This is a genomic window from Andreesenia angusta, from assembly GCF_001855385.1.
Lineage (GTDB): Bacteria > Bacillota > Clostridia > Tissierellales > Gottschalkiaceae > Andreesenia > Andreesenia angusta.
The window spans coordinates 1-48476 of record NZ_MKIE01000012.1 but is presented as its reverse complement, the minus strand read 5'-3'; the positions used below and the strand labels follow the sequence as shown (position 1 = coordinate 48476).

Annotated in this window: 66 protein-coding genes and 1 pseudogene; 43 read left to right on the top strand and 24 right to left on the bottom strand. The window is 49.8% G+C overall.

From position 1 onward, the window contains the following. Window positions 1-161 precede the first annotated feature (161 nt). From EUAN_RS10635 to EUAN_RS10520, 24 genes are all read left to right on the top strand, one after another. On the top strand, window positions 162-707 hold the full coding sequence (locus tag EUAN_RS10635; protein ID WP_000453580.1) for a DNA-packaging protein: 546 nt from the start codon (window positions 162-164) through the stop codon (window positions 705-707). After that, complete coding sequence (locus tag EUAN_RS10630) at window positions 682-2607, top strand: phage terminase large subunit family protein (protein WP_001027292.1); 1926 nt, start codon at window positions 682-684, stop codon at window positions 2605-2607. Before EUAN_RS10635 ends, EUAN_RS10630 begins: the two co-directional genes overlap by 26 nt. Next, the gene (locus EUAN_RS10625; protein ID WP_000198149.1) at window positions 2604-2810 is read left to right on the top strand and encodes a phage head-tail joining protein; all 207 of its coding nucleotides are present in this window, start codon (window positions 2604-2606) and stop codon (window positions 2808-2810) included. The genes EUAN_RS10630 and EUAN_RS10625 overlap by 4 nt, the downstream gene beginning before the upstream one ends. Next, complete coding sequence (locus tag EUAN_RS10620; protein ID WP_001359455.1) at window positions 2807-4408, top strand: phage portal protein; 1602 nt, start codon at window positions 2807-2809, stop codon at window positions 4406-4408. The genes EUAN_RS10625 and EUAN_RS10620 overlap by 4 nt, the downstream gene beginning before the upstream one ends. Next, entirely contained in the window at window positions 4389-5708 is a 1320-nt protein-coding gene (locus EUAN_RS10615; protein ID WP_000123343.1) for a S49 family peptidase, read from the top strand. The genes EUAN_RS10620 and EUAN_RS10615 overlap by 20 nt, the downstream gene beginning before the upstream one ends. 9 nt (window positions 5709-5717) lie before the next feature. Then, window positions 5718-6050: a head decoration protein gene (locus tag EUAN_RS10610; RefSeq protein WP_001297109.1), complete on the top strand. Its 333-nt coding sequence runs from the start codon at window positions 5718-5720 to the stop codon at window positions 6048-6050. Between the two features lie 55 nt (window positions 6051-6105). After that, window positions 6106-7131, top strand: coding sequence for a major capsid protein (locus EUAN_RS10605; RefSeq protein ID WP_000063280.1), 1026 nt, complete (start codon window positions 6106-6108; stop codon window positions 7129-7131). 41 nt (window positions 7132-7172) lie between these two features. Further along, a complete protein-coding gene (locus EUAN_RS10600; protein ID WP_000158919.1) occupies window positions 7173-7571 on the top strand; it encodes a DNA-packaging protein FI in 399 nt (132 codons plus the stop codon). Window positions 7572-7582: 11 nt separating this feature from the next. Continuing rightward, window positions 7583-7936 carry a head-tail joining protein gene (locus EUAN_RS10595; protein WP_000752979.1) on the top strand — a complete coding sequence of 118 codons (354 nt, stop codon included), beginning with the start codon at window positions 7583-7585 and terminating at the stop codon, window positions 7934-7936. 11 nt (window positions 7937-7947) lie between these two features. Then, window positions 7948-8526 carry a phage tail protein gene (locus EUAN_RS10590; RefSeq protein WP_000975070.1) on the top strand — a complete coding sequence of 193 codons (579 nt, stop codon included), beginning with the start codon at window positions 7948-7950 and terminating at the stop codon, window positions 8524-8526. Next, entirely contained in the window at window positions 8523-8918 is a 396-nt protein-coding gene (locus EUAN_RS10585) for a phage minor tail U family protein (RefSeq protein WP_000683105.1), read from the top strand. Before EUAN_RS10590 ends, EUAN_RS10585 begins: the two co-directional genes overlap by 4 nt. Before the next feature lie 28 nt (window positions 8919-8946). After that, the gene (locus tag EUAN_RS10580; RefSeq protein WP_001297108.1) at window positions 8947-9666 is read left to right on the top strand and encodes a phage tail protein; all 720 of its coding nucleotides are present in this window, start codon (window positions 8947-8949) and stop codon (window positions 9664-9666) included. Window positions 9667-9681: 15 nt separating this feature from the next. After that, window positions 9682-10104 carry a phage tail assembly chaperone G gene (gene gpG, locus EUAN_RS10575; RefSeq protein ID WP_000479153.1) on the top strand — a complete coding sequence of 141 codons (423 nt, stop codon included), beginning with the start codon at window positions 9682-9684 and terminating at the stop codon, window positions 10102-10104. Beyond that, window positions 10086-10520 (top strand): phage tail assembly protein T, encoded by a 435-nt coding sequence (locus EUAN_RS10570; RefSeq protein ID WP_000459457.1) that lies wholly within the window; start codon window positions 10086-10088, stop codon window positions 10518-10520. Before gpG ends, EUAN_RS10570 begins: the two co-directional genes overlap by 19 nt. Further along, window positions 10513-13074, top strand: coding sequence for a phage tail tape measure protein (locus tag EUAN_RS10565; RefSeq protein WP_000840207.1), 2562 nt, complete (start codon window positions 10513-10515; stop codon window positions 13072-13074). The genes EUAN_RS10570 and EUAN_RS10565 overlap by 8 nt, the downstream gene beginning before the upstream one ends. Continuing rightward, complete coding sequence (locus tag EUAN_RS10560) at window positions 13071-13400, top strand: phage tail protein (RefSeq protein WP_000847379.1); 330 nt, start codon at window positions 13071-13073, stop codon at window positions 13398-13400. Before EUAN_RS10565 ends, EUAN_RS10560 begins: the two co-directional genes overlap by 4 nt. Further along, complete coding sequence (locus EUAN_RS10555) at window positions 13400-14098, top strand: phage minor tail protein L (protein ID WP_001152639.1); 699 nt, start codon at window positions 13400-13402, stop codon at window positions 14096-14098. The genes EUAN_RS10560 and EUAN_RS10555 overlap by 1 nt, the downstream gene beginning before the upstream one ends. Window positions 14099-14103: 5 nt before the next feature. After that, window positions 14104-14847, top strand: coding sequence for a C40 family peptidase (locus tag EUAN_RS10550; protein ID WP_000194780.1), 744 nt, complete (start codon window positions 14104-14106; stop codon window positions 14845-14847). Beyond that, window positions 14844-15416 (top strand): tail assembly protein, encoded by a 573-nt coding sequence (locus EUAN_RS10545; RefSeq protein ID WP_001407644.1) that lies wholly within the window; start codon window positions 14844-14846, stop codon window positions 15414-15416. Before EUAN_RS10550 ends, EUAN_RS10545 begins: the two co-directional genes overlap by 4 nt. 60 nt (window positions 15417-15476) lie before the next feature. Continuing rightward, window positions 15477-18875: a phage attachment tail tip protein J gene (gene gpJ, locus EUAN_RS10540; RefSeq protein WP_000515495.1), complete on the top strand. Its 3399-nt coding sequence runs from the start codon at window positions 15477-15479 to the stop codon at window positions 18873-18875. A gap of 61 nt (window positions 18876-18936) precedes the next feature. After that, on the top strand, window positions 18937-19557 hold the full coding sequence (gene lom / locus EUAN_RS10535; protein ID WP_001246632.1) for an outer membrane beta-barrel protein Lom: 621 nt from the start codon (window positions 18937-18939) through the stop codon (window positions 19555-19557). Between the two features lie 64 nt (window positions 19558-19621). Continuing rightward, window positions 19622-20827, top strand: a complete 1206-nt coding sequence (locus EUAN_RS13090; protein WP_015979255.1) for a prophage tail fiber N-terminal domain-containing protein — start codon at window positions 19622-19624, stop codon at window positions 20825-20827. A gap of 173 nt (window positions 20828-21000) precedes the next feature. After that, on the top strand, window positions 21001-21945 hold the full coding sequence (locus EUAN_RS10525) for a phage tail protein (protein WP_015979257.1): 945 nt from the start codon (window positions 21001-21003) through the stop codon (window positions 21943-21945). Then, window positions 21945-22529, top strand: a complete 585-nt coding sequence (locus EUAN_RS10520) for a tail fiber assembly protein (protein ID WP_015979258.1) — start codon at window positions 21945-21947, stop codon at window positions 22527-22529. The genes EUAN_RS10525 and EUAN_RS10520 overlap by 1 nt, the downstream gene beginning before the upstream one ends. Before the next feature lie 128 nt (window positions 22530-22657). Here EUAN_RS10520 and EUAN_RS10515 read toward each other — a convergent pair whose 3' ends face one another. The 17 genes from EUAN_RS10515 to EUAN_RS10455 all read right to left on the bottom strand — a co-directional run bounded on the left by EUAN_RS10515 (window position 22658) and on the right by EUAN_RS10455 (window position 34259). Further along, window positions 22658-23890 carry a hypothetical protein gene (locus EUAN_RS10515; protein WP_000162952.1) on the bottom strand — a complete coding sequence of 411 codons (1233 nt, stop codon included), beginning with the start codon at window positions 23888-23890 and terminating at the stop codon, window positions 22658-22660. Window positions 23891-24480: 590 nt separating this feature from the next. Further along, window positions 24481-25371 (bottom strand): HNH endonuclease signature motif containing protein, encoded by an 891-nt coding sequence (locus EUAN_RS10510; RefSeq protein WP_000735931.1) that lies wholly within the window; start codon window positions 25369-25371, stop codon window positions 24481-24483. Next, on the bottom strand, window positions 25368-26945 hold the full coding sequence (locus tag EUAN_RS10505) for an AAA family ATPase (RefSeq protein ID WP_015979259.1): 1578 nt from the start codon (window positions 26943-26945) through the stop codon (window positions 25368-25370). Before EUAN_RS10505 ends, EUAN_RS10510 begins: the two co-directional genes overlap by 4 nt. Before the next feature lie 838 nt (window positions 26946-27783). Further along, window positions 27784-28854, bottom strand: a complete 1071-nt coding sequence (locus EUAN_RS10500) for a tyrosine-type recombinase/integrase (protein WP_000533640.1) — start codon at window positions 28852-28854, stop codon at window positions 27784-27786. Then, complete coding sequence (locus EUAN_RS12350; RefSeq protein WP_002414258.1) at window positions 28832-29050, bottom strand: excisionase; 219 nt, start codon at window positions 29048-29050, stop codon at window positions 28832-28834. Before EUAN_RS12350 ends, EUAN_RS10500 begins: the two co-directional genes overlap by 23 nt. A 295-nt stretch (window positions 29051-29345) precedes the next feature. Further along, on the bottom strand, window positions 29346-29627 hold the full coding sequence (locus EUAN_RS12820) for a hypothetical protein (RefSeq protein WP_000026224.1): 282 nt from the start codon (window positions 29625-29627) through the stop codon (window positions 29346-29348). A 191-nt stretch (window positions 29628-29818) separates the two neighbouring features. Next, a complete protein-coding gene (locus EUAN_RS10490) occupies window positions 29819-30367 on the bottom strand; it encodes an ead/Ea22-like family protein (protein ID WP_001289873.1) in 549 nt (182 codons plus the stop codon). Beyond that, window positions 30364-30585, bottom strand: coding sequence for a TraR/DksA family transcriptional regulator (locus EUAN_RS12345; protein ID WP_000763367.1), 222 nt, complete (start codon window positions 30583-30585; stop codon window positions 30364-30366). Before EUAN_RS12345 ends, EUAN_RS10490 begins: the two co-directional genes overlap by 4 nt. Before the next feature lie 391 nt (window positions 30586-30976). Further along, window positions 30977-31168 carry a DUF1382 family protein gene (locus EUAN_RS10485; RefSeq protein ID WP_015979260.1) on the bottom strand — a complete coding sequence of 64 codons (192 nt, stop codon included), beginning with the start codon at window positions 31166-31168 and terminating at the stop codon, window positions 30977-30979. Further along, on the bottom strand, window positions 31141-31323 hold the full coding sequence (locus tag EUAN_RS12335) for a DUF1317 domain-containing protein (RefSeq protein WP_000149542.1): 183 nt from the start codon (window positions 31321-31323) through the stop codon (window positions 31141-31143). The genes EUAN_RS10485 and EUAN_RS12335 overlap by 28 nt, the downstream gene beginning before the upstream one ends. Further along, the gene (locus EUAN_RS10480) at window positions 31320-32000 is read right to left on the bottom strand and encodes a lambda exonuclease family protein (protein WP_000186853.1); all 681 of its coding nucleotides are present in this window, start codon (window positions 31998-32000) and stop codon (window positions 31320-31322) included. Before EUAN_RS10480 ends, EUAN_RS12335 begins: the two co-directional genes overlap by 4 nt. Continuing rightward, window positions 31997-32782: a phage recombination protein Bet gene (gene bet / locus EUAN_RS10475; RefSeq protein ID WP_000100844.1), complete on the bottom strand. Its 786-nt coding sequence runs from the start codon at window positions 32780-32782 to the stop codon at window positions 31997-31999. The genes EUAN_RS10480 and bet overlap by 4 nt, the downstream gene beginning before the upstream one ends. Window positions 32783-32787: 5 nt before the next feature. Next, entirely contained in the window at window positions 32788-33204 is a 417-nt protein-coding gene (locus EUAN_RS10470; RefSeq protein ID WP_012767707.1) for a host-nuclease inhibitor Gam family protein, read from the bottom strand. Continuing rightward, complete coding sequence (gene kil, locus EUAN_RS12505) at window positions 33159-33287, bottom strand: host cell division inhibitory peptide Kil (RefSeq protein WP_001007579.1); 129 nt, start codon at window positions 33285-33287, stop codon at window positions 33159-33161. Before kil ends, EUAN_RS10470 begins: the two co-directional genes overlap by 46 nt. Next, the gene (locus EUAN_RS13085; RefSeq protein ID WP_001198861.1) at window positions 33271-33435 is read right to left on the bottom strand and encodes a protease FtsH-inhibitory lysogeny factor CIII; all 165 of its coding nucleotides are present in this window, start codon (window positions 33433-33435) and stop codon (window positions 33271-33273) included. Before EUAN_RS13085 ends, kil begins: the two co-directional genes overlap by 17 nt. Before the next feature lie 72 nt (window positions 33436-33507). After that, window positions 33508-33876, bottom strand: coding sequence for a DUF2528 family protein (locus EUAN_RS10460; RefSeq protein WP_000065374.1), 369 nt, complete (start codon window positions 33874-33876; stop codon window positions 33508-33510). A 182-nt stretch (window positions 33877-34058) separates the two neighbouring features. Beyond that, window positions 34059-34259: an antirestriction Ral family protein gene (locus EUAN_RS10455; RefSeq protein WP_000213975.1), complete on the bottom strand. Its 201-nt coding sequence runs from the start codon at window positions 34257-34259 to the stop codon at window positions 34059-34061. 197 nt (window positions 34260-34456) lie between these two features. Between EUAN_RS10455 and EUAN_RS10450 the strand changes: the two genes are divergently transcribed. Continuing rightward, window positions 34457-35008 carry a superinfection exclusion B family protein gene (locus EUAN_RS10450; protein WP_223248937.1) on the top strand — a complete coding sequence of 184 codons (552 nt, stop codon included), beginning with the start codon at window positions 34457-34459 and terminating at the stop codon, window positions 35006-35008. Here EUAN_RS10450 and EUAN_RS10445 read toward each other — a convergent pair whose 3' ends face one another. The 4 genes from EUAN_RS10445 to EUAN_RS10430 all read right to left on the bottom strand — a co-directional run bounded on the left by EUAN_RS10445 (window position 35009) and on the right by EUAN_RS10430 (window position 37912). Beyond that, window positions 35009-35332 carry an antitermination protein N gene (locus EUAN_RS10445; RefSeq protein ID WP_001564525.1) on the bottom strand — a complete coding sequence of 108 codons (324 nt, stop codon included), beginning with the start codon at window positions 35330-35332 and terminating at the stop codon, window positions 35009-35011. A gap of 464 nt (window positions 35333-35796) precedes the next feature. Further along, on the bottom strand, window positions 35797-36231 hold the full coding sequence (locus EUAN_RS10440; RefSeq protein WP_001245922.1) for a protein rexB: 435 nt from the start codon (window positions 36229-36231) through the stop codon (window positions 35797-35799). A gap of 15 nt (window positions 36232-36246) precedes the next feature. Then, window positions 36247-37086, bottom strand: a complete 840-nt coding sequence (locus EUAN_RS10435) for a protein rexA (RefSeq protein WP_000788349.1) — start codon at window positions 37084-37086, stop codon at window positions 36247-36249. A 112-nt stretch (window positions 37087-37198) separates the two neighbouring features. Next, window positions 37199-37912, bottom strand: coding sequence for a LexA family protein (locus EUAN_RS10430; RefSeq protein ID WP_000104864.1), 714 nt, complete (start codon window positions 37910-37912; stop codon window positions 37199-37201). Between the two features lie 100 nt (window positions 37913-38012). Here EUAN_RS10430 and EUAN_RS10425 point away from each other — a divergent pair, with 100 nt between their 5' ends. The 17 genes and pseudogenes from EUAN_RS10425 (at window position 38013) to rzpD (ending at window position 46399) form a co-directional block, all read left to right on the top strand. Further along, complete coding sequence (locus tag EUAN_RS10425; RefSeq protein WP_000437875.1) at window positions 38013-38213, top strand: Cro/CI family transcriptional regulator; 201 nt, start codon at window positions 38013-38015, stop codon at window positions 38211-38213. A gap of 118 nt (window positions 38214-38331) precedes the next feature. Further along, window positions 38332-38625, top strand: coding sequence for a CII family transcriptional regulator (locus tag EUAN_RS10420; RefSeq protein ID WP_000251069.1), 294 nt, complete (start codon window positions 38332-38334; stop codon window positions 38623-38625). A 32-nt stretch (window positions 38626-38657) separates the two neighbouring features. Further along, window positions 38658-39557: a replication protein gene (locus tag EUAN_RS12455; protein ID WP_000185505.1), complete on the top strand. Its 900-nt coding sequence runs from the start codon at window positions 38658-38660 to the stop codon at window positions 39555-39557. Beyond that, the gene (locus tag EUAN_RS10410) at window positions 39554-40255 is read left to right on the top strand and encodes a replication protein P (protein WP_000788910.1); all 702 of its coding nucleotides are present in this window, start codon (window positions 39554-39556) and stop codon (window positions 40253-40255) included. The genes EUAN_RS12455 and EUAN_RS10410 overlap by 4 nt, the downstream gene beginning before the upstream one ends. After that, on the top strand, window positions 40252-40542 hold the full coding sequence (locus EUAN_RS10405) for a protein ren (protein WP_000145933.1): 291 nt from the start codon (window positions 40252-40254) through the stop codon (window positions 40540-40542). The genes EUAN_RS10410 and EUAN_RS10405 overlap by 4 nt, the downstream gene beginning before the upstream one ends. Before the next feature lie 73 nt (window positions 40543-40615). Further along, window positions 40616-41056 (top strand): recombination protein NinB, encoded by a 441-nt coding sequence (locus EUAN_RS10400; RefSeq protein WP_000736903.1) that lies wholly within the window; start codon window positions 40616-40618, stop codon window positions 41054-41056. After that, window positions 41023-41925, top strand: coding sequence for a phosphoadenosine phosphosulfate reductase domain-containing protein (locus EUAN_RS10395; protein ID WP_227864649.1), 903 nt, complete (start codon window positions 41023-41025; stop codon window positions 41923-41925). The genes EUAN_RS10400 and EUAN_RS10395 overlap by 34 nt, the downstream gene beginning before the upstream one ends. After that, window positions 41922-42095, top strand: a complete 174-nt coding sequence (gene ninD / locus EUAN_RS12305; protein WP_000984218.1) for a protein NinD — start codon at window positions 41922-41924, stop codon at window positions 42093-42095. Before EUAN_RS10395 ends, ninD begins: the two co-directional genes overlap by 4 nt. After that, entirely contained in the window at window positions 42062-42244 is a 183-nt protein-coding gene (locus EUAN_RS12300; RefSeq protein ID WP_000113775.1) for a NinE family protein, read from the top strand. Before ninD ends, EUAN_RS12300 begins: the two co-directional genes overlap by 34 nt. Further along, window positions 42199-42411, top strand: coding sequence for a protein NinF (locus EUAN_RS12295; RefSeq protein ID WP_306424353.1), 213 nt, complete (start codon window positions 42199-42201; stop codon window positions 42409-42411). The genes EUAN_RS12300 and EUAN_RS12295 overlap by 46 nt, the downstream gene beginning before the upstream one ends. Beyond that, window positions 42401-43015, top strand: a complete 615-nt coding sequence (locus EUAN_RS10390; protein ID WP_015979261.1) for a recombination protein NinG — start codon at window positions 42401-42403, stop codon at window positions 43013-43015. Before EUAN_RS12295 ends, EUAN_RS10390 begins: the two co-directional genes overlap by 11 nt. Then, window positions 43012-43218, top strand: a complete 207-nt coding sequence (locus EUAN_RS10385) for a phage NinH family protein (protein WP_002901791.1) — start codon at window positions 43012-43014, stop codon at window positions 43216-43218. Before EUAN_RS10390 ends, EUAN_RS10385 begins: the two co-directional genes overlap by 4 nt. Beyond that, window positions 43124-43861: a serine/threonine protein phosphatase gene (locus EUAN_RS10380; protein ID WP_425388422.1), complete on the top strand. Its 738-nt coding sequence runs from the start codon at window positions 43124-43126 to the stop codon at window positions 43859-43861. The genes EUAN_RS10385 and EUAN_RS10380 overlap by 95 nt, the downstream gene beginning before the upstream one ends. Then, a complete protein-coding gene (locus EUAN_RS10375) occupies window positions 43858-44481 on the top strand; it encodes an antitermination protein Q (protein ID WP_001235459.1) in 624 nt (207 codons plus the stop codon). Before EUAN_RS10380 ends, EUAN_RS10375 begins: the two co-directional genes overlap by 4 nt. 676 nt (window positions 44482-45157) lie before the next feature. Continuing rightward, window positions 45158-45481, top strand: a pseudogene (locus tag EUAN_RS12900) (phage holin, lambda family). Beyond that, the gene (locus EUAN_RS10365; RefSeq protein WP_000229403.1) at window positions 45465-45941 is read left to right on the top strand and encodes a glycoside hydrolase family 24 protein; all 477 of its coding nucleotides are present in this window, start codon (window positions 45465-45467) and stop codon (window positions 45939-45941) included. The pseudogene EUAN_RS12900 and the gene EUAN_RS10365 overlap by 17 nt, the downstream one beginning before the upstream one ends. Beyond that, window positions 45938-46399, top strand: a complete 462-nt coding sequence (gene rzpD / locus EUAN_RS10360; protein WP_000092275.1) for a prophage endopeptidase RzpD — start codon at window positions 45938-45940, stop codon at window positions 46397-46399. The genes EUAN_RS10365 and rzpD overlap by 4 nt, the downstream gene beginning before the upstream one ends. Window positions 46400-46430: 31 nt before the next feature. Here the strand turns inward: rzpD and bor are convergent, their stop codons facing one another. Together bor and EUAN_RS10350 are read right to left on the bottom strand one after the other, a co-directional pair. After that, a complete protein-coding gene (gene bor, locus EUAN_RS10355) occupies window positions 46431-46724 on the bottom strand; it encodes a serum resistance lipoprotein Bor (protein WP_000738492.1) in 294 nt (97 codons plus the stop codon). A gap of 289 nt (window positions 46725-47013) precedes the next feature. Then, entirely contained in the window at window positions 47014-47424 is a 411-nt protein-coding gene (locus EUAN_RS10350) for a DUF1398 domain-containing protein (protein ID WP_012775990.1), read from the bottom strand. A 285-nt stretch (window positions 47425-47709) separates the two neighbouring features. Between EUAN_RS10350 and ybcW the strand changes: the two genes are divergently transcribed. Beyond that, on the top strand, window positions 47710-47916 hold the full coding sequence (ybcW, locus tag EUAN_RS10345; RefSeq protein WP_001031427.1) for a protein YbcW: 207 nt from the start codon (window positions 47710-47712) through the stop codon (window positions 47914-47916). Window positions 47917-48080: 164 nt separating this feature from the next. Here the strand turns inward: ybcW and EUAN_RS12280 are convergent, their stop codons facing one another. Next, window positions 48081-48275 (bottom strand): YlcI/YnfO family protein, encoded by a 195-nt coding sequence (locus tag EUAN_RS12280; RefSeq protein ID WP_001421937.1) that lies wholly within the window; start codon window positions 48273-48275, stop codon window positions 48081-48083. Window positions 48276-48476: the final 201 nt, after the last annotated feature.

Sequence of the window (48476 nt, the reverse complement as noted above, 5' to 3'; positions counted from 1 at the left end):
TTATGAAAATTTTCCGGTTTAAGGCGTTTCCGTTCTTCTTCGTCATAACTTAATGTTTTTATTTAAAATACCCTCTGAAAAGAAAGGAAACGACAGGTGCTGAAAGCGAGCTTTTTGGCCTCTGTCGTTTCCTTTCTCTGTTTTTGTCCGTGGAATGAACAATGGAAGTCAACAAAAAGCAGCTGGCTGACATTTTCGGTGCGAGTATCCGTACCATTCAGAACTGGCAGGAACAGGGAATGCCCGTTCTGCGAGGCGGTGGCAAGGGTAATGAGGTGCTTTATGACTCTGCCGCCGTCATAAAATGGTATGCCGAAAGGGATGCTGAAATTGAGAACGAAAAGCTGCGCCGGGAGGTTGAAGAACTGCGGCAGGCCAGCGAGGCAGATCTCCAGCCAGGAACTATTGAGTACGAACGCCATCGACTTACGCGTGCGCAGGCCGACGCACAGGAACTGAAGAATGCCAGAGACTCCGCTGAAGTGGTGGAAACCGCATTCTGTACTTTCGTGCTGTCGCGGATCGCAGGTGAAATTGCCAGTATTCTCGACGGGCTCCCCCTGTCGGTGCAGCGGCGTTTTCCGGAACTGGAAAACCGACATGTTGATTTCCTGAAACGGGATATCATCAAAGCCATGAACAAAGCAGCCGCGCTGGATGAACTGATACCGGGGTTGCTGAGTGAATATATCGAACAGTCAGGTTAACAGGCTGCGGCATTTTGTCCGCGCCGGGCTTCGCTCACTGTTCAGGCCGGAGCCACAGACCGCCGTTGAATGGGCGGATGCTAATTACTATCTCCCGAAAGAATCCGCATACCAGGAAGGGCGCTGGGAAACACTGCCCTTTCAGCGGGCCATCATGAATGCGATGGGCAGCGACTACATCCGTGAGGTGAATGTGGTGAAGTCTGCCCGTGTCGGTTATTCCAAAATGCTGCTGGGTGTTTATGCCTACTTTATAGAGCATAAGCAGCGCAACACCCTTATCTGGTTGCCGACGGATGGTGATGCCGAGAACTTTATGAAAACCCACGTTGAGCCGACTATTCGTGATATTCCGTCGCTGCTGGCGCTGGCCCCGTGGTATGGCAAAAAGCACCGGGATAACACGCTCACCATGAAGCGTTTCACTAATGGGCGTGGCTTCTGGTGCCTGGGCGGTAAAGCGGCAAAAAACTACCGTGAAAAGTCGGTGGATGTGGCGGGTTATGATGAACTTGCTGCTTTTGATGATGATATTGAACAGGAAGGCTCTCCGACGTTCCTGGGTGACAAGCGTATTGAAGGCTCGGTCTGGCCAAAGTCCATCCGTGGCTCCACGCCAAAAGTGAGAGGCACCTGTCAGATTGAGCGTGCAGCCAGTGAATCCCCGCATTTTATGCGTTTTCATGTTGCCTGCCCGCATTGCGGGGAGGAGCAGTATCTTAAATTTGGCGACAAAGAGACGCCGTTTGGCCTCAAATGGACGCCGGATGACCCCTCCAGCGTGTTTTATCTCTGCGAGCATAATGCCTGCGTCATCCGCCAGCAGGAGCTGGACTTTACTGATGCCCGTTATATCTGCGAAAAGACCGGGATCTGGACCCGTGATGGCATTCTCTGGTTTTCGTCATCCGGTGAAGAGATTGAGCCACCTGACAGTGTGACCTTTCACATCTGGACAGCGTACAGCCCGTTCACCACCTGGGTGCAGATTGTCAAAGACTGGATGAAAACGAAAGGGGATACGGGAAAACGTAAAACCTTCGTAAACACCACGCTCGGTGAGACGTGGGAGGCGAAAATTGGCGAACGTCCGGATGCTGAAGTGATGGCAGAGCGGAAAGAGCATTATTCAGCGCCCGTTCCTGACCGTGTGGCTTACCTGACCGCCGGTATCGACTCCCAGCTGGACCGCTACGAAATGCGCGTATGGGGATGGGGGCCGGGTGAGGAAAGCTGGCTGATTGACCGGCAGATTATTATGGGCCGCCACGACGATGAACAGACGCTGCTGCGTGTGGATGAGGCCATCAATAAAACCTATACCCGCCGGAATGGTGCAGAAATGTCGATATCCCGTATCTGCTGGGATACTGGCGGGATTGACCCGACCATTGTGTATGAACGCTCGAAAAAACATGGGCTGTTCCGGGTGATCCCCATTAAAGGGGCATCCGTCTACGGAAAGCCGGTGGCCAGCATGCCACGTAAGCGAAACAAAAACGGGGTTTACCTTACCGAAATCGGTACGGATACCGCGAAAGAGCAGATTTATAACCGCTTCACACTGACGCCGGAAGGGGATGAACCGCTTCCCGGTGCCGTTCACTTCCCGAATAACCCGGATATTTTTGATCTGACCGAAGCGCAGCAGCTGACTGCTGAAGAGCAGGTCGAAAAATGGGTGGATGGCAGGAAAAAAATACTGTGGGACAGCAAAAAGCGACGCAATGAGGCACTCGACTGCTTCGTTTATGCGCTGGCGGCGCTGCGCATCAGTATTTCCCGCTGGCAGCTGGATCTCAGTGCGCTGCTGGCGAGCCTGCAGGAAGAGGATGGTGCAGCAACCAACAAGAAAACACTGGCAGATTACGCCCGTGCCTTATCCGGAGAGGATGAATGACGCGACAGGAAGAACTTGCCGCTGCCCGTGCGGCACTGCATGACCTGATGACAGGTAAACGGGTGGCAACAGTACAGAAAGACGGACGAAGGGTGGAGTTTACGGCCACTTCCGTGTCTGACCTGAAAAAATATATTGCAGAGCTGGAAGTGCAGACCGGCATGACACAGCGACGCAGGGGACCTGCAGGATTTTATGTATGAAAACGCCCACCATTCCCACCCTTCTGGGGCCGGACGGCATGACATCGCTGCGCGAATATGCCGGTTATCACGGCGGTGGCAGCGGATTTGGAGGGCAGTTGCGGTCGTGGAACCCACCGAGTGAAAGTGTGGATGCAGCCCTGTTGCCCAACTTTACCCGTGGCAATGCCCGCGCAGACGATCTGGTACGCAATAACGGCTATGCCGCCAACGCCATCCAGCTGCATCAGGATCATATCGTCGGGTCTTTTTTCCGGCTCAGTCATCGCCCAAGCTGGCGCTATCTGGGCATCGGGGAGGAAGAAGCCCGTGCCTTTTCCCGCGAGGTTGAAGCGGCATGGAAAGAGTTTGCCGAGGATGACTGCTGCTGCATTGACGTTGAGCGAAAACGCACGTTTACCATGATGATTCGGGAAGGTGTGGCCATGCACGCCTTTAACGGTGAACTGTTCGTTCAGGCCACCTGGGATACCAGTTCGTCGCGGCTTTTCCGGACACAGTTCCGGATGGTCAGCCCGAAGCGCATCAGCAACCCGAACAATACCGGCGACAGCCGGAACTGCCGTGCCGGTGTGCAGATTAATGACAGCGGTGCGGCGCTGGGATATTACGTCAGCGAGGACGGGTATCCTGGCTGGATGCCGCAGAAATGGACATGGATACCCCGTGAGTTACCCGGCGGGCGCGCCTCGTTCATTCACGTTTTTGAACCCGTGGAGGACGGGCAGACTCGCGGTGCAAATGTGTTTTACAGCGTGATGGAGCAGATGAAGATGCTCGACACGCTGCAGAACACGCAGCTGCAGAGCGCCATTGTGAAGGCGATGTATGCCGCCACCATTGAGAGTGAGCTGGATACGCAGTCAGCGATGGATTTTATTCTGGGCGCGAACAGTCAGGAGCAGCGGGAAAGGCTGACCGGCTGGATTGGTGAAATTGCCGCGTATTACGCCGCAGCGCCGGTCCGGCTGGGAGGCGCAAAAGTACCGCACCTGATGCCGGGTGACTCACTGAACCTGCAGACGGCTCAGGATACGGATAACGGCTACTCCGTGTTTGAGCAGTCACTGCTGCGGTATATCGCTGCCGGGCTGGGTGTCTCGTATGAGCAGCTTTCCCGGAATTACGCCCAGATGAGCTACTCCACGGCACGGGCCAGTGCGAACGAGTCGTGGGCGTACTTTATGGGGCGGCGAAAATTCGTCGCATCCCGTCAGGCGAGCCAGATGTTTCTGTGCTGGCTGGAAGAGGCCATCGTTCGCCGCGTGGTGACGTTACCTTCAAAAGCGCGCTTCAGTTTTCAGGAAGCCCGCAGTGCCTGGGGGAACTGCGACTGGATAGGCTCCGGTCGTATGGCCATCGATGGTCTGAAAGAAGTTCAGGAAGCGGTGATGCTGATAGAAGCCGGACTGAGTACCTACGAGAAAGAGTGCGCAAAACGCGGTGACGACTATCAGGAAATTTTTGCCCAGCAGGTCCGTGAAACGATGGAGCGCCGTGCAGCCGGTCTTAAACCGCCCGCCTGGGCGGCTGCAGCATTTGAATCCGGGCTGCGACAATCAACAGAGGAGGAGAAGAGTGACAGCAGAGCTGCGTAATCTCCCGCATATTGCCAGCATGGCCTTTAATGAGCCGCTGATGCTTGAACCCGCCTATGCGCGGGTTTTCTTTTGTGCGCTTGCAGGCCAGCTTGGGATCAGCAGCCTGACGGATGCGGTGTCCGGCGACAGCCTGACTGCCCAGGAGGCACTCGCGACGCTGGCATTATCCGGTGATGATGACGGACCACGACAGGCCCGCAGTTATCAGGTCATGAACGGCATCGCCGTGCTGCCGGTGTCCGGCACGCTGGTCAGCCGGACGCGGGCGCTGCAGCCGTACTCGGGGATGACCGGTTACAACGGCATTATCGCCCGTCTGCAACAGGCTGCCAGCGATCCGATGGTGGACGGCATTCTGCTCGATATGGACACGCCCGGCGGGATGGTGGCGGGGGCATTTGACTGCGCTGACATCATCGCCCGTGTGCGTGACATAAAACCGGTATGGGCGCTTGCCAACGACATGAACTGCAGTGCAGGTCAGTTGCTTGCCAGTGCCGCCTCCCGGCGTCTGGTCACGCAGACCGCCCGGACAGGCTCCATCGGCGTCATGATGGCTCACAGTAATTACGGTGCTGCGCTGGAGAAACAGGGTGTGGAAATCACGCTGATTTACAGCGGCAGCCATAAGGTGGATGGCAACCCCTACAGCCATCTTCCGGATGACGTCCGGGAGACACTGCAGTCCCGGATGGACGCAACCCGCCAGATGTTTGCGCAGAAGGTGTCGGCATATACCGGCCTGTCCGTGCAGGTTGTGCTGGATACCGAGGCTGCAGTGTACAGCGGTCAGGAGGCCATTGATGCCGGACTGGCTGATGAACTTGTTAACAGCACCGATGCGATCACCGTCATGCGTGATGCACTGGATGCACGTAAATCCCGTCTCTCAGGAGGGCGAATGACCAAAGAGACTCAATCAACAACTGTTTCAGCCACTGCTTCGCAGGCTGACGTTACTGACGTGGTGCCAGCGACGGAGGGCGAGAACGCCAGCGCGGCGCAGCCGGACGTGAACGCGCAGATCACCGCAGCGGTTGCGGCAGAAAACAGCCGCATTATGGGGATCCTCAACTGTGAGGAGGCTCACGGACGCGAAGAACAGGCACGCGTGCTGGCAGAAACCCCCGGTATGACCGTGAAAACGGCCCGCCGCATTCTGGCCGCAGCACCACAGAGTGCACAGGCGCGCAGTGACACTGCGCTGGATCGTCTGATGCAGGGGGCACCGGCACCGCTGGCTGCAGGTAACCCGGCATCTGATGCCGTTAACGATTTGCTGAACACACCAGTGTAAGGGATGTTTATGACGAGCAAAGAAACCTTTACCCATTACCAGCCGCAGGGCAACAGTGACCCGGCTCATACCGCAACCGCGCCCGGCGGATTGAGTGCGAAAGCGCCTGCAATGACCCCGCTGATGCTGGACACCTCCAGCCGTAAGCTGGTTGCGTGGGATGGCACCACCGACGGTGCTGCCGTTGGCATTCTTGCGGTTGCTGCTGACCAGACCAGCACCACGCTGACGTTCTACAAGTCCGGCACGTTCCGTTATGAGGATGTGCTCTGGCCGGAGGCTGCCAGCGACGAGACGAAAAAACGGACCGCGTTTGCCGGAACGGCAATCAGCATCGTTTAACTTTACCCTTCATCACTAAAGGCCGCCTGTGCGGCTTTTTTTACGGGATTTTTTTATGTCGATGTACACAACCGCCCAACTGCTGGCGGCAAATGAGCAGAAATTTAAGTTTGATCCGCTGTTTCTGCGTCTCTTTTTCCGTGAGAGCTATCCCTTCACCACGGAGAAAGTCTATCTCTCACAAATTCCGGGACTGGTAAACATGGCGCTGTACGTTTCGCCGATTGTTTCCGGTGAGGTTATCCGTTCCCGTGGCGGCTCCACCTCTGAATTTACGCCGGGATATGTCAAGCCGAAGCATGAAGTGAATCCGCAGATGACCCTGCGTCGCCTGCCGGATGAAGATCCGCAGAATCTGGCGGACCCGGCTTACCGCCGCCGTCGCATCATCATGCAGAACATGCGTGACGAAGAGCTGGCCATTGCTCAGGTCGAAGAGATGCAGGCAGTTTCTGCCGTGCTTAAGGGCAAATACACCATGACCGGTGAAGCCTTCGATCCGGTTGAGGTGGATATGGGCCGCAGTGAGGAGAATAACATCACGCAGTCCGGCGGCACGGAGTGGAGCAAGCGTGACAAGTCCACGTATGACCCGACCGACGATATCGAAGCCTACGCGCTGAACGCCAGCGGTGTGGTGAATATCATCGTGTTCGATCCGAAAGGCTGGGCGCTGTTCCGTTCCTTCAAAGCCGTCAAGGAGAAGCTGGATACCCGTCGTGGCTCTAATTCCGAGCTGGAGACAGCGGTGAAAGACCTGGGCAAAGCGGTGTCCTATAAGGGGATGTATGGCGATGTGGCCATCGTCGTGTATTCCGGACAGTACGTGGAAAACGGCGTCAAAAAGAACTTCCTGCCGGACAACACGATGGTGCTGGGGAACACTCAGGCACGCGGTCTGCGCACCTATGGCTGCATTCAGGATGCGGACGCACAGCGCGAAGGCATTAACGCCTCTGCCCGTTACCCGAAAAACTGGGTGACCACCGGCGATCCGGCGCGTGAGTTCACCATGATTCAGTCAGCACCGCTGATGCTGCTGGCTGACCCTGATGAGTTCGTGTCCGTACAACTGGCGTAATCATGGCCCTTCGGGGCCATTGTTTCTCTGTGGAGGAGTCCATGACGAAAGATGAACTGATTGCCCGTCTCCGCTCGCTGGGTGAACAACTGAACCGTGATGTCAGCCTGACGGGGACGAAAGAAGAACTGGCGCTCCGTGTGGCAGAGCTGAAAGAGGAGCTTGATGACACGGATGAAACTGCCGGTCAGGACACCCCTCTCAGCCGGGAAAATGTGCTGACCGGACATGAAAATGAGGTGGGATCAGCGCAGCCGGATACCGTGATTCTGGATACGTCTGAACTGGTCACGGTCGTGGCACTGGTGAAGCTGCATACTGATGCACTTCACGCCACGCGGGATGAACCTGTGGCATTTGTGCTGCCGGGAACGGCGTTTCGTGTCTCTGCCGGTGTGGCAGCCGAAATGACAGAGCGCGGCCTGGCCAGAATGCAATAACGGGAGGCGCTGTGGCTGATTTCGATAACCTGTTCGATGCTGCCATTGCCCGCGCCGATGAAACGATACGCGGGTACATGGGAACGTCAGCCACCATTACATCCGGTGAGCAGTCAGGTGCGGTGATACGTGGTGTTTTTGATGACCCTGAAAATATCAGCTATGCCGGACAGGGCGTGCGCGTTGAAGGCTCCAGCCCGTCCCTGTTTGTCCGGACTGATGAGGTGCGGCAGCTGCGGCGTGGAGACACGCTGACCATCGGTGAGGAAAATTTCTGGGTAGATCGGGTTTCGCCGGATGATGGCGGAAGTTGTCATCTCTGGCTTGGACGGGGCGTACCGCCTGCCGTTAACCGTCGCCGCTGAAAGGGGGATGTATGGCCATAAAAGGTCTTGAGCAGGCCGTTGAAAACCTCAGCCGTATCAGCAAAACGGCGGTGCCTGGTGCCGCCGCAATGGCCATTAACCGCGTTGCTTCATCCGCGATATCGCAGTCGGCGTCACAGGTTGCCCGTGAGACAAAGGTACGCCGGAAACTGGTAAAGGAAAGGGCCAGGCTGAAAAGGGCCACGGTCAAAAATCCGCAGGCCAGAATCAAAGTTAACCGGGGGGATTTGCCCGTAATCAAGCTGGGTAATGCGCGGGTTGTCCTTTCGCGCCGCAGGCGTCGTAAAAAGGGGCAGCGTTCATCCCTGAAAGGTGGCGGCAGCGTGCTTGTGGTGGGTAACCGTCGTATTCCCGGCGCGTTTATTCAGCAACTGAAAAATGGCCGGTGGCATGTCATGCAGCGTGTGGCTGGGAAAAACCGTTACCCCATTGATGTGGTGAAAATCCCGATGGCGGTGCCGCTGACCACGGCGTTTAAACAAAATATTGAGCGGATACGGCGTGAACGTCTTCCGAAAGAGCTGGGCTATGCGCTGCAGCATCAACTGAGGATGGTAATAAAGCGATGAAACATACTGAACTCCGTGCAGCCGTACTGGATGCACTGGAGAAGCATGACACCGGGGCGACGTTTTTTGATGGTCGCCCCGCTGTTTTTGATGAGGCGGATTTTCCGGCAGTTGCCGTTTATCTCACCGGCGCTGAATACACGGGCGAAGAGCTGGACAGCGATACCTGGCAGGCGGAGCTGCATATCGAAGTTTTCCTGCCTGCTCAGGTGCCGGATTCAGAGCTGGATGCGTGGATGGAGTCCCGGATTTATCCGGTGATGAGCGATATCCCGGCACTGTCAGATTTGATCACCAGTATGGTGGCCAGCGGCTATGACTACCGGCGCGACGATGATGCGGGCTTGTGGAGTTCAGCCGATCTGACTTATGTCATTACCTATGAAATGTGAGGACGCTATGCCTGTACCAAATCCTACAATGCCGGTGAAAGGTGCCGGGACCACCCTGTGGGTTTATAAGGGGAGCGGTGACCCTTACGCGAATCCGCTTTCAGACGTTGACTGGTCGCGTCTGGCAAAAGTTAAAGACCTGACGCCCGGCGAACTGACCGCTGAGTCCTATGACGACAGCTATCTCGATGATGAAGATGCAGACTGGACTGCGACCGGGCAGGGGCAGAAATCTGCCGGAGATACCAGCTTCACGCTGGCGTGGATGCCCGGAGAGCAGGGGCAGCAGGCGCTGCTGGCGTGGTTTAATGAAGGCGATACCCGTGCCTATAAAATCCGCTTCCCGAACGGCACGGTCGATGTGTTCCGTGGCTGGGTCAGCAGTATCGGTAAGGCGGTGACGGCGAAGGAAGTGATCACCCGCACGGTGAAAGTCACCAATGTGGGACGTCCGTCGATGGCAGAAGATCGCAGCACGGTAACAGCGGCAACCGGCATGACCGTGACGCCTGCCAGCACCTCGGTGGTGAAAGGGCAGAGCACCACGCTGACCGTGGCCTTCCAGCCGGAGGGCGTAACCGACAAGAGCTTTCGTGCGGTGTCTGCGGATAAAACAAAAGCCACCGTGTCGGTCAGTGGTATGACCATCACCGTGAACGGCGTTGCTGCAGGCAAGGTCAACATTCCGGTTGTATCCGGTAATGGTGAGTTTGCTGCGGTTGCAGAAATTACCGTCACCGCCAGTTAATCCGGAGAGTCAGCGATGTTCCTGAAAACCGAATCATTTGAACATAACGGTGTGACCGTCACGCTTTCTGAACTGTCAGCCCTGCAGCGCATTGAGCATCTCGCCCTGATGAAACGGCAGGCAGAACAGGCGGAGTCAGACAGCAACCGGAAGTTTACTGTGGAAGACGCCATCAGAACCGGCGCGTTTCTGGTGGCGATGTCCCTGTGGCATAACCATCCGCAGAAGACGCAGATGCCGTCCATGAATGAAGCCGTTAAACAGATTGAGCAGGAAGTGCTTACCACCTGGCCCACGGAGGCAATTTCTCATGCTGAAAACGTGGTGTACCGGCTGTCTGGTATGTATGAGTTTGTGGTGAATAATGCCCCTGAACAGACAGAGGACGCCGGGCCCGCAGAGCCTGTTTCTGCGGGAAAGTGTTCGACGGTGAGCTGAGTTTTGCCCTGAAACTGGCGCGTGAGATGGGGCGACCCGACTGGCGTGCCATGCTTGCCGGGATGTCATCCACGGAGTATGCCGACTGGCACCGCTTTTACAGTACCCATTATTTTCATGATGTTCTGCTGGATATGCACTTTTCCGGGCTGACGTACACCGTGCTCAGCCTGTTTTTCAGCGATCCGGATATGCATCCGCTGGATTTCAGTCTGCTGAACCGGCGCGAGGCTGACGAAGAGCCTGAAGATGATGTGCTGATGCAGAAAGCGGCAGGGCTTGCCGGAGGTGTCCGCTTTGGCCCGGACGGGAATGAAGTTATCCCCGCTTCCCCGGATGTGGCGGACATGACGGAGGATGACGTAATGCTGATGACAGTATCAGAAGGGATCGCAGGAGGAGTCCGGTATGGCTGAACCGGTAGGCGATCTGGTCGTTGATTTGAGTCTGGATGCGGCCAGATTTGACGAGCAGATGGCCAGAGTCAGGCGTCATTTTTCTGGTACGGAAAGTGATGCGAAAAAAACAGCGGCAGTCGTTGAACAGTCGCTGAGCCGACAGGCGCTGGCTGCACAGAAAGCGGGGATTTCCGTCGGGCAGTATAAAGCCGCCATGCGTATGCTGCCTGCACAGTTCACCGACGTGGCCACGCAGCTTGCAGGCGGGCAAAGTCCGTGGCTGATCCTGCTGCAACAGGGGGGGCAGGTGAAGGACTCCTTCGGCGGGATGATCCCCATGTTCAGGGGGCTTGCCGGTGCGATCACCCTGCCGATGGTGGGGGCCACCTCGCTGGCGGTGGCGACCGGTGCGCTGGCGTATGCCTGGTATCAGGGCAACTCAACCCTGTCCGATTTCAACAAAACGCTGGTCCTTTCCGGCAATCAGGCGGGACTGACGGCAGATCGTATGCTGGTCCTGTCCAGAGCCGGGCAGGCGGCAGGGCTGACGTTTAACCAGACCAGCGAGTCACTCAGCGCACTGGTTAAGGCGGGGGTAAGCGGTGAGGCTCAGATTGCGTCCATCAGCCAGAGTGTGGCGCGTTTCTCCTCTGCATCCGGCGTGGAGGTGGACAAGGTCGCTGAAGCCTTCGGGAAGCTGACCACAGACCCGACGTCGGGGCTGACGGCGATGGCTCGCCAGTTCCATAACGTGTCGGCGGAGCAGATTGCGTATGTTGCTCAGTTGCAGCGTTCCGGCGATGAAGCCGGGGCATTGCAGGCGGCGAACGAGGCCGCAACGAAAGGGTTTGATGACCAGACCCGCCGCCTGAAAGAGAACATGGGCACGCTGGAGACCTGGGCAGACAGGACTGCGCGGGCATTCAAATCCATGTGGGATGCGGTGCTGGATATTGGTCGTCCTGATACCGCGCAGGAGATGCTGATTAAGGCAGAGGCTGCGTATAAGAAAGCAGACGACATCTGGAATCTGCGCAAGGATGATTATTTTGTTAACGATGAAGCGCGGGCGCGTTACTGGGATGATCGTGAAAAGGCCCGTCTTGCGCTTGAAGCCGCCCGAAAGAAGGCTGAGCAGCAGACTCAACAGGACAAAAATGCGCAGCAGCAGAGCGATACCGAAGCGTCACGGCTGAAATATACCGAAGAGGCGCAGAAGGCTTACGAACGGCTGCAGACGCCGCTGGAGAAATATACCGCCCGTCAGGAAGAACTGAACAAGGCACTGAAAGACGGGAAAATCCTGCAGGCGGATTACAACACGCTGATGGCGGCGGCGAAAAAGGATTATGAAGCGACGCTGAAAAAGCCGAAACAGTCCAGCGTGAAGGTGTCTGCGGGCGATCGTCAGGAAGACAGTGCTCATGCTGCCCTGCTGACGCTTCAGGCAGAACTCCGGACGCTGGAGAAGCATGCCGGAGCAAATGAGAAAATCAGCCAGCAGCGCCGGGATTTGTGGAAGGCGGAGAGTCAGTTCGCGGTACTGGAGGAGGCGGCGCAACGTCGCCAGCTGTCTGCACAGGAGAAATCCCTGCTGGCGCATAAAGATGAGACGCTGGAGTACAAACGCCAGCTGGCTGCACTTGGCGACAAGGTTACGTATCAGGAGCGCCTGAACGCGCTGGCGCAGCAGGCGGATAAATTCGCACAGCAGCAACGGGCAAAACGGGCCGCCATTGATGCGAAAAGCCGGGGGCTGACTGACCGGCAGGCAGAACGGGAAGCCACGGAACAGCGCCTGAAGGAACAGTATGGCGATAATCCGCTGGCGCTGAATAACGTCATGTCAGAGCAGAAAAAGACCTGGGCGGCTGAAGACCAGCTTCGCGGGAACTGGATGGCAGGCCTGAAGTCCGGCTGGAGTGAGTGGGAAGAGAGCGCCACGGACAGTATGTCGCAGGTAAAAAGTGCAGCCACGCAGACCTTTGATGGTATTGCACAGAATATGGCGGCGATGCTGACCGGCAGTGAGCAGAACTGGCGCAGCTTCACCCGTTCCGTGCTGTCCATGATGACAGAAATTCTGCTTAAGCAGGCAATGGTGGGGATTGTCGGGAGTATCGGCAGCGCCATTGGCGGGGCTGTTGGTGGCGGCGCATCCGCGTCAGGCGGTACAGCCATTCAGGCCGCTGCGGCGAAATTCCATTTTGCAACCGGAGGATTTACGGGAACCGGCGGCAAATATGAGCCAGCGGGGATTGTTCACCGTGGTGAGTTTGTCTTCACGAAGGAGGCAACCAGCCGGATTGGCGTGGGGAATCTTTACCGGCTGATGCGCGGCTATGCCACCGGCGGTTATGTCGGTACACCGGGCAGCATGGCAGACAGCCGGTCGCAGGCGTCCGGGACGTTTGAGCAGAATAACCATGTGGTGATTAACAACGACGGCACGAACGGGCAGATAGGTCCGGCTGCTCTGAAGGCGGTGTATGACATGGCCCGCAAGGGTGCCCGTGATGAAATTCAGACACAGATGCGTGATGGTGGCCTGTTCTCCGGAGGTGGACGATGAAGACCTTCCGCTGGAAAGTGAAACCCGGTATGGATGTGGCTTCGGTCCCTTCTGTAAGAAAGGTGCGCTTTGGTGATGGCTATTCTCAGCGAGCGCCTGCCGGGCTGAATGCCAACCTGAAAACGTACAGCGTGACGCTTTCTGTCCCCCGTGAGGAGGCCACGGTACTGGAGTCGTTTCTGGAAGAGCACGGGGGCTGGAAATCCTTTCTGTGGACGCCGCCTTATGAGTGGCGGCAGATAAAGGTGACCTGCGCAAAATGGTCGTCGCGGGTCAGTATGCTGCGTGTTGAGTTCAGCGCAGAGTTTGAACAGGTGGTGAACTGATGCAGGATATCCGGCAGGAAACACTGAATGAATGCACCCGTGCGGAGCAGTCGGCCAGCGTGGTGCTCTGGGAAATCGACCTGACAGAGGTCGGTGGAGAACGTTATTTTTTCTGTAATGAGCAGAACGAAAAAGGTGAGCCGGTCACCTGGCAGGGGCGACAGTATCAGCCGTATCCCATTCAGGGGAGCGGTTTTGAACTGAATGGCAAAGGCACCAGTACGCGCCCCACGCTGACGGTTTCTAACCTGTACGGTATGGTCACCGGGATGGCGGAAGATATGCAGAGTCTGGTCGGCGGAACGGTGGTCCGGCGTAAGGTTTACGCCCGTTTTCTGGATGCGGTGAACTTCGTCAACGGAAACAGTTACGCCGATCCGGAGCAGGAGGTGATCAGCCGCTGGCGCATTGAGCAGTGCAGCGAACTGAGCGCGGTGAGTGCCTCCTTTGTACTGTCCACGCCGACGGAAACGGATGGCGCTGTTTTTCCGGGACGTATCATGCTGGCCAACACCTGCACCTGGACCTATCGCGGTGACGAGTGCGGTTATAGCGGTCCGGCTGTCGCGGATGAATATGACCAGCCAACGTCCGATATCACGAAGGATAAATGCAGCAAATGCCTGAGCGGTTGTAAGTTCCGCAATAACGTCGGCAACTTTGGCGGCTTCCTTTCCATTAACAAACTTTCGCAGTAAATCCCATGACACAGACAGAATCAGCGATTCTGGCGCACGCCCGGCGATGTGCGCCAGCGGAGTCGTGCGGCTTCGTGGTAAGCACGCCGGAGGGGGAAAGATATTTCCCCTGCGTGAATATCTCCGGTGAGCCGGAGGCGTATTTCCGTATGTCGCCGGAAGACTGGCTGCAGGCAGAAATGCAGGGTGAGATTGTGGCGCTGGTCCACAGCCACCCCGGTGGTCTGCCCTGGCTGAGTGAGGCCGACCGGCGGCTGCAGGTGCAGAGTGATTTGCCGTGGTGGCTGGTCTGCCGGGGGACGATTCATAAGTTCCGCTGTGTGCCGCATCTCACCGGGCGGCGCTTTGAGCACGGTGTGACGGACTGTTACACACTGTTCCGGGATGCTTATCATCTGGCGGGGATTGAGATGCCGGACTTTCATCGTGAGGATGACTGGTGGCGTAACGGCCAGAATCTCTATCTGGATAATCTGGAGGCGACGGGGCTGTATCAGGTGCCGTTGTCAGCGGCACAGCCGGGCGATGTGCTGCTGTGCTGTTTTGGTTCATCAGTGCCGAATCACGCCGCAATTTACTGCGGCGACGGCGAGCTGCTGCACCATATTCCTGAACAACTGAGCAAACGAGAGAGGTACACCGACAAATGGCAGCGACGCACACACTCCCTCTGGCGTCACCGGGCATGGCGCGCATCTGCCTTTACGGGGATTTACAACGATTTGGTCGCCGCATCGACCTTCGTGTGAAAACGGGGGCTGAAGCCATCCGGGCACTGGCCACACAGCTCCCGGCGTTTCGTCAGAAACTGAGCGACGGCTGGTATCAGGTACGGATTGCCGGGCGGGACGTCAGCACGTCCGGGTTAACGGCGCAGTTACATGAGACTCTGCCTGATGGCGCTGTAATTCATATTGTTCCCAGAGTCGCCGGGGCCAAGTCAGGTGGCGTATTCCAGATTGTCCTGGGGGCTGCCGCCATTGCCGGATCATTCTTTACCGCCGGAGCCACCCTTGCAGCATGGGGGGCAGCCATTGGGGCCGGTGGTATGACCGGCATCCTGTTTTCTCTCGGTGCCAGTATGGTGCTCGGTGGTGTGGCGCAGATGCTGGCACCGAAAGCCAGAACTCCCCGTATACAGACAACGGATAACGGTAAGCAGAACACCTATTTCTCCTCACTGGATAACATGGTTGCCCAGGGCAATGTTCTGCCTGTTCTGTACGGGGAAATGCGCGTGGGGTCACGCGTGGTTTCTCAGGAGATCAGCACGGCAGACGAAGGGGACGGTGGTCAGGTTGTGGTGATTGGTCGCTGATGCAAAATGTTTTATGTGAAACCGCCTGCGGGCGGTTTTGTCATTTATGGAGCGTGAGGAATGGGTAAAGGAAGCAGTAAGGGGCATACCCCGCGCGAAGCGAAGGACAACCTGAAGTCCACGCAGTTGCTGAGTGTGATCGATGCCATCAGCGAAGGGCCGATTGAAGGTCCGGTGGATGGCTTAAAAAGCGTGCTGCTGAACAGTACGCCGGTGCTGGACACTGAGGGGAATACCAACATATCCGGTGTCACGGTGGTGTTCCGGGCTGGTGAGCAGGAGCAGACTCCGCCGGAGGGATTTGAATCCTCCGGCTCCGAGACGGTGCTGGGTACGGAAGTGAAATATGACACGCCGATCACCCGCACCATTACGTCTGCAAACATCGACCGTCTGCGCTTTACCTTCGGTGTACAGGCACTGGTGGAAACCACCTCAAAGGGTGACAGGAATCCGTCGGAAGTCCGCCTGCTGGTTCAGATACAACGTAACGGTGGCTGGGTGACGGAAAAAGACATCACCATTAAGGGCAAAACCACCTCGCAGTATCTGGCCTCGGTGGTGATGGGTAACCTGCCGCCGCGCCCGTTTAATATCCGGATGCGCAGGATGACGCCGGACAGCACCACAGACCAGCTGCAGAACAAAACGCTCTGGTCGTCATACACTGAAATCATCGATGTGAAACAGTGCTACCCGAACACGGCACTGGTCGGCGTGCAGGTGGACTCGGAGCAGTTCGGCAGCCAGCAGGTGAGCCGTAATTATCATCTGCGCGGGCGTATTCTGCAGGTGCCGTCGAACTATAACCCGCAGACGCGGCAATACAGCGGTATCTGGGACGGAACGTTTAAACCGGCATACAGCAACAACATGGCCTGGTGTCTGTGGGATATGCTGACCCATCCGCGCTACGGCATGGGGAAACGTCTTGGTGCGGCGGATGTGGATAAATGGGCGCTGTATGTCATCGGCCAGTACTGCGACCAGTCAGTGCCGGACGGCTTTGGCGGCACGGAGCCGCGCATCACCTGTAATGCGTACCTGACCACACAGCGTAAGGCGTGGGATGTGCTCAGCGATTTCTGCTCGGCGATGCGCTGTATGCCGGTATGGAACGGGCAGACGCTGACGTTCGTGCAGGACCGACCGTCGGATAAGACGTGGACCTATAACCGCAGTAATGTGGTGATGCCGGATGATGGCGCGCCGTTCCGCTACAGCTTCAGCGCCCTGAAGGACCGCCATAATGCCGTTGAGGTGAACTGGATTGACCCGAACAACGGCTGGGAGACGGCGACAGAGCTTGTTGAAGATACGCAGGCCATTGCCCGTTACGGTCGTAATGTTACGAAGATGGATGCCTTTGGCTGTACCAGCCGGGGGCAGGCACACCGCGCCGGGCTGTGGCTGATTAAAACAGAACTGCTGGAAACGCAGACCGTGGATTTCAGCGTCGGCGCAGAAGGGCTTCGCCATGTACCGGGCGATGTTATTGAAATCTGCGATGATGACTATGCCGGTATCAGCACCGGTGGTCGTGTGCTGGCGGTGAACAGCCAGACCCGGACGCTGACGCTCGACCGTGAAATCACGCTGCCATCCTCCGGTACCGCGCTGATAAGCCTGGTTGACGGAAGTGGCAATCCGGTCAGCGTGGAGGTTCAGTCCGTCACCGACGGCGTGAAGGTAAAAGTGAGCCGTGTTCCTGACGGTGTTGCTGAATACAGCGTATGGGAGCTGAAGCTGCCGACGCTGCGCCAGCGACTGTTCCGCTGCGTGAGTATCCGTGAGAACGACGACGGCACGTATGCCATCACCGCCGTGCAGCATGTGCCGGAAAAAGAGGCCATCGTGGATAACGGGGCGCACTTTGACGGCGAACAGAGTGGCACGGTGAATGGTGTCACGCCGCCAGCGGTGCAGCACCTGACCGCAGAAGTCACTGCAGACAGCGGGGAATATCAGGTGCTGGCGCGATGGGACACACCGAAGGTGGTGAAGGGCGTGAGTTTCCTGCTCCGTCTGACCGTAACAGCGGACGACGGCAGTGAGCGGCTGGTCAGCACGGCCCGGACGACGGAAACCACATACCGCTTCACGCAACTGGCGCTGGGGAACTACAGGCTGACAGTCCGGGCGGTAAATGCGTGGGGGCAGCAGGGCGATCCGGCGTCGGTATCGTTCCGGATTGCCGCACCGGCAGCACCGTCGAGGATTGAGCTGACGCCGGGCTATTTTCAGATAACCGCCACGCCGCATCTTGCCGTTTATGACCCGACGGTACAGTTTGAGTTCTGGTTCTCGGAAAAGCAGATTGCGGATATCAGACAGGTTGAAACCAGCACGCGTTATCTTGGTACGGCGCTGTACTGGATAGCCGCCAGTATCAATATCAAACCGGGCCATGATTATTACTTTTATATCCGCAGTGTGAACACCGTTGGCAAATCGGCATTCGTGGAGGCCGTCGGTCGGGCGAGCGATGATGCGGAAGGTTACCTGGATTTTTTCAAAGGCAAGATAACCGAATCCCATCTCGGCAAGGAGCTGCTGGAAAAAGTCGAGCTGACGGAGGATAACGCCAGCAGACTGGAGGAGTTTTCGAAAGAGTGGAAGGATGCCAGTGATAAGTGGAATGCCATGTGGGCTGTCAAAATTGAGCAGACCAAAGACGGCAAACATTATGTCGCGGGTATTGGCCTCAGCATGGAGGACACGGAGGAAGGCAAACTGAGCCAGTTTCTGGTTGCCGCCAATCGTATCGCATTTATTGACCCGGCAAACGGGAATGAAACGCCGATGTTTGTGGCGCAGGGCAACCAGATATTCATGAACGACGTGTTCCTGAAGCGCCTGACGGCCCCCACCATTACCAGCGGCGGCAATCCTCCGGCCTTTTCCCTGACACCGGACGGAAAGCTGACCGCTAAAAATGCGGATATCAGTGGCAGTGTGAATGCGAACTCCGGGACGCTCAGTAATGTGACGATAGCTGAAAACTGTACGATAAACGGTACGCTGAGGGCGGAAAAAATCGTCGGGGACATTGTAAAGGCGGCGAGCGCGGCTTTTCCGCGCCAGCGTGAAAGCAGTGTGGACTGGCCGTCAGGTACCCGTACTGTCACCGTGACCGATGACCATCCTTTTGATCGCCAGATAGTGGTGCTTCCGCTGACGTTTCGCGGAAGTAAGCGTACTGTCAGCGGCAGGACAACGTATTCGATGTGTTATCTGAAAGTACTGATGAACGGTGCGGTGATTTATGATGGCGCGGCGAACGAGGCGGTACAGGTGTTCTCCCGTATTGTTGACATGCCAGCGGGTCGGGGAAACGTGATCCTGACGTTCACGCTTACGTCCACACGGCATTCGGCAGATATTCCGCCGTATACGTTTGCCAGCGATGTGCAGGTTATGGTGATTAAGAAACAGGCGCTGGGCATCAGCGTGGTCTGAGTGTGTTACAGAGGTTCGTCCGGGAACGGGCGTTTTATTATAAAACAGTGAGAGGTGAACGATGCGTAATGTGTGTATTGCCGTTGCTGTCTTTGCCGCACTTGCGGTGACAGTCACTCCGGCCCGTGCGGAAGGTGGACATGGTACGTTTACGGTGGGCTATTTTCAAGTGAAACCGGGTACATTGCCGTCGTTGTCGGGCGGGGATACCGGTGTGAGTCATCTGAAAGGGATTAACGTGAAGTACCGTTATGAGCTGACGGACAGTGTGGGGGTGATGGCTTCCCTGGGGTTCGCCGCGTCGAAAAAGAGCAGCACAGTGATGACCGGGGAGGATACGTTTCACTATGAGAGCCTGCGTGGACGTTATGTGAGCGTGATGGCCGGACCGGTTTTACAAATCAGTAAGCAGGTCAGTGCGTACGCCATGGCCGGAGTGGCTCACAGTCGGTGGTCCGGCAGTACAATGGATTACCGTAAGACGGAAATCACTCCCGGGTATATGAAAGAGACGACCACTGCCAGGGACGAAAGTGCAATGCGGCATACCTCAGTGGCGTGGAGTGCAGGTATACAGATTAATCCGGCAGCGTCCGTCGTTGTTGATATTGCTTATGAAGGCTCCGGCAGTGGCGACTGGCGTACTGACGGATTCATCGTTGGGGTCGGTTATAAATTCTGATTAGCCAGGTAACACAGTGTTATGACAGCCCGCCGGAACCGGTGGGCTTTTTTGTGGGGTGAATATGGCAGTAAAGATTTCAGGAGTCCTGAAAGACGGCACAGGAAAACCGGTACAGAACTGCACCATTCAGCTGAAAGCCAGACGTAACAGCACCACGGTGGTGGTGAACACGGTGGGCTCAGAGAATCCGGATGAAGCCGGGCGTTACAGCATGGATGTGGAGTACGGTCAGTACAGTGTCATCCTGCAGGTTGACGGTTTTCCACCATCGCACGCCGGGACCATCACCGTGTATGAAGATTCACAACCGGGGACGCTGAATGATTTTCTCTGTGCCATGACGGAGGATGATGCCCGGCCGGAGGTGCTGCGTCGTCTTGAACTGATGGTGGAAGAGGTGGCGCGTAACGCGTCCGTGGTGGCACAGAGTACGGCAGACGCGAAGAAATCAGCCGGCGATGCCAGTGCATCAGCTGCTCAGGTCGCGGCCCTTGTGACTGATGCAACTGACTCAGCACGCGCCGCCAGCACGTCCGCCGGACAGGCTGCATCGTCAGCTCAGGAAGCGTCCTCCGGCGCAGAAGCGGCATCAGCAAAGGCCACTGAAGCGGAAAAAAGTGCCGCAGCCGCAGAGTCCTCAAAAAACGCGGCGGCCACCAGTGCCGGTGCGGCGAAAACGTCAGAAACGAATGCTGCAGCGTCACAACAATCAGCCGCCACGTCTGCCTCCACCGCGGCCACGAAAGCGTCAGAGGCCGCCACTTCAGCACGAGATGCGGTGGCCTCAAAAGAGGCAGCAAAATCATCAGAAACGAACGCATCATCAAGTGCCGGTCGTGCAGCTTCCTCGGCAACGGCGGCAGAAAATTCTGCCAGGGCGGCAAAAACGTCCGAGACGAATGCCAGGTCATCTGAAACAGCAGCGGAACGGAGCGCCTCTGCCGCGGCAGACGCAAAAACAGCGGCGGCGGGGAGTGCGTCAACGGCATCCACGAAGGCGACAGAGGCTGCGGGAAGTGCGGTATCAGCATCGCAGAGCAAAAGTGCGGCAGAAGCGGCGGCAATACGTGCAAAAAATTCGGCAAAACGTGCAGAAGATATAGCTTCAGCTGTCGCGCTTGAGGATGCGGACACAACGAGAAAGGGGATAGTGCAGCTCAGCAGTGCAACCAACAGCACGTCTGAAACGCTTGCTGCAACGCCAAAGGCGGTTAAGGTGGTAATGGATGAAACGAACAGAAAAGCCCACTGGACAGTCCGGCACTGACCGGAACGCCAACAGCACCAACCGCGCTCAGGGGAACAAACAATACCCAGATTGCGAACACCGCTTTTGTACTGGCCGCGATTGCAGATGTTATCGACGCGTCACCTGACGCACTGAATACGCTGAATGAACTGGCCGCAGCGCTCGGGAATGATCCAGATTTTGCTACCACCATGACTAACGCGCTTGCGGGTAAACAACCGAAGAATGCGACACTGACGGCGCTGGCAGGGCTTTCCACGGCGAAAAATAAATTACCGTATTTTGCGGAAAATGATGCCGCCAGCCTGACTGAACTGACTCAGGTTGGCAGGGATATTCTGGCAAAAAATTCCGTTGCAGATGTTCTTGAATACCTTGGGGCCGGTGAGAATTCGGCCTTTCCGGCAGGTGCGCCGATCCCGTGGCCATCAGATATCGTTCCGTCTGGCTACGTCCTGATGCAGGGGCAGGCGTTTGACAAATCAGCCTACCCAAAACTTGCTGTCGCGTATCCATCGGGTGTGCTTCCTGATATGCGAGGCTGGACAATCAAGGGGAAACCCGCCAGCGGTCGTGCTGTATTGTCTCAGGAACAGGATGGAATTAAGTCGCACACCCACAGTGCCAGTGCATCCGGTACGGATTTGGGGACGAAAACCACATCGTCGTTTGATTACGGGACGAAAACAACAGGCAGTTTCGATTACGGCACCAAATCGACGAATAACACGGGGGCTCATGCTCACAGTCTGAGCGGTTCAACAGGGGCCGCGGGTGCTCATGCCCACACAAGTGGTTTAAGGATGAACAGTTCTGGCTGGAGTCAGTATGGAACAGCAACCATTACAGGAAGTTTATCCACAGTTAAAGGAACCAGCACACAGGGTATTGCTTATTTATCGAAAACGGACAGTCAGGGCAGCCACAGTCACTCATTGTCCGGTACAGCCGTGAGTGCCGGTGCACATGCGCATACAGTTGGTATTGGTGCGCACCAGCATCCGGTTGTTATCGGTGCTCATGCCCATTCTTTCAGTATTGGTTCACACGGACACACCATCACCGTTAACGCTGCGGGTAACGCGGAAAACACCGTCAAAAACATTGCATTTAACTATATTGTGAGGCTTGCATAATGGCATTCAGAATGAGTGAACAACCACGGACCATAAAAATTTATAATCTGCTGGCCGGAACTAATGAATTTATTGGTGAAGGTGACGCATATATTCCGCCTCATACCGGTCTGCCTGCAAACAGTACCGATATTGCACCGCCAGATATTCCGGCTGGCTTTGTGGCTGTTTTCAACAGTGATGAGGCATCGTGGCATCTCGTTGAAGACCATCGGGGTAAAACCGTCTATGACGTGGCTTCCGGCGACGCGTTATTTATTTCTGAACTCGGTCCGTTACCGGAAAATTTTACCTGGTTATCGCCGGGAGGGGAATATCAGAAGTGGAACGGCACAGCCTGGGTGAAGGATACGGAAGCAGAAAAACTGTTCCGGATCCGGGAGGCGGAAGAAACAAAAAAAAGCCTGATGCAGGTAGCCAGTGAGCATATTGCGCCGCTTCAGGATGCTGCAGATCTGGAAATTGCAACGAAGGAAGAAACCTCGTTGCTGGAAGCCTGGAAGAAGTATCGGGTGTTGCTGAACCGTGTTGATACATCAACTGCACCTGATATTGAGTGGCCTGCTGTCCCTGTTATGGAGTAATCGTTTTGTGATATGCCGCAGAAACGTTGTATGAAATAACGTTCTGCGGTTAGTTAGTATATTGTAAAGCTGAGTATTGGTTTATTTGGCGATTATTATCTTCAGGAGAATAATGGAAGTTCTATGACTCAATTGTTCATAGTGTTTACATCACCGCCAATTGCTTTTAAGACTGAACGCATGAAATATGGTTTTTCGTCATGTTTTGAGTCTGCTGTTGATATTTCTAAAGTCGGTTTTTTTTCTTCGTTTTCTCTAACTATTTTCCATGAAATACATTTTTGATTATTATTTGAATCAATTCCAATTACCTGAAGTCTTTCATCTATAATTGGCATTGTATGTATTGGTTTATTGGAGTAGATGCTTGCTTTTCTGAGCCATAGCTCTGATATCCAAATGAAGCCATAGGCATTTGTTATTTTGGCTCTGTCAGCTGCATAACGCCAAAAAATATATTTATCTGCTTGATCTTCAAATGTTGTATTGATTAAATCAATTGGATGGAATTGTTTATCATAAAAAATTAATGTTTGAATGTGATAACCGTCCTTTAAAAAAGTCGTTTCTGCAAGCTTGGCTGTATAGTCAACTAACTCTTCTGTCGAAGTGATATTTTTAGGCTTATCTACCAGTTTTAGACGCTCTTTAATATCTTCAGGAATTATTTTATTGTCATATTGTATCATGCTAAATGACAATTTGCTTATGGAGTAATCTTTTAATTTTAAATAAGTTATTCTCCTGGCTTCATCAAATAAAGAGTCGAATGATGTTGGCGAAATCACATCGTCACCCATTGGATTGTTTATTTGTATGCCAAGAGAGTTACAGCAGTTATACATTCTGCCATAGATTATAGCTAAGGCATGTAATAATTCGTAATCTTTTAGCGTATTAGCGACCCATCGTCTTTCTGATTTAATAATAGATGATTCAGTTAAATATGAAGGTAATTTCTTTTGTGCAAGTCTGACTAACTTTTTTATACCAATGTTTAACATACTTTCATTTGTAATAAACTCAATGTCATTTTCTTCAATGTAAGATGAAATAAGAGTAGCCTTTGCCTCGCTATACATTTCTAAATCGCCTTGTTTTTCTATCGTATTGCGAGAATTTTTAGCCCAAGCCATTAATGGATCATTTTTCCATTTTTCAATAACATTATTGTTATACCAAATGTCATATCCTATAATCTGGTTTTTGTTTTTTTGAATAATAAATGTTACTGTTCTTGCGGTTTGGAGGAATTGATTCAAATTCAAGCGAAATAATTCAGGGTCAAAATATGTATCAATGCAGCATTTGAGCAAGTGCGATAAATCTTTAAGTCTTCTTTCCCATGGTTTTTTAGTCATAAAACTCTCCATTTTGATAGGTTGCATGCTAGATGCTGATATATTTTAGAGGTGATAAAATTAACTGCTTAACTGTCAATGTAATACAAGTTGTTTGATCTTTGCAATGATTCTTATCAGAAACCATATAGTAAATTAGTTACACAGGAAATTTTTAATATTATTATTATCATTCATTATGTATTAAAATTAGAGTTGTGGCTTGGCTCTGCTAACACGTTGCTCATAGGAGATATGGTAGAGCCGCAGACACGTCGTATGCAGGAACGTGCTGCGGCTGGCTGGTGAACTTCCGATAGTGCGGGTGTTGAATGATTTCCAGTTGCTACCGATTTTACATATTTTTTGCATGAGAGAATTTGTACCACCTCCCACCGACCATCTATGACTGTACGCCACTGTCCCTAGGACTGCTATGTGCCGGAGCGGACATTACAAACGTCCTTCTCGGTGCATGCCACTGTTGCCAATGACCTGCCTAGGAATTGGTTAGCAAGTTACTACCGGATTTTGTAAAAACAGCCCTCCTCATATAAAAAGTATTCGTTCACTTCCGATAAGCGTCGTAATTTTCTATCTTTCATCATATTCTAGATCCCTCTGAAAAAATCTTCCGAGTTTGCTAGGCACTGATACATAACTCTTTTCCAATAATTGGGGAAGTCATTCAAATCTATAATAGGTTTCAGATTTGCTTCAATAAATTCTGACTGTAGCTGCTGAAACGTTGCGGTTGAACTATATTTCCTTATAACTTTTACGAAAGAGTTTCTTTGAGTAATCACTTCACTCAAGTGCTTCCCTGCCTCCAAACGATACCTGTTAGCAATATTTAATAGCTTGAAATGATGAAGAGCTCTGTGTTTGTCTTCCTGCCTCCAGTTCGCCGGGCATTCAACATAAAAACTGATAGCACCCGGAGTTCCGGAAACGAAATTTGCATATACCCATTGCTCACGAAAAAAAATGTCCTTGTCGATATAGGGATGAATCGCTTGGTGTACCTCATCTACTGCGAAAACTTGACCTTTCTCTCCCATATTGCAGTCGCGGCACGATGGAACTAAATTAATAGGCATCACCGAAAATTCAGGATAATGTGCAATAGGAAGAAAATGATCTATATTTTTTGTCTGTCCTATATCACCACAAAATGGACATTTTTCACCTGATGAAACAAGCATGTCATCGTAATATGTTCTAGCGGGTTTGTTTTTATCTCGGAGATTATTTTCATAAAGCTTTTCTAATTTAACCTTTGTCAGGTTACCAACTACTAAGGTTGTAGGCTCAAGAGGGTGTGTCCTGTCGTAGGTAAATAACTGACCTGTCGAGCTTAATATTCTATATTGTTGTTCTTTCTGCAAAAAAGTGGGGAAGTGAGTAATGAAATTATTTCTAACATTTATCTGCATCATACCTTCCGAGCATTTATTAAGCATTTCGCTATAAGTTCTCGCTGGAAGAGGTAGTTTTTTCATTGTACTTTACCTTCATCTCTGTTCATTATCATCGCTTTTAAAACGGTTCGACCTTCTAATCCTATCTGACCATTATAATTTTTTAGAATGGTTTCATAAGAAAGCTCTGAATCAACGGACTGCGATAATAAGTGGTGGTATCCAGAATTTGTCACTTCAAGTAAAAACACCTCACGAGTTAAAACACCTAAGTTCTCACCGAATGTCTCAATATCCGGACGGATAATATTTATTGCTTCTCTTGACCGTAGGACTTTCCACATGCAGGATTTTGGAACCTCTTGCAGTACTACTGGGGAATGAGTTGCAATTATTGCTACACCATTGCGTGCATCGAGTAAGTCGCTTAATGTTCGTAAAAAAGCAGAGAGCAAAGGTGGATGCAGATGAACCTCTGGTTCATCGAATAAAACTAATGACTTTTCGCCAACGACATCTACTAATCTTGTGATAGTAAATAAAACAATTGCATGTCCAGAGCTCATTCGAAGCAGATATTTCTGGATATTGTCATAAAACAATTTAGTGAATTTATCATCGTCCACTTGAATCTGTGGTTCATTACGTCTTAACTCTTCATATTTAGAAATGAGGCTGATGAGTTCCATATTTGAAAAGTTTTCATCACTACTTAGTTTTTTGATAGCTTCAAGCCAGAGTTGTCTTTTTCTATCTACTCTCATACAACCAATAAATGCTGAAATGAATTCTAAGCGGAGATCGCCTAGTGATTTTAAACTATTGCTGGCAGCATTCTTGAGTCCAATATAAAAGTATTGTGTACCTTTTGCTGGGTCAGGTTGTTCTTTAGGAGGAGTAAAAGGATCAAATGCACTAAACGAAACTGAAACAAGCGATCGAAAATATCCCTTTGGGATTCTTGACTCGATAAGTCTATTATTTTCAGAGAAAAAATATTCATTGTTTTCTGGGTTGGTGATTGCACCAATCATTCCATTCAAAATTGTTGTTTTACCACACCCATTCCGCCCGATAAAAGCATGAATGTTCGTGCTGGGCATAGAATTAACCGTCACCTCAAAAGGTATAGTTAAATCACTGAATCCGGGAGCACTTTTTCTATTAAATGAAAAGTGGAAATCTGACAATTCTGGCAAACCATTTAACACACGTGCGAACTGTCCATGAATTTCTGAAAGAGTTACCCCTCTAAGTAATGAGGTGTTAAGGACGCTTTCATTTTCAATGTCGGCTAATCGATTTGGCCATACTACTAAATCCTGAATAGCTTTAAGAAGGTTATGTTTAAAACCATCGCTTAATTTGCTGAGATTAACATAGTAGTCAATGCTTTCACCTAAGGAAAAAAACATTTCAGGGAGTTGACTGAATTTTTTATCTATTAATGAATAAGTGCTTACTTCTTCTTTTTGACCTACAAAACCAATTTTAACATTTCCGATATCGCATTTTTCACCATGCTCATCAAAGACAGTAAGATAAAACATTGTAACAAAGGAATAGTCATTCCAACCATCTGCTCGTAGGAATGCCTTATTTTTTTCTACTGCAGGAATATACCCGCCTCTTTCAATAACACTAAACTCCAACATATAGTAACCCTTAATTTTATTAAAATAACCGCAATTTATTTGGCGGCAACACAGGATCTCTCTTTTAAGTTACTCTCTATTACATACGTTTTCCATCTAAAAATTAGTAGTATTGAACTTAACGGGGCATCGTATTGTAGTTTTCCATATTTAGCTTTCTGCTTCCTTTTGGATAACCCACTGTTATTCATGTTGCATGGTGCACTGTTTATACCAACGATATAGTCTATTAATGCATATATAGTATCGCCGAACGATTAGCTCTTCAGGCTTCTGAAGAAGCGTTTCAAGTACTAATAAGCCGATAGATAGCCACGGACTTCGTAGCCATTTTTCATAAGTGTTAACTTCCGCTCCTCGCTCATAACAGACATTCACTACAGTTATGGCGGAAAGGTATGCATGCTGGGTGTGGGGAAGTCGTGAAAGAAAAGAAGTCAGCTGCGTCGTTTGACATCACTGCTATCTTCTTACTGGTTATGCAGGTCGTAGTGGGTGGCACACAAAGCTTTGCACTGGATTGCGAGGCTTTGTGCTTCTCTGGAGTGCGACAGGTTTGATGACAAAAAATTAGCGCAAGAAGACAAAAATCACCTTGCGCTAATGCTCTGTTACAGGTCACTAATACCATCTAAGTAGTTGATTCATAGTGACTGCATATGTTGTGTTTTACAGTATTATGTAGTCTGTTTTTTATGCAAAATCTAATTTAATATATTGATATTTATATCATTTTACGTTTCTCGTTCAGCTTTTTTATACTAAGTTGGCATTATAAAAAAGCATTGCTTATCAATTTGTTGCAACGAACAGGTCACTATCAGTCAAAATAAAATCATTATTTGATTTCAATTTTGTCCCACTCCCTGCCTCTGTCATCACGATACTGTGATGCCATGGTGTCCGACTTATGCCCGAGAAGATGTTGAGCAAACTTATCGCTTATCTGCTTCTCATAGAGTCTTGCAGACAAACTGCGCAACTCGTGAAAGGTAGGCGGATCCCCTTCGAAGGAAAGACCTGATGCTTTTCGTGCGCGCATAAAATACCTTGATACTGTGCCGGATGAAAGCGGTTCGCGACGAGTAGATGCAATTATGGTTTCTCCGCCAAGAATCTCTTTGCATTTATCAAGTGTTTCCTTCATTGATATTCCGAGAGCATCAATATGCAATGCTGTTGGGATGGCAATTTTTACGCCTGTTTTGCTTTGCTCGACATAAAGATATCCATCTACGATATCAGACCACTTCATTTCGCATAAATCACCAACTCGTTGCCCGGTAACAACAGCCAGTTCCATTGCAAGTCTGAGCCAACATGGTGATGATTCTGCTGCTTGATAAATTTTCAGGTATTCGTCAGCCGTAAGTCTTGATCTCCTTACCTCTGATTTTGCTGCGCGAGTGGCAGCGACATGGTTTGTTGTTATATGGCCTTCAGCTATTGCCTCTCGGAATGCATCGCTCAGTGTTGATCTGATTAACTTGGCTGACGCCGCCTTGCCCTCGTCTATGTATCCATTGAGCATTGCCGCAATTTCTTTTGTGGTGATGTCTTCAAGTGGAGCATCAGGCAGACCCCTCCTTATTGCTTTAATTTTGCTCATGTAATTTATGAGTGTCTTCTGCTTGATTCCTCTGCTGGCCAGGATTTTTTCGTAGCGATCAAGCCATGAATGTAACGTAACGGAATTATCACTGTTGATTCTCGCTGTCAGAGGCTTGTGTTTGTGTCCTGAAAATAACTCAATGTTGGCCTGTATAGCTTCAGTGATTGCGATTCGCCTGTCTCTGCCTAATCCAAACTCTTTACCCGTCCTTGGGTCCCTGTAGCAGTAATATCCATTGTTTCTTATATAAAGGTTAGGGGGTAAATCCCGGCGCTCATGACTTCGCCTTCTTCCCATTTCTGATCCTCTTCAAAAGGCCACCTGTTACTGGTCGATTTAAGTCAACCTTTACCGCTGATTCGTGGAACAGATACTCTCTTCCATCCTTAACCGGAGGTGGGAATATCCTGCATTCCCGAACCCATCGACGAACTGTTTCAAGGCTTCTTGGACGTCGCTGGCGTGCGTTCCACTCCTGAAGTGTCAAGTACATCGCAAAGTCTCCGCAATTACACGCAAGAAAAAACCGCCATCAGGCGGCTTGGTGTTCTTTCAGTTCTTCAATTCGAATATTGGTTACGTCTGCATGTGCTATCTGCGCCCATATCATCCAGTGGTCGTAGCAGTCGTTGATGTTCTCCGCTTCGATAACTCTGTTGAATGGCTCTCCATTCCATTCTCCTGTGACTCGGAAGTGCATTTATCATCTCCATAAAACAAAACCCGCCGTAGCGAGTTCAGATAAAATAAATCCCCGCGAGTGCGAGGATTGTTATGTAATATTGGGTTTAATCATCTATATGTTTTGTACAGAGAGGGCAAGTATCGTTTCCACCGTACTCGTGATAATAATTTTGCACGGTATCAGTCATTTCTCGCACATTGCAGAATGGGGATTTGTCTTCATTAGACTTATAAACCTTCATGGAATATTTGTATGCCGACTCTATATCTATACCTTCATCTACATAAACACCTTCGTGATGTCTGCATGGAGACAAGACACCGGATCTGCACAACATTGATAACGCCCAATCTTTTTGCTCAGACTCTAACTCATTGATACTCATTTATAAACTCCTTGCAATGTATGTCGTTTCAGCTAAACGGTATCAGCAATGTTTATGTAAAGAAACAGTAAGATAATACTCAACCCGATGTTTGAGTACGGTCATCATCTGACACTACAGACTCTGGCATCGCTGTGAAGACGACGCGAAATTCAGCATTTTCACAAGCGTTATCTTTTACAAAACCGATCTCACTCTCCTTTGATGCGAATGCCAGCGTCAGACATCATATGCAGATACTCACCTGCATCCTGAACCCATTGACCTCCAACCCCGTAATAGCGATGCGTAATGATGTCGATAGTTACTAACGGGTCTTGTTCGATTAACTGCCGCAGAAACTCTTCCAGGTCACCAGTGCAGTGCTTGATAACAGGAGTCTTCCCAGGATGGCGAACAACAAGAAACTGGTTTCCGTCTTCACGGACTTCGTTGCTTTCCAGTTTAGCAATACGCTTACTCCCATCCGAGATAACACCTTCGTAATACTCACGCTGCTCGTTGAGTTTTGATTTTGCTGTTTCAAGCTCAACACGCAGTTTCCCTACTGTTAGCGCAATATCCTCGTTCTCCTGGTCGCGGCGTTTGATGTATTGCTGGTTTCTTTCCCGTTCATCCAGCAGTTCCAGCACAATCGATGGTGTTACCAATTCATGGAAAAGGTCTGCGTCAAATCCCCAGTCGTCATGCATTGCCTGCTCTGCCGCTTCACGCAGTGCCTGAGAGTTAATTTCGCTCACTTCGAACCTCTCTGTTTACTGATAAGTTCCAGATCCTCCTGGCAACTTGCACAAGTCCGACAACCCTGAACGACCAGGCGTCTTCGTTCATCTATCGGATCGCCACACTCACAACAATGAGTGGCAGATATAGCCTGGTGGTTCAGGCGGCGCATTTTTATTGCTGTGTTGCGCTGTAATTCTTCTATTTCTGATGCTGAATCAATGATGTCTGCCATCTTTCATTAATCCCTGAACTGTTGGTTAATACGCTTGAGGGTGAATGCGAATAATAAAAAAGGAGCCTGTAGCTCCCTGATGATTTTGCTTTTCATGTTCATCGTTCCTTAAAGACGCCGTTTAACATGCCGATTGCCAGGCTTAAATGAGTCGGTGTGAATCCCATCAGCGTTACCGTTTCGCGGTGCTTCTTCAGTACGCTACGGCAAATGTCATCGACGTTTTTATCCGGAAACTGCTGTCTGGCTTTTTTTGATTTCAGAATTAGCCTGACGGGCAATGCTGCGAAGGGCGTTTTCCTGCTGAGGTGTCATTGAACAAGTCCCATGTCGGCAAGCATAAGCACACAGAATATGAAGCCCGCTGCCAGAAAAATGCATTCCGTGGTTGTCATACCTGGTTTCTCTCATCTGCTTCTGCTTTCGCCACCATCATTTCCAGCTTTTGTGAAAGGGATGCGGCTAACGTATGAAATTCTTCGTCTGTTTCTACTGGTATTGGCACAAACCTGATTCCAATTTGAGCAAGGCTATGTGCCATCTCGATACTCGTTCTTAACTCAACAGAAGATGCTTTGTGCATACAGCCCCTCGTTTATTATTTATCTCCTCAGCCAGCCGCTGTGCTTTCAGTGGATTTCGGATAACAGAAAGGCCGGGAAATACCCAGCCTCGCTTTGTAACGGAGTAGACGAAAGTGATTGCGCCTACCCGGATATTATCGTGAGGATGCGTCATCGCCATTGCTCCCCAAATACAAAACCAATTTCAGCCAGTGCCTCGTCCATTTTTTCGATGAACTCCGGCACGATCTCGTCAAAACTCGCCATGTACTTTTCATCCCGCTCAATCACGACATAATGCAGGCCTTCACGCTTCATACGCGGGTCATAGTTGGCAAAGTACCAGGCATTTTTTCGCGTCACCCACATGCTGTACTGCACCTGGGCCATGTAAGCTGACTTTATGGCCTCGAAACCACCGAGCCGGAACTTCATGAAATCCCGGGAGGTAAACGGGCATTTCAGTTCAAGGCCGTTGCCGTCACTGCATAAACCATCGGGAGAGCAGGCGGTACGCATACTTTCGTCGCGATAGATGATCGGGGATTCAGTAACATTCACGCCGGAAGTGAATTCAAACAGGGTTCTGGCGTCGTTCTCGTACTGTTTTCCCCAGGCCAGTGCTTTAGCGTTAACTTCCGGAGCCACACCGGTGCAAACCTCAGCAAGCAGGGTGTGGAAGTAGGACATTTTCATGTCAGGCCACTTCTTTCCGGAGCGGGGTTTTGCTATCACGTTGTGAACTTCTGAAGCGGTGATGACGCCGAGCCGTAATTTGTGCCACGCATCATCCCCCTGTTCGACAGCTCTCACATCGATCCCGGTACGCTGCAGGATAATGTCCGGTGTCATGCTGCCACCTTCTGCTCTGCGGCTTTCTGTTTCAGGAATCCAAGAGCTTTTACTGCTTCGGCCTGTGTCAGTTCTGACGATGCACGAATGTCGCGGCGAAATATCTGGGAACAGAGCGGCAATAAGTCGTCATCCCATGTTTTATCCAGGGCGATCAGCAGAGTGTTAATCTCCTGCATGGTTTCATCGTTAACCGGAGTGATGTCGCGTTCCGGCTGACGTTCTGCAGTGTATGCAGTATTTTCGACAATGCGCTCGGCTTCATCCTTGTCATAGATACCAGCAAATCCGAAGGCCAGACGGGCACACTGAATCATGGCTTTATGACGTAACATCCGTTTGGGATGCGACTGCCACGGCCCCGTGATTTCTCTGCCTTCGCGAGTTTTGAATGGTTCGCGGCGGCATTCATCCATCCATTCGGTAACGCAGATCGGATGATTACGGTCCTTGCGGTAAATCCGGCATGTACAGGATTCATTGTCCTGCTCAAAGTCCATGCCATCAAACTGCTGGTTTTCATTGATGATGCGGGACCAGCCATCAACGCCCACCACCGGAACGATGCCATTCTGCTTATCAGGAAAGGCGTAAATTTCTTTCGTCCACGGATTAAGGCCGTACTGGTTGGCAACGATCAGTAATGCGATGAACTGCGCATCGCTGGCATCACCTTTAAATGCCGTCTGGCGAAGAGTGGTGATCAGTTCCTGTGGGTCGACAGAATCCATGCCGACACGTTCAGCCAGCTTCCCAGCCAGCGTTGCGAGTGCAGTACTCATTCGTTTTATACCTCTGAATCAATATCAACCTGGTGGTGAGCAATGGTTTCAACCATGTACCGGATGTGTTCTGCCATGCGCTCCTGAAACTCAACATCGTCATCAAACGCACGGGTAATGGATTTTTTGCTGGCCCCGTGGCGTTGCAAATGATCGATGCATAGCGATTCAAACAGGTGCTGGGGCAGGCCTTTTTCCATGTCGTCTGCCAGTTCTGCCTCTTTCTCTTCACGGGCGAGCTGCTGGTAGTGACGCGCCCAGCTCTGAGCCTCAAGACGATCCTGAATGTAATAAGCGTTCATGGCTGAACTCCTGAAATAGCTGTGAAAATATCGCCCGCGAAATGCCGGGCTGATTAGGAAAACAGGAAAGGGGGTTAGTGAATGCTTTTGCTTGATCTCAGTTTCAGTATTAATATCCATTTTTTATAAGCGTCGACGGCTTCACGAAACATCTTTTCATCGCCAATAAAAGTGGCGATAGTGAATTTAGTCTGGATAGCCATAAGTGTTTGATCCATTCTTTGGGACTCCTGGCTGATTAAGTATGTCGATAAGGCGTTTCCATCCGTCACGTAATTTACGGGTGATTCGTTCAAGTAAAGATTCGGAAGGGCAGCCAGCAACAGGCCACCCTGCAATGGCATATTGCATGGTGTGCTCCTTATTTATACATAACGAAAAACGCCTCGAGTGAAGCGTTATTGGTATGCGGTAAAACCGCACTCAGGCGGCCTTGATAGTCATATCATCTGAATCAAATATTCCTGATGTATCGATATCGGTAATTCTTATTCCTTCGCTACCATCCATTGGAGGCCATCCTTCCTGACCATTTCCATCATTCCAGTCGAACTCACACACAACACCATATGCATTTAAGTCGCTTGAAATTGCTATAAGCAGAGCATGTTGCGCCAGCATGATTAATACAGCATTTAATACAGAGCCGTGTTTATTGAGTCGGTATTCAGAGTCTGACCAGAAATTATTAATCTGGTGAAGTTTTTCCTCTGTCATTACGTCATGGTCGATTTCAATTTCTATTGATGCTTTCCAGTCGTAATCAATGATGTATTTTTTGATGTTTGACATCTGTTCATATCCTCACAGATAAAAAATCGCCCTCACACTGGAGGGCAAAGAAGATTTCCAATAATCAGAACAAGTCGGCTCCTGTTTAGTTACGAGCGACATTGCTCCGTGTATTCACTCGTTGGAATGAATACACAGTGCAGTGTTTATTCTGTTATTTATGCCAAAAATAAAGGCCACTATCAGGCAGCTTTGTTGTTCTGTTTACCAAGTTCTCTGGCAATCATTGCCGTCGTTCGTATTGCCCATTTATCGACATATTTCCCATCTTCCATTACAGGAAACATTTCTTCAGGCTTAACCATGCATTCCGATTGCAGCTTGCATCCATTGCATCGCTTGAATTGTCCACACCATTGATTTTTATCAATAGTCGTAGTCATACGGATAGTCCTGGTATTGTTCCATCACATCCTGAGGATGCTCTTCGAACTCTTCAAATTCTTCTTCCATATATCACCTTAAATAGTGGATTGCGGTAGTAAAGATTGTGCCTGTCTTTTAACCACATCAGGCTCGGTGGTTCTCGTGTACCCCTACAGCGAGAAATCGGATAAACTATTACAACCCCTACAGTTTGATGAGTATAGAAATGGATCCACTCGTTATTCTCGGACGAGTGTTCAGTAATGAACCTCTGGAGAGAACCATGTATATGATCGTTATCTGGGTTGGACTTCTGCTTTTAAGCCCAGATAACTGGCCTGAATATGTTAATGAGAGAATCGGTATTCCTCATGTGTGGCATGTTTTCGTCTTTGCTCTTGCATTTTCGCTAGCAATTAATGTGCATCGATTATCAGCTATTGCCAGCGCCAGATATAAGCGATTTAAGCTAAGAAAACGCATTAAGATGCAAAACGATAAAGTGCGATCAGTAATTCAAAACCTTACAGAAGAGCAATCTATGGTTTTGTGCGCAGCCCTTAATGAAGGCAGGAAGTATGTGGTTACATCAAAACAATTCCCATACATTAGTGAGTTGATTGAGCTTGGTGTGTTGAACAAAACTTTTTCCCGATGGAATGGAAAGCATATATTATTCCCTATTGAGGATATTTACTGGACTGAATTAGTTGCCAGCTATGATCCATATAATATTGAGATAAAGCCAAGGCCAATATCTAAGTAACTAGATAAGAGGAATCGATTTTCCCTTAATTTTCTGGCGTCCACTGCATGTTATGCCGCGTTCGCCAGGCTTGCTGTACCATGTGCGCTGATTCTTGCGCTCAATACGTTGCAGGTTGCTTTCAATCTGTTTGTGGTATTCAGCCAGCACTGTAAGGTCTATCGGATTTAGTGCGCTTTCTACTCGTGATTTCGGTTTGCGATTCAGCGAGAGAATAGGGCGGTTAACTGGTTTTGCGCTTACCCCAACCAACAGGGGATTTGCTGCTTTCCATTGAGCCTGTTTCTCTGCGCGACGTTCGCGGCGGCGTGTTTGTGCATCCATCTGGATTCTCCTGTCAGTTAGCTTTGGTGGTGTGTGGCAGTTGTAGTCCTGAACGAAAACCCCCCGCGATTGGCACATTGGCAGCTAATCCGGAATCGCACTTACGGCCAATGCTTCGTTTCGTATCACACACCCCAAAGCCTTCTGCTTTGAATGCTGCCCTTCTTCAGGGCTTAATTTTTAAGAGCGTCACCTTCATGGTGGTCAGTGCGTCCTGCTGATGTGCTCAGTATCACCGCCAGTGGTATTTATGTCAACACCGCCAGAGATAATTTATCACCGCAGATGGTTATCTGTATGTTTTTTATATGAATTTATTTTTTGCAGGGGGGCATTGTTTGGTAGGTGAGAGATCTGAATTGCTATGTTTAGTGAGTTGTATCTATTTATTTTTCAATAAATACAATTGGTTATGTGTTTTGGGGGCGATCGTGAGGCAAAGAAAACCCGGCGCTGAGGCCGGGTTATTCTTGTTCTCTGGTCAAATTATATAGTTGGAAAACAAGGATGCATATATGAATGAACGATGCAGAGGCAATGCCGATGGCGATAGTGGGTATCATGTAGCCGCTTATGCTGGAAAGAAGCAATAACCCGCAGAAAAACAAAGCTCCAAGCTCAACAAAACTAAGGGCATAGACAATAACTACCGATGTCATATACCCATACTCTCTAATCTTGGCCAGTCGGCGCGTTCTGCTTCCGATTAGAAACGTCAAGGCAGCAATCAGGATTGCAATCATGGTTCCTGCATATGATGACAATGTCGCCCCAAGACCATCTCTATGAGCTGAAAAAGAAACACCAGGAATGTAGTGGCGGAAAAGGAGATAGCAAATGCTTACGATAACGTAAGGAATTATTACTATGTAAACACCAGGCATGATTCTGTTCCGCATAATTACTCCTGATAATTAATCCTTAACTTTGCCCACCTGCCTTTTAAAACATTCCAGTATATCACTTTTCATTCTTGCGTAGCAATATGCCATCTCTTCAGCTATCTCAGCATTGGTGACCTTGTTCAGAGGCGCTGAGAGATGGCCTTTTTCTGATAGATAATGTTCTGTTAAAATATCTCCGGCCTCATCTTTTGCCCGCAGGCTAATGTCTGAAAATTGAGGTGACGGGTTAAAAATAATATCCTTGGCAACCTTTTTTATATCCCTTTTAAATTTTGGCTTAATGACTATATCCAATGAGTCAAAAAGCTCCCCTTCAATATCTGTTGCCCCTAAGACCTTTAATATATCGCCAAATACAGGTAGCTTGGCTTCTACCTTCACCGTTGTTCGGCCGATGAAATGCATATGCATAACATCGTCTTTGGTGGTTCCCCTCATCAGTGGCTCTATCTGAACGCGCTCTCCACTGCTTAATGACATTCCTTTCCCGATTAAAAAATCTGTCAGATCGGATGTGGTCGGCCCGAAAACAGTTCTGGCAAAACCAATGGTGTCGCCTTCAACAAACAAAAAAGATGGGAATCCCAATGATTCGTCATCTGCGAGGCTGTTCTTAATATCTTCAACTGAAGCTTTAGAGCGATTTATCTTCTGAACCAGACTCTTGTCATTTGTTTTGGTAAAGAGAAAAGTTTTTCCATCGATTTTATGAATATACAAATAATTGGAGCCAACCTGCAGGTGATGATTATCAGCCAGCAGAGAATTAAGGAAAACAGACAGGTTTATTGAGCGCTTATCTTTCCCTTTATTTTTGCTGCGGTAAGTCGCATAAAAACCATTCTTCATAATTCAATCCATTTACTATGTTATGTTCTGAGGGGAGTGAAAATTCCCCTAATTCGATGAAGATTCTTGCTCAATTGTTATCAGCTATGCGCCGACCAGAACACCTTGCCGATCAGCCAAACGTCTCTTCAGGCCACTGACTAGCGATAACTTTCCCCACAACGGAACAACTCTCATTGCATGGGATCATTGGGTACTGTGGGTTTAGTGGTTGTAAAAACACCTGACCGCTATCCCTGATCAGTTTCTTGAAGGTAAACTCATCACCCCCAAGTCTGGCTATGCAGAAATCACCTGGCTCAACAGCCTGCTCAGGGTCAACGAGAATTAACATTCCGTCAGGAAAGCTTGGCTTGGAGCCTGTTGGTGCGGTCATGGAATTACCTTCAACCTCAAGCCAGAATGCAGAATCACTGGCTTTTTTGGTTGTGCTTACCCATCTCTCCGCATCACCTTTGGTAAAGGTTCTAAGCTTAGGTGAGAACATCCCTGCCTGAACATGAGAAAAAACAGGGTACTCATACTCACTTCTAAGTGACGGCTGCATACTAACCGCTTCATACATCTCGTAGATTTCTCTGGCGATTGAAGGGCTAAATTCTTCAACGCTAACTTTGAGAATTTTTGTAAGCAATGCGGCGTTATAAGCATTTAATGCATTGATGCCATTAAATAAAGCACCAACGCCTGACTGCCCCATCCCCATCTTGTCTGCGACAGATTCCTGGGATAAGCCAAGTTCATTTTTCTTTTTTTCATAAATTGCTTTAAGGCGACGTGCGTCCTCAAGCTGCTCTTGTGTTAATGGTTTCTTTTTTGTGCTCATACGTTAAATCTATCACCGCAAGGGATAAATATCTAACACCGTGCGTGTTGACTATTTTACCTCTGGCGGTGATAATGGTTGCATGTACTAAGGAGGTTGTATGGAACAACGCATAACCCTGAAAGATTATGCAATGCGCTTTGGGCAAACCAAGACAGCTAAAGATCTCGGCGTATATCAAAGCGCGATCAACAAGGCCATTCATGCAGGCCGAAAGATTTTTTTAACTATAAACGCTGATGGAAGCGTTTATGCGGAAGAGGTAAAGCCCTTCCCGAGTAACAAAAAAACAACAGCATAAATAACCCCGCTCTTACACATTCCAGCCCTGAAAAAGGGCATCAAATTAAACCACACCTATGGTGTATGCATTTATTTGCATACATTCAATCAATTGTTATCTAAGGAAATACTTACATATGGTTCGTGCAAACAAACGCAACGAGGCTCTACGAATCGAGAGTGCGTTGCTTAACAAAATCGCAATGCTTGGAACTGAGAAGACAGCGGAAGCTGTGGGCGTTGATAAGTCGCAGATCAGCAGGTGGAAGAGGGACTGGATTCCAAAGTTCTCAATGCTGCTTGCTGTTCTTGAATGGGGGGTCGTTGACGACGACATGGCTCGATTGGCGCGACAAGTTGCTGCGATTCTCACCAATAAAAAACGCCCGGCGGCAACCGAGCGTTCTGAACAAATCCAGATGGAGTTCTGAGGTCATTACTGGATCTATCAACAGGAGTCATTATGACAAATACAGCAAAAATACTCAACTTCGGCAGAGGTAACTTTGCCGGACAGGAGCGTAATGTGGCAGATCTCGATGATGGTTACGCCAGACTATCAAATATGCTGCTTGAGGCTTATTCGGGCGCAGATCTGACCAAGCGACAGTTTAAAGTGCTGCTTGCCATTCTGCGTAAAACCTATGGGTGGAATAAACCAATGGACAGAATCACCGATTCTCAACTTAGCGAGATTACAAAGTTACCTGTCAAACGGTGCAATGAAGCCAAGTTAGAACTCGTCAGAATGAATATTATCAAGCAGCAAGGCGGCATGTTTGGACCAAATAAAAACATCTCAGAATGGTGCATCCCTCAAAACGAGGGAAAATCCCCTAAAACGAGGGATAAAACATCCCTCAAATTGGGGGATTGCTATCCCTCAAAACAGGGGGACACAAAAGACACTATTACAAAAGAAAAAAGAAAAGATTATTCGTCAGAGAATTCTGGCGAATCCTCTGACCAGCCAGAAAACGACCTTTCTGTGGTGAAACCGGATGCTGCAATTCAGAGCGGCAGCAAGTGGGGGACAGCAGAAGACCTGACCGCCGCAGAGTGGATGTTTGACATGGTGAAGACTATCGCACCATCAGCCAGAAAACCGAATTTTGCTGGGTGGGCTAACGATATCCGCCTGATGCGTGAACGTGACGGACGTAACCACCGCGACATGTGTGTGCTGTTCCGCTGGGCATGCCAGGACAACTTCTGGTCCGGTAACGTGCTGAGCCCGGCCAAACTCCGCGATAAGTGGACCCAACTCGAAATCAACCGTAACAAGCAACAGGCAGGCGTGACAGCCAGCAAACCAAAACTCGACCTGACAAACACAGACTGGATTTACGGGGTGGATCTATGAAAAACATCGCCGCACAGATGGTTAACTTTGACCGTGAGCAGATGCGTCGGATCGCCAACAACATGCCGGAACAGTACGACGAAAAGCCGCAGGTACAGCAGGTAGCGCAGATCATCAACGGTGTGTTCAGCCAGTTACTGGCAACTTTCCCGGCGAGCCTGGCTAACCGTGACCAGAACGAAGTGAACGAAATCCGTCGCCAGTGGGTTCTGGCTTTTCGGGAAAACGGGATCACCACGATGGAACAGGTTAACGCAGGAATGCGCGTAGCCCGTCGGCAGAATCGACCATTTCTGCCATCACCCGGGCAGTTTGTTGCATGGTGCCGGGAAGAAGCATCCGTTACCGCCGGACTGCCAAACGTCAGCGAGCTGGTTGATATGGTTTACGAGTATTGCCGGAAGCGAGGCCTGTATCCGGATGCGGAGTCTTATCCGTGGAAATCAAACGCGCACTACTGGCTGGTTACCAACCTGTATCAGAACATGCGGGCCAATGCGCTTACTGATGCGGAATTACGCCGTAAGGCCGCAGATGAGCTTGTCCATATGACTGCGAGAATTAACCGTGGTGAGGCGATCCCTGAACCAGTAAAACAACTTCCTGTCATGGGCGGTAGACCTCTAAATCGTGCACAGGCTCTGGCGAAGATCGCAGAAATCAAAGCTAAGTTCGGACTGAAAGGAGCAAGTGTATGACGGGCAAAGAGGCAATTATTCATTACCTGGGGACGCATAATAGCTTCTGTGCGCCGGACGTTGCCGCGCTAACAGGCGCAACAGTAACCAGCATAAATCAGGCCGCGGCTAAAATGGCACGGGCAGGTCTTCTGGTTATCGAAGGTAAGGTCTGGCGAACGGTGTATTACCGGTTTGCTACCAGGGAAGAACGGGAAGGAAAGATGAGCACGAACCTGGTTTTTAAGGAGTGTCGCCAGAGTGCCGCGATGAAACGGGTATTGGCGGTATATGGAGTTAAAAGATGACCATCTACATTACTGAGCTAATAACAGGCCTGCTGGTAATCGCAGGCCTTTTTATTTGGGGGAGAGGGAAGTCATGAAAAAACTAACCTTTGAAATTCGATCTCCAGCACATCAGCAAAACGCTATTCACGCAGTACAGCAAATCCTTCCAGACCCAACCAAACCAATCGTAGTAACCATTCAGGAACGCAACCGCAGCTTAGACCAAAACAGGAAGCTATGGGCCTGCTTAGGTGACGTCTCTCGTCAGGTTGAATGGCATGGTCGCTGGCTGGATGCAGAAAGCTGGAAGTGTGTGTTTACCGCAGCATTAAAGCAGCAGGATGTTGTTCCTAACCTTGCCGGGAATGGCTTTGTGGTAATAGGCCAGTCAACCAGCAGGATGCGTGTAGGCGAATTTGCGGAGCTATTAGAGCTTATACAGGCATTCGGTACAGAGCGTGGCGTTAAGTGGTCAGACGAAGCGAGACTGGCTCTGGAGTGGAAAGCGAGATGGGGAGACAGGGCTGCATGATAAATGTCGTTAGTTTCTCCGGTGGCAGGACGTCAGCATATTTGCTCTGGCTAATGGAGCAAAAGCGACGGGCAGGTAAAGACGTGCATTACGTTTTCATGGATACAGGTTGTGAACATCCAATGACATATCGGTTTGTCAGGGAAGTTGTGAAGTTCTGGGATATACCGCTCACCGTATTGCAGGTTGATATCAACCCGGAGCTTGGACAGCCAAATGGTTATACGGTATGGGAACCAAAGGATATTCAGACGCGAATGCCTGTTCTGAAGCCATTTATCGATATGGTAAAGAAATATGGCACTCCATACGTCGGCGGCGCGTTCTGCACTGACAGATTAAAACTCGTTCCCTTCACCAAATACTGTGATGACCATTTCGGGCGAGGGAATTACACCACGTGGATTGGCATCAGAGCTGATGAACCGAAGCGGCTAAAGCCAAAGCCTGGAATCAGATATCTTGCTGAACTGTCAGACTTTGAGAAGGAAGATATCCTCGCATGGTGGAAGCAACAACCATTCGATTTGCAAATACCGGAACATCTCGGTAACTGCATATTCTGCATTAAAAAATCAACGCAAAAAATCGGACTTGCCTGCAAAGATGAGGAGGGATTGCAGCGTGTTTTTAATGAGGTCATCACGGGATCCCATGTGCGTGACGGACATCGGGAAACGCCAAAGGAGATTATGTACCGAGGAAGAATGTCGCTGGACGGTATCGCGAAAATGTATTCAGAAAATGATTATCAAGCCCTGTATCAGGACATGGTACGAGCTAAAAGATTCGATACCGGCTCTTGTTCTGAGTCATGCGAAATATTTGGAGGGCAGCTTGATTTCGACTTCGGGAGGGAAGCTGCATGATGCGATGTTATCGGTGCGGTGAATGCAAAGAAGATAACCGCTTCCGACCAAATCAACCTTACTGGAATCGATGGTGTCTCCGGTGTGAAAGAACACCAACAGGGGTGTTACCACTACCGCAGGAAAAGGAGGACGTGTGGCGAGACAGCGACGAAGTATCACCGACATAATCTGCGAAAACTGCAAATACCTTCCAACGAAACGCACCAGAAATAAACCCAAGCCAATCCCAAAAGAATCTGACGTAAAAACCTTCAACTACACGGCTCACCTGTGGGATATCCGGTGGCTAAGACGTCGTGCGAGGAAAACAAGGTGATTGACCAAAATCGAAGTTACGAACAAGAAAGCGTCGAGCGAGCTTTAACGTGCGCTAACTGCGGTCAGAAGCTGCATGTGCTGGAAGTTCACGTGTGTGAGCACTGCTGCGCAGAACTGATGAGCGATCCGAATAGCTCGATGCACGAGGAAGAAGATGATGGCTAAACCAGCGCGAAGACGATGTAAAAACGATGAATGCCGGGAATGGTTTCACCCTGCATTCGCTAATCAGTGGTGGTGCTCTCCAGAGTGTGGAACCAAGATAGCACTCGAACGACGAAGTAAAGAACGCGAAAAAGCGGAAAAAGCAGCAGAGAAGAAACGACGACGAGAGGAGCAGAAACAGAAAGATAAACTTAAGATTCGAAAACTCGCCTTAAAGCCCCGCAGTTACTGGATTAAACAAGCCCAACAAGCCGTAAACGCCTTCATCAGAGAAAGAGACCGCGACTTACCATGTATCTCGTGCGGAACGCTCACGTCTGCTCAGTGGGATGCCGGACATTACCGGACAACTGCTGCGGCACCTCAACTCCGATTTAATGAACGCAATATTCACAAGCAATGCGTGGTGTGCAACCAGCACAAAAGCGGAAATCTCGTTCCGTATCGCGTCGAACTGATTAGCCGCATCGGGCAGGAAGCAGTAGACGAAATCGAATCAAACCATAACCGCCATCGCTGGACTATCGAAGAGTGCAAGGCGATCAAGGCAGAGTACCAACAGAAACTCAAAGACCTGCGAAATAGCAGAAGTGAGGCCGCATGACGTTCTCAGTAAAAACCATTCCAGACATGCTCGTTGAAACATACGGAAATCAGACAGAAGTAGCACGCAGACTGAAATGTAGTCGCGGTACGGTCAGAAAATACGTTGATGATAAAGACGGGAAAATGCACGCCATCGTCAACGACGTTCTCATGGTTCATCGCGGATGGAGTGAAAGAGATGCGCTATTACGAAAAAATTGATGGCAGCAAATACCGAAATATTTGGGTAGTTGGCGATCTGCACGGATGCTACACGAACCTGATGAACAAACTGGATACGATTGGATTCGACAACAAAAAAGACCTGCTTATCTCGGTGGGCGATTTGGTTGATCGTGGTGCAGAGAACGTTGAATGCCTGGAATTAATCACATTCCCCTGGTTCAGAGCTGTACGTGGAAACCATGAGCAAATGATGATTGATGGCTTATCAGAGCGTGGAAACGTTAATCACTGGCTGCTTAATGGCGGTGGCTGGTTCTTTAATCTCGATTACGACAAAGAAATTCTGGCTAAAGCTCTTGCCCATAAAGCAGATGAACTTCCGTTAATCATCGAACTGGTGAGCAAAGATAAAAAATATGTTATCTGCCACGCCGATTATCCCTTTGACGAATACGAGTTTGGAAAGCCAGTTGATCATCAGCAGGTAATCTGGAACCGCGAACGAATCAGCAACTCACAAAACGGGATCGTGAAAGAAATCAAAGGCGCGGACACGTTCATCTTTGGTCATACGCCAGCAGTGAAACCACTCAAGTTTGCCAACCAAATGTATATCGATACCGGCGCAGTGTTCTGCGGAAACCTAACATTGATTCAGGTACAGGGAGAAGGCGCATGAGACTCGAAAGCGTAGCTAAATTTCATTCGCCAAAAAGCCCGATGATGAGCGACTCACCACGGGCCACGGCTTCTGACTCTCTTTCCGGTACTGATGTGATGGCTGCTATGGGGATGGCGCAATCACAAGCCGGATTCGGTATGGCTGCATTCTGCGGTAAGCACGAACTCAGCCAGAACGACAAACAAAAGGCTATCAACTATCTGATGCAATTTGCACACAAGGTATCGGGGAAATACCGTGGTGTGGCAAAGCTTGAAGGAAATACTAAGGCAAAGGTACTGCAAGTGCTCGCAACATTCGCTTATGCGGATTATTGCCGTAGTGCCGCGACGCCGGGGGCAAGATGCAGAGATTGCCATGGTACAGGCCGTGCGGTTGATATTGCCAAAACAGAGCTGTGGGGGAGAGTTGTCGAGAAAGAGTGCGGAAGATGCAAAGGCGTCGGCTATTCAAGGATGCCAGCAAGCGCAGCATATCGCGCTGTGACGATGCTAATCCCAAACCTTACCCAACCCACCTGGTCACGCACTGTTAAGCCGCTGTATGACGCTCTGGTGGTGCAATGCCACAAAGAAGAGTCAATCGCAGACAACATTTTGAATGCGGTCACACGTTAGCAGCATGATTGCCACGGATGGCAACATATTAACGGCATGATATTGACTTATTGAATAAAATTGGGTAAATTTGACTCAACGATGGGTTAATTCGCTCGTTGTGGTAGTGAGATGAAAAGAGGCGGCGCTTACTACCGATTCCGCCTAGTTGGTCACTTCGACGTATCGTCTGGAACTCCAACCATCGCAGGCAGAGAGGTCTGCAAAATGCAATCCCGAAACAGTTCGCAGGTAATAGTTAGAGCCTGCATAACGGTTTCGGGATTTTTTATATCTGCACAACAGGTAAGAGCATTGAGTCGATAATCGTGAAGAGTCGGCGAGCCTGGTTAGCCAGTGCTCTTTCCGTTGTGCTGAATTAAGCGAATACCGGAAGCAGAACCGGATCACCAAATGCGTACAGGCGTCATCGCCGCCCAGCAACAGCACAACCCAAACTGAGCCGTAGCCACTGTCTGTCCTGAATTCATTAGTAATAGTTACGCTGCGGCCTTTTACACATGACCTTCGTGAAAGCGGGTGGCAGGAGGTCGCGCTAACAACCTCCTGCCGTTTTGCCCGTGCATATCGGTCACGAACAAATCTGATTACTAAACACAGTAGCCTGGATTTGTTCTATCAGTAATCGACCTTATTCCTAATTAAATAGAGCAAATCCCCTTATTGGGGGTAAGACATGAAGATGCCAGAAAAACATGACCTGTTGGCCGCCATTCTCGCGGCAAAGGAACAAGGCATCGGGGCAATCCTTGCGTTTGCAATGGCGTACCTTCGCGGCAGATATAATGGCGGTGCGTTTACAAAAACAGTAATCGACGCAACGATGTGCGCCATTATCGCCTAGTTCATTCGTGACCTTCTCGACTTCGCCGGACTAAGTAGCAATCTCGCTTATATAACGAGCGTGTTTATCGGCTACATCGGTACTGACTCGATTGGTTCGCTTATCAAACGCTTCGCTGCTAAAAAAGCCGGAGTAGAAGATGGTAGAAATCAATAATCAACGTAAGGCGTTCCTCGATATGCTGGCGTGGTCGGAGGGAACTGATAACGGACGTCAGAAAACCAGAAATCATGGTTATGACGTCATTGTAGGCGGAGAGCTATTTACTGATTACTCCGATCACCCTCGCAAACTTGTCACGCTAAACCCAAAACTCAAATCAACAGGCGCCGGACGCTACCAGCTTCTTTCCCGTTGGTGGGATGCCTACCGCAAGCAGCTTGGCCTGAAAGACTTCTCTCCGAAAAGTCAGGACGCTGTGGCATTGCAGCAGATTAAGGAGCGTGGCGCTTTACCTATGATTGATCGTGGTGATATCCGTCAGGCAATCGACCGTTGCAGCAATATCTGGGCTTCACTGCCGGGCGCTGGTTATGGTCAGTTCGAGCATAAGGCTGACAGCCTGATTGCAAAATTCAAAGAAGCGGGCGGAACGGTCAGAGAGATTGATGTATGAGCAGAGTCACCGCGATTATCTCCGCTCTGGTTATCTGCATCATCGTCTGCCTGTCATGGGCTGTTAATCATTACCGTGATAACGCCATTACCTACAAAGCCCAGCGCGACAAAAATGCCAGAGAACTGAAGCTGGCGAACGCGGCAATTACTGACATGCAGATGCGTCAGCGTGATGTTGCTGCGCTCGATGCAAAATACACGAAGGAGTTAGCTGATGCTAAAGCTGAAAATGATGCTCTGCGTGATGATGTTGCCGCTGGTCGTCGTCGGTTGCACATCAAAGCAGTCTGTCAGTCAGTGCGTGAAGCCACCACCGCCTCCGGCGTGGATAATGCAGCCTCCCCCCGACTGGCAGACACCGCTGAACGGGATTATTTCACCCTCAGAGAGAGGCTGATCACTATGCAAAAACAACTGGAAGGAACCCAGAAGTATATTAATGAGCAGTGCAGATAGAGTTGCCCATATCGATGGGCAACTCATGCAATTATTGTGAGCAATACACACGCGCTTCCAGCGGAGTATAAATGCCTAAAGTAATAAAACCGAGCAATCCATTTACGAATGTTTGCTGGGTTTCTGTTTTAACAACATTTTCTGCGCCGCCACAAATTTTGGCTGCATCGACAGTTTTCTTCTGCCCAATTCCAGAAACGAAGAAATGATGGGTGATGGTTTCCTTTGGTGCTACTGCTGCCGGTTTGTTTTGAACAGTAAACGTCTGTTGAGCACATCCTGTAATAAGCAGGGCCAGCGCAGTAGCGAGTAGCATTTTTTTCATGGTGTTATTCCCGATGCTTTTTGAAGTTCGCAGAATCGTATGTGTAGAAAATTAAACAAACCCTAAACAATGAGTTGAAATTTCATATTGTTAATATTTATTAATGTATGTCAGGTGCGATGAATCGTCATTGTATTCCCGGATTAACTATGTCCACAGCCCTGACGGGGAACTTCTCTGCGGGAGTGTCCGGGAATAATTAAAACGATGCACACAGGGTTTAGCGCGTACACGTATTGCATTATGCCAACGCCCCGGTGCTGACACGGAAGAAACCGGACGTTATGATTTAGCGTGGAAAGATTTGTGTAGTGTTCTGAATGCTCTCAGTAAATAGTAATGAATTATCAAAGGTATAGTAATATCTTTTATGTTCATGGATATTTGTAACCCATCGGAAAACTCCTGCTTTAGCAAGATTTTCCCTGTATTGCTGAAATGTGATTTCTCTTGATTTCAACCTATCATAGGACGTTTCTATAAGATGCGTGTTTCTTGAGAATTTAACATTTACAACCTTTTTAAGTCCTTTTATTAACACGGTGTTATCGTTTTCTAACACGATGTGAATATTATCTGTGGCTAGATAGTAAATATAATGTGAGACGTTGTGACGTTTTAGTTCAGAATAAAACAATTCACAGTCTAAATCTTTTCGCACTTGATCGAATATTTCTTTAAAAATGGCAACCTGAGCCATTGGTAAAACCTTCCATGTGATACGAGGGCGCGTAGTTTGCATTATCGTTTTTATCGTTTCAATCTGGTCTGACCTCCTTGTGTTTTGTTGATGATTTATGTCAAATATTAGGAATGTTTTCACTTAATAGTATTGGTTGCGTAACAAAGTGCGGTCCTGCTGGCATTCTGGAGGGAAATACAACCGACAGATGTATGTAAGGCCAACGTGCTCAAATCTTCATACAGAAAGATTTGAAGTAATATTTTAACCGCTAGATGAAGAGCAAGCGCATGGAGCGACAAAATGAATAAAGAACAATCTGCTGATGATCCCTCCGTGGATCTGATTCGTGTAAAAAATATGCTTAATAGCACCATTTCTATGAGTTACCCTGATGTTGTAATTGCATGTATAGAACATAAGGTGTCTCTGGAAGCATTCAGAGCAATTGAGGCAGCGTTGGTGAAGCACGATAATAATATGAAGGATTATTCCCTGGTGGTTGACTGATCACCATAACTGCTAATCATTCAAACTATTTAGTCTGTGACAGAGCCAACACGCAGTCTGTCACTGTCAGGAAAGTGGTAAAACTGCAACTCAATTACTGCAATGCCCTCGTAATTAAGTGAATTTACAATATCGTCCTGTTCGGAGGGAAGAACGCGGGATGTTCATTCTTCATCACTTTTAATTGATGTATATGCTCTCTTTTCTGACGTTAGTCTCCGACGGCAGGCTTCAATGACCCAGGCTGAGAAATTCCCGGACCCTTTTTGCTCAAGAGCGATGTTAATTTGTTCAATCATTTGGTTAGGAAAGCGGATGTTGCGGGTTGTTGTTCTGCGGGTTCTGTTCTTCGTTGACATGAGGTTGCCCCGTATTCAGTGTCGCTGATTTGTATTGTCTGAAGTTGTTTTTACGTTAAGTTGATGCAGATCAATTAATACGATACCTGCGTCATAATTGATTATTTGACGTGGTTTGATGGCCTCCACGCACGTTGTGATATGTAGATGATAATCATTATCACTTTACGGGTCCTTTCCGGTGATCCGACAGGTTACGGG

Excerpts from the sequence above, each read along its gene's own strand:
- EUAN_RS10380 (WP_425388422.1), top strand. The coding sequence starts at position 43,124 with ATGATAAAGACGGGAAAATGCACGCCATCGTCAACGACGTTCTCATGG.
- EUAN_RS10620 (WP_001359455.1), top strand. The coding sequence starts at position 2,807 with ATGAAAACGCCCACCATTCCCACCCTTCTGGGGCCGGACGGCATGACA.
- EUAN_RS10625 (WP_000198149.1), top strand. The coding sequence starts at position 2,604 with ATGACGCGACAGGAAGAACTTGCCGCTGCCCGTGCGGCACTGCATGAC.
- EUAN_RS10385 (WP_002901791.1), top strand. The coding sequence starts at position 43,012 with ATGACGTTCTCAGTAAAAACCATTCCAGACATGCTCGTTGAAACATAC.
- gpJ (WP_000515495.1), top strand. The coding sequence starts at position 15,477 with ATGGGTAAAGGAAGCAGTAAGGGGCATACCCCGCGCGAAGCGAAGGAC.
- EUAN_RS10500 (WP_000533640.1), bottom strand. The coding sequence starts at position 28,854 with ATGGGAAGAAGGCGAAGTCATGAGCGCCGGGATTTACCCCCTAACCTT.
- gpG (WP_000479153.1), top strand. The coding sequence starts at position 9,682 with ATGTTCCTGAAAACCGAATCATTTGAACATAACGGTGTGACCGTCACG.
- EUAN_RS12455 (WP_000185505.1), top strand. The coding sequence starts at position 38,658 with ATGACAAATACAGCAAAAATACTCAACTTCGGCAGAGGTAACTTTGCC.
- EUAN_RS12345 (WP_000763367.1), bottom strand. The coding sequence starts at position 30,585 with ATGGCAGACATCATTGATTCAGCATCAGAAATAGAAGAATTACAGCGC.
- kil (WP_001007579.1), bottom strand. The coding sequence starts at position 33,287 with ATGGCTATCCAGACTAAATTCACTATCGCCACTTTTATTGGCGATGAA.
- EUAN_RS10420 (WP_000251069.1), top strand. The coding sequence starts at position 38,332 with ATGGTTCGTGCAAACAAACGCAACGAGGCTCTACGAATCGAGAGTGCG.
- EUAN_RS10605 (WP_000063280.1), top strand. The coding sequence starts at position 6,106 with ATGTCGATGTACACAACCGCCCAACTGCTGGCGGCAAATGAGCAGAAA.
- EUAN_RS10445 (WP_001564525.1), bottom strand. The coding sequence starts at position 35,332 with ATGGATGCACAAACACGCCGCCGCGAACGTCGCGCAGAGAAACAGGCT.
- EUAN_RS10590 (WP_000975070.1), top strand. The coding sequence starts at position 7,948 with ATGGCCATAAAAGGTCTTGAGCAGGCCGTTGAAAACCTCAGCCGTATC.
- ybcW (WP_001031427.1), top strand. The coding sequence starts at position 47,710 with ATGAATAAAGAACAATCTGCTGATGATCCCTCCGTGGATCTGATTCGT.
- EUAN_RS10580 (WP_001297108.1), top strand. The coding sequence starts at position 8,947 with ATGCCGGTGAAAGGTGCCGGGACCACCCTGTGGGTTTATAAGGGGAGC.
- EUAN_RS10485 (WP_015979260.1), bottom strand. The coding sequence starts at position 31,168 with ATGCACAAAGCATCTTCTGTTGAGTTAAGAACGAGTATCGAGATGGCA.
- EUAN_RS10520 (WP_015979258.1), top strand. The coding sequence starts at position 21,945 with ATGGCATTCAGAATGAGTGAACAACCACGGACCATAAAAATTTATAAT.
- EUAN_RS12335 (WP_000149542.1), bottom strand. The coding sequence starts at position 31,323 with ATGACGCATCCTCACGATAATATCCGGGTAGGCGCAATCACTTTCGTC.
- EUAN_RS10405 (WP_000145933.1), top strand. The coding sequence starts at position 40,252 with ATGACGGGCAAAGAGGCAATTATTCATTACCTGGGGACGCATAATAGC.
- EUAN_RS10600 (WP_000158919.1), top strand. The coding sequence starts at position 7,173 with ATGACGAAAGATGAACTGATTGCCCGTCTCCGCTCGCTGGGTGAACAA.
- rzpD (WP_000092275.1), top strand. The coding sequence starts at position 45,938 with ATGAGCAGAGTCACCGCGATTATCTCCGCTCTGGTTATCTGCATCATC.
- bor (WP_000738492.1), bottom strand. The coding sequence starts at position 46,724 with ATGAAAAAAATGCTACTCGCTACTGCGCTGGCCCTGCTTATTACAGGA.
- EUAN_RS10455 (WP_000213975.1), bottom strand. The coding sequence starts at position 34,259 with ATGACTACGACTATTGATAAAAATCAATGGTGTGGACAATTCAAGCGA.
- EUAN_RS12350 (WP_002414258.1), bottom strand. The coding sequence starts at position 29,050 with ATGTACTTGACACTTCAGGAGTGGAACGCACGCCAGCGACGTCCAAGA.
- EUAN_RS13090 (WP_015979255.1), top strand. The coding sequence starts at position 19,622 with ATGGCAGTAAAGATTTCAGGAGTCCTGAAAGACGGCACAGGAAAACCG.
- EUAN_RS10425 (WP_000437875.1), top strand. The coding sequence starts at position 38,013 with ATGGAACAACGCATAACCCTGAAAGATTATGCAATGCGCTTTGGGCAA.
- bet (WP_000100844.1), bottom strand. The coding sequence starts at position 32,782 with ATGAGTACTGCACTCGCAACGCTGGCTGGGAAGCTGGCTGAACGTGTC.
- EUAN_RS10430 (WP_000104864.1), bottom strand. The coding sequence starts at position 37,912 with ATGAGCACAAAAAAGAAACCATTAACACAAGAGCAGCTTGAGGACGCA.
- EUAN_RS10555 (WP_001152639.1), top strand. The coding sequence starts at position 13,400 with ATGCAGGATATCCGGCAGGAAACACTGAATGAATGCACCCGTGCGGAG.
- EUAN_RS10365 (WP_000229403.1), top strand. The coding sequence starts at position 45,465 with ATGGTAGAAATCAATAATCAACGTAAGGCGTTCCTCGATATGCTGGCG.
- EUAN_RS13085 (WP_001198861.1), bottom strand. The coding sequence starts at position 33,435 with ATGCAATATGCCATTGCAGGGTGGCCTGTTGCTGGCTGCCCTTCCGAA.
- EUAN_RS10470 (WP_012767707.1), bottom strand. The coding sequence starts at position 33,204 with ATGGATATTAATACTGAAACTGAGATCAAGCAAAAGCATTCACTAACC.
- EUAN_RS12280 (WP_001421937.1), bottom strand. The coding sequence starts at position 48,275 with ATGTCAACGAAGAACAGAACCCGCAGAACAACAACCCGCAACATCCGC.
- EUAN_RS10550 (WP_000194780.1), top strand. The coding sequence starts at position 14,104 with ATGACACAGACAGAATCAGCGATTCTGGCGCACGCCCGGCGATGTGCG.
- EUAN_RS10390 (WP_015979261.1), top strand. The coding sequence starts at position 42,401 with ATGATGGCTAAACCAGCGCGAAGACGATGTAAAAACGATGAATGCCGG.
- EUAN_RS10585 (WP_000683105.1), top strand. The coding sequence starts at position 8,523 with ATGAAACATACTGAACTCCGTGCAGCCGTACTGGATGCACTGGAGAAG.
- EUAN_RS10410 (WP_000788910.1), top strand. The coding sequence starts at position 39,554 with ATGAAAAACATCGCCGCACAGATGGTTAACTTTGACCGTGAGCAGATG.
- EUAN_RS10565 (WP_000840207.1), top strand. The coding sequence starts at position 10,513 with ATGGCTGAACCGGTAGGCGATCTGGTCGTTGATTTGAGTCTGGATGCG.
- EUAN_RS10440 (WP_001245922.1), bottom strand. The coding sequence starts at position 36,231 with ATGCGGAACAGAATCATGCCTGGTGTTTACATAGTAATAATTCCTTAC.
- EUAN_RS10510 (WP_000735931.1), bottom strand. The coding sequence starts at position 25,371 with ATGAAAAAACTACCTCTTCCAGCGAGAACTTATAGCGAAATGCTTAAT.
- lom (WP_001246632.1), top strand. The coding sequence starts at position 18,937 with ATGCGTAATGTGTGTATTGCCGTTGCTGTCTTTGCCGCACTTGCGGTG.
- ninD (WP_000984218.1), top strand. The coding sequence starts at position 41,922 with ATGATGCGATGTTATCGGTGCGGTGAATGCAAAGAAGATAACCGCTTC.
- EUAN_RS12820 (WP_000026224.1), bottom strand. The coding sequence starts at position 29,627 with ATGAGTATCAATGAGTTAGAGTCTGAGCAAAAAGATTGGGCGTTATCA.
- EUAN_RS10480 (WP_000186853.1), bottom strand. The coding sequence starts at position 32,000 with ATGACACCGGACATTATCCTGCAGCGTACCGGGATCGATGTGAGAGCT.
- EUAN_RS10505 (WP_015979259.1), bottom strand. The coding sequence starts at position 26,945 with ATGTTGGAGTTTAGTGTTATTGAAAGAGGCGGGTATATTCCTGCAGTA.
- EUAN_RS10610 (WP_001297109.1), top strand. The coding sequence starts at position 5,718 with ATGACGAGCAAAGAAACCTTTACCCATTACCAGCCGCAGGGCAACAGT.
- EUAN_RS10450 (WP_223248937.1), top strand. The coding sequence starts at position 34,457 with ATGAGTATAGAAATGGATCCACTCGTTATTCTCGGACGAGTGTTCAGT.
- EUAN_RS10525 (WP_015979257.1), top strand. The coding sequence starts at position 21,001 with ATGACTAACGCGCTTGCGGGTAAACAACCGAAGAATGCGACACTGACG.
- EUAN_RS10560 (WP_000847379.1), top strand. The coding sequence starts at position 13,071 with ATGAAGACCTTCCGCTGGAAAGTGAAACCCGGTATGGATGTGGCTTCG.
- EUAN_RS10375 (WP_001235459.1), top strand. The coding sequence starts at position 43,858 with ATGAGACTCGAAAGCGTAGCTAAATTTCATTCGCCAAAAAGCCCGATG.
- EUAN_RS10460 (WP_000065374.1), bottom strand. The coding sequence starts at position 33,876 with ATGTCAAACATCAAAAAATACATCATTGATTACGACTGGAAAGCATCA.
- EUAN_RS10635 (WP_000453580.1), top strand. The coding sequence starts at position 162 with ATGGAAGTCAACAAAAAGCAGCTGGCTGACATTTTCGGTGCGAGTATC.
- EUAN_RS10350 (WP_012775990.1), bottom strand. The coding sequence starts at position 47,424 with ATGGCTCAGGTTGCCATTTTTAAAGAAATATTCGATCAAGTGCGAAAA.
- EUAN_RS10400 (WP_000736903.1), top strand. The coding sequence starts at position 40,616 with ATGAAAAAACTAACCTTTGAAATTCGATCTCCAGCACATCAGCAAAAC.
- EUAN_RS10435 (WP_000788349.1), bottom strand. The coding sequence starts at position 37,086 with ATGAAGAATGGTTTTTATGCGACTTACCGCAGCAAAAATAAAGGGAAA.
- EUAN_RS10515 (WP_000162952.1), bottom strand. The coding sequence starts at position 23,890 with ATGACTAAAAAACCATGGGAAAGAAGACTTAAAGATTTATCGCACTTG.